General features: G+C 73.6%; 43 protein-coding genes (1 of these 43 running past the window's edge). 16 read left to right on the top strand and 27 right to left on the bottom strand.

Annotated elements, in window-relative coordinates:
• Positions 1 to 9: 9 nt before the first annotated feature.
• Both ABD331_RS45800 and ABD331_RS45795 read left to right on the top strand, forming a co-directional pair.
• Positions 10 to 2,304, top strand: a complete 2,295-nt coding sequence (locus tag ABD331_RS45800; protein WP_344490071.1) for an ATP-binding protein — start codon at positions 10 to 12, stop codon at positions 2,302 to 2,304.
• Between the two features lie 118 nt (positions 2,305 to 2,422).
• Positions 2,423 to 3,403 (top strand): DUF1838 family protein, encoded by a 981-nt coding sequence (locus ABD331_RS45795; RefSeq protein WP_344490068.1) that lies wholly within the window; start codon positions 2,423 to 2,425, stop codon positions 3,401 to 3,403.
• Positions 3,404 to 3,410: 7 nt separating this feature from the next.
• On the opposite strand, the gene ABD331_RS45790 is transcribed toward ABD331_RS45795, so the two are convergent.
• The 6 genes from ABD331_RS45790 to ABD331_RS45765 form a co-directional block, all read right to left on the bottom strand.
• Positions 3,411 to 4,010, bottom strand: a complete 600-nt coding sequence (locus ABD331_RS45790) for a GTP-binding protein (protein WP_344490065.1) — start codon at positions 4,008 to 4,010, stop codon at positions 3,411 to 3,413.
• On the bottom strand, positions 3,991 to 4,386 hold the full coding sequence (locus ABD331_RS45785) for a DUF742 domain-containing protein (protein ID WP_344490062.1): 396 nt from the start codon (positions 4,384 to 4,386) through the stop codon (positions 3,991 to 3,993). The genes ABD331_RS45790 and ABD331_RS45785 overlap by 20 nt, the downstream gene beginning before the upstream one ends.
• Positions 4,383 to 4,817: a roadblock/LC7 domain-containing protein gene (locus tag ABD331_RS45780; RefSeq protein WP_344490059.1), complete on the bottom strand. Its 435-nt coding sequence runs from the start codon at positions 4,815 to 4,817 to the stop codon at positions 4,383 to 4,385. The genes ABD331_RS45785 and ABD331_RS45780 overlap by 4 nt, the downstream gene beginning before the upstream one ends.
• The gene (locus ABD331_RS45775; protein ID WP_344490056.1) at positions 4,814 to 7,225 is read right to left on the bottom strand and encodes a sensor histidine kinase; all 2,412 of its coding nucleotides are present in this window, start codon (positions 7,223 to 7,225) and stop codon (positions 4,814 to 4,816) included. The genes ABD331_RS45780 and ABD331_RS45775 overlap by 4 nt, the downstream gene beginning before the upstream one ends.
• A 165-nt stretch (positions 7,226 to 7,390) precedes the next feature.
• Complete coding sequence (gene fxsT / locus ABD331_RS45770; protein ID WP_344490053.1) at positions 7,391 to 9,769, bottom strand: FxSxx-COOH system tetratricopeptide repeat protein; 2,379 nt, start codon at positions 9,767 to 9,769, stop codon at positions 7,391 to 7,393.
• Between the two features lie 208 nt (positions 9,770 to 9,977).
• Positions 9,978 to 10,619, bottom strand: a complete 642-nt coding sequence (locus tag ABD331_RS45765) for a TetR/AcrR family transcriptional regulator (RefSeq protein WP_344490050.1) — start codon at positions 10,617 to 10,619, stop codon at positions 9,978 to 9,980.
• A gap of 83 nt (positions 10,620 to 10,702) precedes the next feature.
• Between ABD331_RS45765 and ABD331_RS45760 the strand changes: the two genes are divergently transcribed.
• Positions 10,703 to 11,506, top strand: coding sequence for an SDR family NAD(P)-dependent oxidoreductase (locus ABD331_RS45760; RefSeq protein WP_344490047.1), 804 nt, complete (start codon positions 10,703 to 10,705; stop codon positions 11,504 to 11,506).
• 129 nt (positions 11,507 to 11,635) lie between these two features.
• Here the strand turns inward: ABD331_RS45760 and ABD331_RS45755 are convergent, their stop codons facing one another.
• On the bottom strand, positions 11,636 to 12,016 hold the full coding sequence (locus tag ABD331_RS45755) for a winged helix-turn-helix transcriptional regulator (protein ID WP_344490044.1): 381 nt from the start codon (positions 12,014 to 12,016) through the stop codon (positions 11,636 to 11,638).
• A gap of 94 nt (positions 12,017 to 12,110) precedes the next feature.
• Between ABD331_RS45755 and ABD331_RS45750 the strand changes: the two genes are divergently transcribed.
• Positions 12,111 to 12,515 carry a RidA family protein gene (locus ABD331_RS45750; RefSeq protein WP_344490041.1) on the top strand — a complete coding sequence of 135 codons (405 nt, stop codon included), beginning with the start codon at positions 12,111 to 12,113 and terminating at the stop codon, positions 12,513 to 12,515.
• Between the two features lie 89 nt (positions 12,516 to 12,604).
• Here ABD331_RS45750 and ABD331_RS45745 read toward each other — a convergent pair whose 3' ends face one another.
• Positions 12,605 to 15,415, bottom strand: a complete 2,811-nt coding sequence (locus ABD331_RS45745; RefSeq protein ID WP_344490038.1) for a DUF7824 domain-containing protein — start codon at positions 15,413 to 15,415, stop codon at positions 12,605 to 12,607.
• A 111-nt stretch (positions 15,416 to 15,526) separates the two neighbouring features.
• Here ABD331_RS45745 and ABD331_RS45740 point away from each other — a divergent pair, with 111 nt between their 5' ends.
• Both ABD331_RS45740 and ABD331_RS45735 read left to right on the top strand, forming a co-directional pair.
• Positions 15,527 to 16,504: a permease gene (locus ABD331_RS45740; protein ID WP_344490035.1), complete on the top strand. Its 978-nt coding sequence runs from the start codon at positions 15,527 to 15,529 to the stop codon at positions 16,502 to 16,504.
• 13 nt (positions 16,505 to 16,517) lie between these two features.
• Entirely contained in the window at positions 16,518 to 17,147 is a 630-nt protein-coding gene (locus tag ABD331_RS45735) for a TIGR03943 family putative permease subunit (protein WP_344490032.1), read from the top strand.
• Between the two features lie 70 nt (positions 17,148 to 17,217).
• On the opposite strand, the gene ABD331_RS45730 is transcribed toward ABD331_RS45735, so the two are convergent.
• Both ABD331_RS45730 and ABD331_RS45725 read right to left on the bottom strand, forming a co-directional pair.
• The gene (locus ABD331_RS45730; RefSeq protein WP_344490029.1) at positions 17,218 to 18,039 is read right to left on the bottom strand and encodes a siderophore-interacting protein; all 822 of its coding nucleotides are present in this window, start codon (positions 18,037 to 18,039) and stop codon (positions 17,218 to 17,220) included.
• Positions 18,040 to 18,102: 63 nt separating this feature from the next.
• Complete coding sequence (locus ABD331_RS45725; RefSeq protein ID WP_344490026.1) at positions 18,103 to 19,044, bottom strand: ABC transporter substrate-binding protein; 942 nt, start codon at positions 19,042 to 19,044, stop codon at positions 18,103 to 18,105.
• Between the two features lie 57 nt (positions 19,045 to 19,101).
• Between ABD331_RS45725 and ABD331_RS45720 the strand changes: the two genes are divergently transcribed.
• Together ABD331_RS45720 and fes are read left to right on the top strand one after the other, a co-directional pair.
• The gene (locus tag ABD331_RS45720) at positions 19,102 to 21,342 is read left to right on the top strand and encodes an iron chelate uptake ABC transporter family permease subunit (protein WP_344490023.1); all 2,241 of its coding nucleotides are present in this window, start codon (positions 19,102 to 19,104) and stop codon (positions 21,340 to 21,342) included.
• 3 nt (positions 21,343 to 21,345) lie between these two features.
• On the top strand, positions 21,346 to 22,452 hold the full coding sequence (gene fes / locus ABD331_RS45715; RefSeq protein WP_344490020.1) for an enterochelin esterase: 1,107 nt from the start codon (positions 21,346 to 21,348) through the stop codon (positions 22,450 to 22,452).
• Positions 22,453 to 22,518: 66 nt separating this feature from the next.
• On the opposite strand, the gene ABD331_RS45710 is transcribed toward fes, so the two are convergent.
• Genes ABD331_RS45710 through dhbA form a run of 8 tightly spaced genes read right to left on the bottom strand, consistent with a single transcriptional unit; the run spans position 22,519 to position 35,134 of the window.
• Positions 22,519 to 23,835 carry an MFS transporter gene (locus tag ABD331_RS45710; RefSeq protein WP_344490017.1) on the bottom strand — a complete coding sequence of 439 codons (1,317 nt, stop codon included), beginning with the start codon at positions 23,833 to 23,835 and terminating at the stop codon, positions 22,519 to 22,521.
• Positions 23,832 to 24,026 (bottom strand): MbtH family protein, encoded by a 195-nt coding sequence (locus ABD331_RS45705; protein WP_344490014.1) that lies wholly within the window; start codon positions 24,024 to 24,026, stop codon positions 23,832 to 23,834. Before ABD331_RS45705 ends, ABD331_RS45710 begins: the two co-directional genes overlap by 4 nt.
• A gap of 60 nt (positions 24,027 to 24,086) precedes the next feature.
• A complete protein-coding gene (locus ABD331_RS45700; RefSeq protein ID WP_344490011.1) occupies positions 24,087 to 30,938 on the bottom strand; it encodes an amino acid adenylation domain-containing protein in 6,852 nt (2,283 codons plus the stop codon).
• The gene (locus ABD331_RS45695) at positions 30,902 to 31,135 is read right to left on the bottom strand and encodes a phosphopantetheine-binding protein (RefSeq protein WP_344490008.1); all 234 of its coding nucleotides are present in this window, start codon (positions 31,133 to 31,135) and stop codon (positions 30,902 to 30,904) included. Before ABD331_RS45695 ends, ABD331_RS45700 begins: the two co-directional genes overlap by 37 nt.
• Positions 31,128 to 31,775 (bottom strand): isochorismatase family protein, encoded by a 648-nt coding sequence (locus tag ABD331_RS45690; protein WP_344490005.1) that lies wholly within the window; start codon positions 31,773 to 31,775, stop codon positions 31,128 to 31,130. The genes ABD331_RS45695 and ABD331_RS45690 overlap by 8 nt, the downstream gene beginning before the upstream one ends.
• A gap of 1 nt (position 31,776) precedes the next feature.
• The gene (locus ABD331_RS45685) at positions 31,777 to 33,282 is read right to left on the bottom strand and encodes a (2,3-dihydroxybenzoyl)adenylate synthase (protein ID WP_344490002.1); all 1,506 of its coding nucleotides are present in this window, start codon (positions 33,280 to 33,282) and stop codon (positions 31,777 to 31,779) included.
• A complete protein-coding gene (locus tag ABD331_RS45680; RefSeq protein WP_344489999.1) occupies positions 33,269 to 34,363 on the bottom strand; it encodes an isochorismate synthase in 1,095 nt (364 codons plus the stop codon). Before ABD331_RS45680 ends, ABD331_RS45685 begins: the two co-directional genes overlap by 14 nt.
• A 15-nt stretch (positions 34,364 to 34,378) precedes the next feature.
• Positions 34,379 to 35,134: a 2,3-dihydro-2,3-dihydroxybenzoate dehydrogenase gene (gene dhbA, locus ABD331_RS45675; protein ID WP_344489996.1), complete on the bottom strand. Its 756-nt coding sequence runs from the start codon at positions 35,132 to 35,134 to the stop codon at positions 34,379 to 34,381.
• A gap of 210 nt (positions 35,135 to 35,344) precedes the next feature.
• Here dhbA and ABD331_RS45670 point away from each other — a divergent pair, with 210 nt between their 5' ends.
• The 6 genes from ABD331_RS45670 (at position 35,345) to ABD331_RS45645 (ending at position 45,695) form a co-directional block, all read left to right on the top strand.
• Positions 35,345 to 35,986: a chemotaxis protein CheB gene (locus tag ABD331_RS45670; protein WP_344489993.1), complete on the top strand. Its 642-nt coding sequence runs from the start codon at positions 35,345 to 35,347 to the stop codon at positions 35,984 to 35,986.
• A gap of 238 nt (positions 35,987 to 36,224) precedes the next feature.
• On the top strand, positions 36,225 to 38,675 hold the full coding sequence (locus tag ABD331_RS45665; protein ID WP_344489990.1) for a hypothetical protein: 2,451 nt from the start codon (positions 36,225 to 36,227) through the stop codon (positions 38,673 to 38,675).
• A gap of 9 nt (positions 38,676 to 38,684) precedes the next feature.
• Positions 38,685 to 41,303 (top strand): hypothetical protein, encoded by a 2,619-nt coding sequence (locus ABD331_RS45660; RefSeq protein ID WP_344489987.1) that lies wholly within the window; start codon positions 38,685 to 38,687, stop codon positions 41,301 to 41,303.
• A 138-nt stretch (positions 41,304 to 41,441) separates the two neighbouring features.
• On the top strand, positions 41,442 to 42,836 hold the full coding sequence (locus tag ABD331_RS45655; protein WP_344489984.1) for a DUF2201 family putative metallopeptidase: 1,395 nt from the start codon (positions 41,442 to 41,444) through the stop codon (positions 42,834 to 42,836).
• 36 nt (positions 42,837 to 42,872) lie between these two features.
• The gene (locus tag ABD331_RS45650; RefSeq protein WP_344489982.1) at positions 42,873 to 44,711 is read left to right on the top strand and encodes an AAA family ATPase; all 1,839 of its coding nucleotides are present in this window, start codon (positions 42,873 to 42,875) and stop codon (positions 44,709 to 44,711) included.
• 300 nt (positions 44,712 to 45,011) lie between these two features.
• The gene (locus tag ABD331_RS45645) at positions 45,012 to 45,695 is read left to right on the top strand and encodes a flavin reductase family protein (protein WP_344489979.1); all 684 of its coding nucleotides are present in this window, start codon (positions 45,012 to 45,014) and stop codon (positions 45,693 to 45,695) included.
• A 311-nt stretch (positions 45,696 to 46,006) separates the two neighbouring features.
• Here ABD331_RS45645 and ABD331_RS45640 read toward each other — a convergent pair whose 3' ends face one another.
• Positions 46,007 to 46,921 (bottom strand): zinc-binding dehydrogenase, encoded by a 915-nt coding sequence (locus tag ABD331_RS45640; RefSeq protein ID WP_344489976.1) that lies wholly within the window; start codon positions 46,919 to 46,921, stop codon positions 46,007 to 46,009.
• Between the two features lie 237 nt (positions 46,922 to 47,158).
• On the opposite strand from ABD331_RS45640, the gene ABD331_RS45635 reads away from it, so the two are divergent.
• Together ABD331_RS45635 and ABD331_RS45630 are read left to right on the top strand one after the other, a co-directional pair.
• Positions 47,159 to 47,728 carry a TetR/AcrR family transcriptional regulator gene (locus tag ABD331_RS45635; protein WP_344489973.1) on the top strand — a complete coding sequence of 190 codons (570 nt, stop codon included), beginning with the start codon at positions 47,159 to 47,161 and terminating at the stop codon, positions 47,726 to 47,728.
• 88 nt (positions 47,729 to 47,816) lie between these two features.
• Positions 47,817 to 48,869 (top strand): aldo/keto reductase, encoded by a 1,053-nt coding sequence (locus tag ABD331_RS45630; protein ID WP_344489970.1) that lies wholly within the window; start codon positions 47,817 to 47,819, stop codon positions 48,867 to 48,869.
• A gap of 117 nt (positions 48,870 to 48,986) precedes the next feature.
• Here ABD331_RS45630 and ABD331_RS45625 read toward each other — a convergent pair whose 3' ends face one another.
• The 8 genes from ABD331_RS45625 to solA all read right to left on the bottom strand — a co-directional run.
• Positions 48,987 to 50,546, bottom strand: coding sequence for an AMP-binding protein (locus ABD331_RS45625; RefSeq protein WP_344489967.1), 1,560 nt, complete (start codon positions 50,544 to 50,546; stop codon positions 48,987 to 48,989).
• Between the two features lie 100 nt (positions 50,547 to 50,646).
• Positions 50,647 to 51,789, bottom strand: a complete 1,143-nt coding sequence (locus ABD331_RS45620; RefSeq protein WP_344489964.1) for an NAD(P)/FAD-dependent oxidoreductase — start codon at positions 51,787 to 51,789, stop codon at positions 50,647 to 50,649.
• A gap of 2 nt (positions 51,790 to 51,791) precedes the next feature.
• Positions 51,792 to 52,601 carry an ABC transporter permease gene (locus ABD331_RS45615; protein WP_344489961.1) on the bottom strand — a complete coding sequence of 270 codons (810 nt, stop codon included), beginning with the start codon at positions 52,599 to 52,601 and terminating at the stop codon, positions 51,792 to 51,794.
• Positions 52,598 to 53,473, bottom strand: a complete 876-nt coding sequence (locus tag ABD331_RS45610; RefSeq protein WP_344489958.1) for an ABC transporter permease — start codon at positions 53,471 to 53,473, stop codon at positions 52,598 to 52,600. The genes ABD331_RS45615 and ABD331_RS45610 overlap by 4 nt, the downstream gene beginning before the upstream one ends.
• Positions 53,434 to 54,510: an ABC transporter ATP-binding protein gene (locus ABD331_RS45605; RefSeq protein ID WP_344490140.1), complete on the bottom strand. Its 1,077-nt coding sequence runs from the start codon at positions 54,508 to 54,510 to the stop codon at positions 53,434 to 53,436. The genes ABD331_RS45610 and ABD331_RS45605 overlap by 40 nt, the downstream gene beginning before the upstream one ends.
• Positions 54,511 to 54,515: 5 nt before the next feature.
• Positions 54,516 to 55,547, bottom strand: coding sequence for an ABC transporter substrate-binding protein (locus ABD331_RS45600; protein WP_344489955.1), 1,032 nt, complete (start codon positions 55,545 to 55,547; stop codon positions 54,516 to 54,518).
• Positions 55,544 to 56,590, bottom strand: a complete 1,047-nt coding sequence (locus ABD331_RS45595; RefSeq protein ID WP_344489951.1) for an ABC transporter substrate-binding protein — start codon at positions 56,588 to 56,590, stop codon at positions 55,544 to 55,546. The genes ABD331_RS45600 and ABD331_RS45595 overlap by 4 nt, the downstream gene beginning before the upstream one ends.
• On the bottom strand, positions 56,587 to 57,671 hold the 3' portion of the coding sequence (gene solA / locus ABD331_RS45590) for an N-methyl-L-tryptophan oxidase (RefSeq protein WP_344489948.1). The gene runs 34 nt beyond the window's last position; the window shows 1,085 of its 1,119 coding nt (coding positions 35-1,119); its start codon lies beyond the right edge, outside the window; its stop codon occupies positions 56,587 to 56,589. Before solA ends, ABD331_RS45595 begins: the two co-directional genes overlap by 4 nt.

Here is a 57,671-nt window from a genome sequence, read left to right as displayed (position 1 = left end):
CAGCACAAGATGACCGATGGCGGCAGTCCCGCCCCGCATCCCGCGCTCGCCGACTTCGCCAGGGGGTTGCAGGCGTTACGGCAGGAGGCCGGCGATCCGACCTTCCAGCGGCTCGCGAACGGCACCGGCACCGGACGCACCACGCTCTCGCAGGCGTTCAACGGCCGGATCCTGCCGAGCTGGGGCACGGTGAAGGCGTGGGTGGCCTGGCTCGACGGCGACGTGGACGCCTGGCGAGGCCGGTGGGCAACCGCCAAGGCGGCCATGCGGGAGAACGCGCCCGGACCCGAGCCTCCGGCTGTGCACCTGCCCGCCGCGGCCGGGCGTTTCGTGGGCCGCCATCATGAGCTGGCCGCGCTGACGGTGCTGCTCGACCAGGTCTCCTGCGGCCAGGGCGCCGCGGTCGTCGCGCTGATCGGCGGCAGCGCCGGCATCGGCAAGACCACGCTCGCGGTGCACTGGGCCAGGCAGCACGTGGACCGCTTCCCCGGCGGCCTGTTCTACGTGGATCTGCGGGGGTTCGGCCCGGACGCCCCCATGGCCGCGCCTGAGGCGATCCGCGGGCTGCTGTCCTGTCTCGGCGTTCCCGACCGGGAGATCCCGTCCGGCTTCGACGCGCAGGTCGCCCGGTTCCGCTGCCTGCTGGAGGGCAGGCGCAGCCTGCTCGTCCTGGACAACGCGCGCGACACCGACCAGATTCGGCATCTGCTGCCCGGTTCGCCCACCTGCCTGGTCCTCGTCACGAGCCGGCGGGAGCTGGGCGGCCTGATCGCCCGCCATCGGGCCGCGTACCTGCGGCTCGACCTGCTGACCGCCGCCGAGGCGCACCGGCTGCTGGTCGGGTTCCTCGGTGAGGGGCGGGCCGGGGCCGAGGCGGGGGCCGCGCGGGAGCTGCTGGCGTGCTGCGCGGGGCTGCCGCTGGCGGTGTGCATCGTCGCCGCCCGTGCCGTGATGCGGCCGGAGGTGCCGCTCAAGGTGCTCGCCGGCGAGCTGGGCCTGGAGCGGGACCGCCTGCGGGCGCTGACGACGGGGGACGGCGGCGACACGGACATCTCCGCGGTCTTCTCCTGGTCGTACCAGGCGTTGCCGGCCGGCGCGGGCGCGCTGTTCCGGCTGCTCGGCGTGCATCCCGGCCCCGAGCTGGGTGTCGCGGCGGCGGCCTCGCTGGCGGGCCTGGCCGAGGCGGACGCCGCGGGCCTCCTCGCCGAGCTGGCGCGGGCGAGCCTGCTCGTCCGGGACGCGACGGAACGGTTCCGCTGCCACGACCTGCTGCGCGCGTACGCCACCCAGTTGTCCGCGGACGAGGACGGCGACGAAGAACGCGCCCGAGCCCTGCACCGGACCCTCGACCACTACCTGCACACCGCCTATGAGGCCGCGCTGCTGCTGTTGCCCGGCCGGGAGCCGCCGGCGCTCCCCCGGCCCCGAGCCGGAGTCACCCTCCACCGGCCGCGGGACGTCGAGCAGGCGATGGCCTGGTTCACCCGGGAGCACGCCAACCTGCTGGCGGCCGTCCGCCGAGCCGCCGACGACGGGTTCGACGAGCACGCCTGGCAGCTGACCGAGGCCTGCGGCGACTTCTTCGACCGGCAGGGGCACTGGCACGACTGGCTGGCCGCCCTGCGCGTCGCGCTGGCCGCGTCCGAGAGACTGGGCGATCGGGGCGCGCAGGCCCGCACGCGCCGGGACCTCGGCCTGGCCTGCACGCGCCTGAGCCGGTACGCGGAGGCCGCGACGCACTTCGCGGCGGCGATCGAGACGTTCCGCGACCTCGGCGACCCCGTCGGTGAGGCCCGCGCGCACATCCATCTGTCGTACGTCCGCGAAGAGGAGGAGCACCTGCTGGACGCCCTCGCGTCCGTGGAGCGGGCGCTGCGCCTGTTCCTGCGCGCCGGGCACGGGACGGGGCAGGCCACGGCGCTCGACACCATGGCGAACTACCAGCTCAGGCTGGGCGACTCCCGCGAGGCACTGTCTCTGGCCGAGCAGGCGCTCGGGCTGTTCCAGACCCTTCAGGACCCCTACGGCGAGGCCAGCGCGTGGGACAACGCCGGCCGGGCCCATCACGGCCTGGGCGAGCACGAGGTGGCCGTCACGTGTTTCCGGAAGGCGCTCTGCCTCTGCAGGCAGGTGCACGACCGGTACGGCGAGGCGTACATCCTGCACCACCTCGGCGACAGCCTGCTGGTGCTCGGCGACGGTTCAGGGGCGGGGCAAGCGTGGGGCCAGGCGCTGGCCATCATGCGGGAGCTGGGGCATCGCGACACCGAGGAGTTGCGGGCGAAGGTCGCGGGCCTGGGCTGATCGCGGGGCGTCGCGACCTGTGAGGGAACGCGCCTCTCCGGGAGAAAGTGGACAACGGTTCGCGCGGCATGATCACATATGGCGCTGTTCACTTCCTTCTCGGCACGAAAGGCCGAACGTGATCACGAAACGTCTGGCGGGGCTGCTGGCTCCGCTCGCCTTACTTCTCACCACCGGCGCGGCGGGCGCGTCCGCCAGCGACGGCGCCCCCGCCCCCACAGACCCAGGGCCGGTCTACGCGACCGTCACCGACACGAGCGGGAAGCTGTCCCTGCAGACGTTCGGGCGTCCGGACGGCAAGGACATGGTGTTCAGGATCTCGGGCTCGGTGTACGCCAACATCGAGGGCAACAGCCTGGACCCGGCGATGCGGCACGGCCAGAAGCTGTTCAACATCGAGGGCTACAACATCCGGCGGCTGTACCGGGTGCCCGACACCAACCAGCTCTACCAGCTCTCCCGGGAGATCGTCTTCTACACCGACCCGGCGGATCCGCAGCGCGTGCTGCGCGAGTGGCAGAACCCGATCGACGGCAAGACGTACCCGGTCGTCCCGATCAACAACGACACGGTGAACTTCGGCCCGTTCACGATCACCCCCGCCTACGCGGGCCCGCCGCTGCAGCAGTTGCACGACGAGAGCGTCTGGACGAGCGACATCCCCGTCCGGACGAACTTCGCCACCACGCTCGGCGAGCAGTTCGGCCTGGTCGGCGGCGTGTACGCGGCCCAGGAGATGTTCGACTTCTCCGTGGACAAGCGCGAGGTGGCGGCCCGCACCGAGGCCGGGGTGCCGGAGGGCGCGATGAAGACGAAGATCAGCTGGGCGCGGACCAGCCCGTGGGCGCCGTTCATGTGCCTGCCGGAGACCGAGGTGCGCGGCCAGCTCACCTACCACGCCCGGAGCTGGTCGCTCAGCTCGTACGCGGCGATCGAGCCGTGGCTGCGGGCCGAGATCGAGGCGGGCTACCCGCTGTACAAGGCCGCCCCCGCCCAGCCGGGGCCGAGCGAGAACTCCTGGACCTCCTTCTACAACAAGCAGCTCGGCAAGGGCGCCACCACCTGGGCGAGCTGGTGCGCCGCCAACGGGCACGCCTGACCGCCGGTCACGGCACGGGATGCGGTGTGGTGCGCTCCTCCGCGGCCATCAGATGGTCGATGAGCGCCAGCAGCACATCGCGTCCCGCCTGCCGCTCGCGGGCGTCGCAGAGCACCAGCGGCACCTGCGGGTCGAGGTCCAGGGCCGCGCGGATCTCCTCCGGCGTCCGGTCCCTGACGCCGTGGAAGCAGTTGACGCCGACCACGAACGGGATGCCGCGGTTCTCGAAGAAGTCGATGGAGGCGAAGCTCACCTCCAGCCGCCGGGTGTCCACCAGGACGACGGCGCCCAGCGCCCCGTTGACGAGGTCGTTCCACATGAACCAGAAACGTTCCTGGCCGGGCGTGCCGAACAGGTAGAGCACCAGCTCGTGGTTGATGGTGATGCGGCCGAAGTCCAGCGCGACGGTGGTGGTGGACTTGCCGCTCAGGCCCTCCAGGTCGTCCACGCCGACGCTGGCGTGCGTCAGGTACTCCTCGGTACGCAGCGGCGCGACCTCGCTCACCGCGCCGACCATGGTCGTCTTGCCGACGCCGAACCCGCCGGCGACGAGGATCTTGACTGCCAGGGGAGCACGGGCCTGGTGCTCAGAGCTTGCGTAGCCCATCCCTCACCGCTTTCAGGATTGTGATGTCGGGAAGCCTGCTCGCCGGGGCGAAAGCCAGCGGCGGCTGGGCCAGCACGTGCCCGGCCTCGACCAGATCCTCGATGAGGATCTTGGTCACGGAGACCGGGAGGTGCAGGGCGGAGGCCAGCTCCGCCACCGCCAGCGGCCGCCGGCACAGGTCCAGGAGGGTGTGATGCTCCGGCTGCAGCTTCCTCAGGTCGCGTCTGGACGGCGGAGCGCCCGCCGCGGTCGCCGTCACCATGGTGATCAGGGTCAGGTCGTCCCGCTGGGTGGCGGTACGGCCGCTGGTGATCGTGTAGGGGCGGACCAAGGGCTCGTCGGCGTCGTCGTCGAAGTCCTCCGTCCAGTGTTTCATCCGGGACTCCCCGGCCTGCTGGTCATCGGCGGGCGCGCCCCCGTGCCGAGCTTCTGGCCGACCTGCTGGATCAGGGTGTGCATCGCCTCGCTCATCACCTCGGCGTCCACCTGCTGGGAGGCGACGACCGCCAGGTGGGTGCCGCGGCCCGCCGCGGTGATGAACAGCCACAGCTCGGCCAGCTCGATGATGACCTGGTGGACCTGCCCGCCGCCGAAGAGATCCCCGGCGCCCCTGGCCAGGCTCTGCTGGCCGGTGGCGATCGCGGCCAGGCGTTCGGCGTTGGCGCGCTGGATGGTCCTGGACTGGCTGATCACCAGGCCGTCGTCCGACAGCACGATGGCGTGCCGGGTGCCGGCGACCTCATTGACCAGGCGGTCCAGGAGCCAGTCCAGGTCGGCGTTGGTGGCGGTGGTTCGCTGCGTCATCATCGATCTTCCGTCGTAGGGGAACCGGCCTCGGAGTCCGGGTCCGGAGGCGTGGGGAAGGCGTCGTCACCGGTCCGGCGCCGGCGGGACTGCCGTTGGAACGCACCGATTGTGGCACCGGATCGGCGTGGCTGATCACGAAGCGGGCCGGTGTCCTGTTCGGCCGGCTCCTGCGTGCTCACCGGCCTGCGGAGCTCGGGGGCCAGGCTGGCCTGGCGGACCCGCTGGGGCAGCGGCGCGGGCTCGCCACCGTGGTCCGGGGCCCCGTTCCGGTCCGGCGCGCCGTTCTGGGCCGCCGCCTGGGCCGCCACCTGCGCCATCGCGCGCCCTCTTGAGCGCGCGGGCAACGGCTCGTCTCCGCGTGACGTGGGGACGGCTTCCGCTACGTCCGGCTGGCCGGCCGCCTCGGCCGGAGGAACCTCCTCCTCTTCCGGGGCCTCCACGATCATGGCCTCAGGAAGCAGCACGACGACGCGCGTGCCGCCGTAGGCGGAGGAACGCAGCTCGATCTGCAGGCCCAGGTTCGCCGACAGGCGGGCGACCACGTACAGGCCGAGCCGCGCGTCCTCGGCGTGCGTCATCACGTCGAGCTCGGGCGGCGCGGCCATCAGCTCGTTGGCGGCGGCGTACTGCTCGGGCTCCATGCCCAGGCCGCGGTCCTCGATCTCCACGGCGACGCCCCGGCTGACCGGCGCGGCCCGCACCTCGACGGGGGTGATCGGCTTGGAGAAGGCGGTGGCGTTCTCCATCAGCTCCGCCAGGACGTGCACCAGCGGGCCGACCGCGCGCGCGGCCACCCACGGTCCGCCCTCGACCTCGATCGAGATCCGCCGGTAGTCCTGGACCTCGCCCTGCGCGGCGCGCAGCACGTCGAGCAGCCGCACCGGCCTGCGCCAGCGCCGCTGCGGCTGGCCGCCGCCGAGGATCACCAGGTTCTCCTCGTAGCGGCGCAGCCGGGCGGTCAGGTGGTCCAGGTCGAACAGGCCCTCCAGCACCTCGGGGTCCTCGTGCCTGCGCTCCAGCTCGTCCAGCTTCTTCAGTTGCAGGCCGATGAGGATCTGCGTGCGCCGGGCGATGCGCTGCAGCATGCGCTGGAAGCCCCGATGCTGCTCGGCCTGCCGGACGGCGGTGGCCACGGCGCTGCGGCGGGCCAGGTTGAGCGCGTGGCCCAGCTCGCCCAGCTCGTCCTGGGTGGGCTCGATCATGTGGGCTTCGGCGTCCACGTCCACGTCCTGGCCGCGCTCCAGCCTGGCGACCACGTCGGGCAGCCGCTCCTGCAGCTCCAGGGCGTCCTGGCGCAGCTGGTCGATGCGGCGGCGGAGAATCCGTGTCAGCCGCCAGCTCGTGAAGATCACCAGGCCCAGCGCGAGCAGGCCGACGCTGCTGATGATGACGAACACCGTGAAGATCATGTCGGCGTGGCCGTAGCCGATCGCGCTCACGTTGTCGAAGCGCAGCCGCAGCAGCTCCAGCACCTGCCGGGTGACCGTGTCCGCCGAGGAGCGCCACATCGACCTGTTGCCGCGCAGGGTCACCTGCCCCACCTCGGTGGCGCTGCCCGGCGTGACGAACTGCCCCTCCAGGACCGTCAGCGTCTGCCAGGCCTGGCTGTTCATCAGCCCCGCGTACCTGGTCTCGTTGCCGGTCAGCCCCGGCAGCACCCGCGTCTGCAGGAGGTGTCTCCTGGCGCCGATCGCGTCGGTGACCAGACGGTACTCCTCCCTCGTCAGCCGCTTGCTCTCCCAGCCGCGGGCCAGCAGGGCGTCCTCGCGGCCGAGCGTGTCGACCACCCAGAACAGGTCGACGAGCAACTGCGCCTTGTTGCTCACCTCGCCCTCGTCGGTCCGGCTGAGCACGGTCAGCACGCCGATGGCCGACTCGATGAGGCCGCTGTAGTAGTCGTACGACTTCTGCGCGTCCGCCCATCCCGCGTCCACCGACCGGCGCTGCTCGGCCAGTCGGCCGAGGCTGTTCGCGGTGCGGGAGACCGCGTCGGCGAGCCCGTCCGGCGCGTCGCCGGTGTCCAGCGACGACAGCGGCAGGAACGCGTTCACCGCCCGGTCGGTCGCCGCGCGCGCCGTGGCCAGCTCACCGGCCGAACCCCTGCGCAGGCCCGCCTGGAACTCGGCGGTCAGCCTGCGCTCGGCGTCCAGGCCGAAGAACAGGTCGGACGCGGGCTTGCCGGCCAGCGAGGTGGCCAGGTCCATCTGGGCCTGCTCGGTCCGCCACTGGCTGAAGAGCTGGTTCATGCCCGACGCCAGCAGCGGCGTGAACGTCAGGCTGGGCACCAGCACGATGATGAGCAGCACCGTACGCAGCGACAACCGCCGCACGCCGGCCGGTTTCCGCGGCCCGGCCCCGTCGTCCGCGGCCCCGGCTCGTGGTCGCCTGCTCCTGCCCCATCCAGTCACGCGCGGGACACTCCTCGCCGGTCGGTGTTGCTGTCATGGACGATCTCCGTGCAGGTGATCGGTGCCCGATCGTAGCCATGCGGGAGATGAGCCCGAAAGCCCTGATTTCGGCGCGGCAGAACAAGTTCGGTGGAAGGCCTGATGAGGCGTACTGACGCGGCCCTTTCAGCGGGCGCGGGACGTCCAGTCGGCGAGGGCGCGGCGGGCGGCCAGGGTGGTGGGGTGGACGGGGCCGATCAGGCGCTCCAGGTCGGGCAGGAGGGCGGCGAACTGGTCGCGGGCGGCGGCCGCGTCGCCCGCCTCGCCCGTCCAGGAGGCGAGCGAGTGGCGGGCCTTCAGGGTGACGGGGTGCTCGCCGCCCAGCAGGCGCTCCAGGTCGGGCAGCAGAGTGGTCACCTGGTCGCGGGCCGCCGCCGCGTCGCCCGCCTCGCCCGTCCAGGACGCCAGGGCGTACCTGATGTGCAGCGTGACGGGATGGCCGTCGCCCATGACGTGCTCCGCGATGAGGTGGATGGCGGCGAGCTGGTCGCGTGCGCCCGCCGGGTCCCCCGCGCGTCCCGTCCAGATGGCGTGGGTGTGCCGGACGCGCAGCGTCATGCCGTCGTCGTCGCCGAGCACCTTGCGCACGTACGGGAGCAGCAGCACGTACTGGTCGCGCACGGTGGCGGCAGCCGCGCCCGAGGCGCCCGACCAGTGCGCCAGCTCGTGCCGTGCGATCAGCGTGTTGGGATGCTCGGGGCCGAGCACGCGTTCGCACACCGGCACCAGGGCCGCCGCCTGGTCGCGGGCGGCGGCGGGGTCGCCCGCCTGGCCCAGCCAGCGGATGAGCTGGCGCCGGATGCTCAGGGTCCGCGGGTGCTCGGGGCCCAGGGTGCCGGCGCGGTGCTCGTGGATCTGCAGGCTCAGCAGCTTCGCCGTACGGTAGTCGCCGCTCACCCCCAGATACCAGGCGATCTTGCACAGGTTGGGGTCGTCGAGCGGCAGGAGCGCCCGCGCGTGCGGCAGCAGTTGCGCGAAGCGGGGCCAGTTGGCCGTGTCCTCCGCGTCCGCCTCCACCTCCCCGCCTGCGGGGAACACCGCGTGCAACAGGGCGCAGGCGGCTCGCTGCCAGGCGGCCCTGGAGGCGGCGGAGACGTTGTCCAGCGTGACCGCCTGCACCAGCCGGTGGATCGACACCCGGTCGGCGGCCGGCAGCCCGATCAGGCAGTGCCGGCGCAGCAGGCTGATCGCCGCGTTGACGCCGAGAGTGCTGCCGGGCAGCGAACGCAGCGCTTCGAGCGTGCGGCCGCGCTGCGTCCTCAGCTCGTCGGTGACGAGCAGGTCCTGAGGGTGGCGCGCCTCCAGCGGGGTGAGGAGCAGCCGGTACGGGATGGCGTCCGGGTCGTAGCAGGCCAGAAGCCGGATCAGGGAGATCGCCTGCACGTTGGTCGCGGCCAGGGTCTCGAAGGCGAGCTGCCAGGTGGAGGCCACCCGGGAGGGGTAGCCCCAGGGCTCCCCCTGGGCGAGCATGGTGCTGCGCTGGTGCTGCAGGAGCCCGTGGTAGCCGGTGATCGTGGTGCCGGTGTCGGCCATGTAGGCGCCGGCCTGCTCCAGGGCCAGCGGCAGCGCGCCCAGCGCGGTGACCACGGCGGCCGCCCCGTCCTGGTCCTCCTGGCCCGCGCGGGCTTGCAGGAACGCCATCGCGGGCTCGGCGTCCAGCACGTCCAGCTCCAGGCCGTGGTCGAACGGCCAGTGCGCCGACCGGCTGGTGACCAGCACGTGGCCGGGCCCCGCCGGCGGCAGGAAGGCACGCAGCGCCTCGGCGAAGGGCGCGTTGTCGAAGATCAGCAGCCACCGGCCGGGGTACGCGGCGAGCGCGGCGTGCACCTGGTCCACGGGGTCGGCCAGGTCCGTCGCCTGCCGCACGGCCAGCAGCGCCGCCAGGTTGGCGTACGCGGCCGACAGCAGCGCGGTGTCCTCGGCGGGCAGGTGCCAGACGAGGGTGTACTCGTGCAGGTAGCGGTGGGCGTACTCGACCACCAGGCTGGTCTTGCCGACCCCGCCCAGCCCGTGCACCGCGATCAGGTGCGGGAGCGCCCCATCGCCGGCCAGGCGCTCGTGCAGCTCGGCCAGCGTCTGATCGCGCCCGGCCAGTTGCGGCGGGCGGGGCGGCAGCCGGACCGGCCTGGCCGGTGGCCTCGGGCGGGGCGGCTGCCGGACGGCCGCCGCCAGGTGACCGCCGGTGATGGCGATCTCGTCGCCGCCCGTGGCATTCCACGCCAGGACGTCCCCGCCCGGCCGCGGGCCCGAAGGGCGTAGTTGCGTCCACAGCGTGGCCGTGGAGATGAGCAGGCCGAGGACGCCGGCGAACATGCTCACCACGCTGGCCCGCTTGTCGAGGACGTCCAGCACGTCCAGGACCACGTCGGGCTCGCCGGGGGCGTCCGAGAAGAACGCCCACACGCCGACGCCCAGCAGAACCAGGGACACCAGGGCCGCCGACTTGGCCAGCACACGCGGCCATCGGTGCCCTGTGGGCTGGGGTGGCGGAGGAGAGGCCGTCACCGTCTCAGCGTGAGGCCTGCTTCATCAAGAACACCAGTGCGGCGTGGATACCGGCAGCGGCGAGAGGGACGGGCGGCGCCTTCGGCCTGCCGCACACCGACGCCGTCACGGCGACTCCGGCGCGCGGATGGTATTTCGACGTCGCCTCCGGGGTGGCACGCGAACAAGGGGCGTTCGGGCAGCATTCCGGCCCGCCGGGGAGCCTTCGTCAGGGGCTGGAAGGCTTCCCGGGGTCGGTGGTGAGCTGGGCCAGGCCCGCGCGGGCGAAGTGGAGCACGCGATCCACCAGGGCGGGCAGGTCTTCGCGGTGGCGGGCCTCGCGGGTCGTGTACAGCTCGCGAAGGCCGCCCACCACGGCGTACGCGGTCAGGCGGGGGGCGAGGGCGTCGGGCGGGAGGCCCAGGTCCTTGCCGATGGCGGCGGCGATCAGGCGTTCCAGCTCGTAGTAGCTCGCGCGGGCGCGGGCGCGCAGATCTTCGTCGTCGGCGATCAGGGCGGCGCGCTTGGTGCGCAGGGACCAGATCTCGCCTGGCTCGCGGCCCTGCTCGGCGTCGTGTTCGTCGAGAGCACGCATCGTGTCGCGCATCCAGTCGCCGACGGCGTCCAGCGTGTCGCCGGGCCGGGGGGCGAGGCGGGCGGCCAGCGAGTCCGGGTCGAACGGGTCGTCGGCGAACAGCAGGTCTTCCTTGGTGGGGAAGTGCAGCGTGACGGTCCGCGTCGCGACGTCGGCGTGCTCGGCGATCGCCGCGATGGTCGTGTTGCGGTAGCCGTTCGAGGTGAACAGCTCCAGCGCCGCTGCCTGGATCCGCTCGCGGGTCTGCCGCTTCTTCCTGTCTCGCCTGCCTTCCATGGACTGGAGCCTAGCATGCTTGGAATTAATGCATTCTGTACTACTGTTGCACTAGAAGGCATTCAGATCGAGAGGTGGACACGATGTCCAAGACGTGGTTCATCACCGGAACGTCCAAGGGGTTCGGACGGGAGTGGGCCGAGGCCGCGCTGGAGCGGGGCGATCGGGTGGCCGCCACCGCGCGCGACCTCGACGTCCTGCGTCCCCTCGTCGAGCGGTACGGCGAGGCCGTGCTGCCGCTGCGGCTCGACGTCACCGACCGCGCGGCCGTGTTCGCCGCCGTACGGCGGGCGGCCGAGCACTTCGGCACGCTGGACGTGGTGGTCAACAACGCCGGTTACGGCCACTTCGGCATGGTCGAGGAGCTGACCGAGGCCGAGATCCGGGCCGAGATGGAGACCAACTTCTTCGGCACGCTGTGGGTCACCCAGGCCGTCCTGCCCGTGCTGCGCGCGCAGGGGCACGGCCGCGTCATCCAGGTCACCAGCGAGGGCGGGGTCCGGGCGTTTCCCGGGATCGGCGCCTACCACGCCTCGAAGTGGGCGGTGGAAGGGCTGTCGGAGTCGCTGCGCCAGGAAGTCGCGTCCTTCGGCATCGACGTGATCTGCCTGGAGCCTGGGCCGTACTCGACGGACTTCGGCGGCGGGAGCGTCCGGGCGAGCGCCGAGCATCCCGGCTACGCCGGGGTTCGGGCCGCCACCGCGCCCGAGTGGGATCTGGGGGATCCGAAGGCTACGCGCGGGCCGATCCTGGAGCTGGCCGACACCGACGATCCGCCGGCGCGGATCTTCTTCGGGAAGTCGTACGAGGTGGTGGCGGCCGAGTACGAGGAGCGGCTGGCTACCTGGCGCAAGTGGCAGCCGGTGTCACTGGCGGCCTTCGGCTGAGCGGCCGGGAGCATCGTCGGCCGGGCGCCGAGGCGGCGGCGTTCCGGCTGGGCTGTACGCGCCAGGCGCCCCGGCCGATCACCGCAGGCCGCCAAGCGCCGAAGCGGCGGCGCGGTCGTGCGGTGGTGGTTAGGTGTCGAAGCGGTGGCGGGCCGACTCGATGTGGGTGAAGTACTCGTGGGTCCAGCCGCAGATGAGGTCCACCGTCGCGCGCAGGGCCTGGCCAGGCTGGGTGAGGGTGTACTCGACGCGCGGCGGGACCGTAGGGTGCACCTTCCGCTCGGCCAGGCCGTTGCGTTCGAGCATGCGCAGGTTCTGGGTGAGCATCTTGTGGCTGATGCCCTCCACCTCCTTGCGCAGTTCGCTGAAGCGGAGGGTGCGATCGCCGAGGGCCTCGATGATGAGCAGGGCCCATTTGTTGGCGACGTCCGAGAAGATCTCGCGGGCCAGGGAGTCGGCGCGCCTCAGATCCGCCTCGTCGGACAGGTTGCTGACCTGCTTGCTCACCATTTGGTTCCCCAGTCACCGAAAAGTGCGTTCTTCCACGTCAGCGCACACTCTCCTACAGTTCCTCAGTAACCGCAAGAGAGCAAGGAGAGATCGCGTGGCTGTTACGCTCATCAACCCCGAAGGACATGTGCGCGTCCCCGTCTACCACCATGTGGCGGTGGCGACGGGGAGCAGGCAGGTGCACATCGCGGGGCAGGTGGCCTGGGACGAGAACGGCGAGCTGGTGGCGCCCGGGGATCTCGCCGGGCAGGTGGTGCAGGTTTATCGCAACGTCGCCAAAGGGCTGGCCGCGGCTGGGGCGACCTTTCATGACGTCGTGCGGATGACGTGGTACGCGGCGGGGTGGAAGAGGGAGATGTACGACGCGTTCAACGCGGGGATCGAGCAGGCGGCGCGCGAGTTCGACATCGCCACGCCGCCCGCTGCGCTGATCGGGGTGGAGGTGCTCTTCGAGCCTGGCATCCTCATCGAGGCCGAGGTGACAGCGGTCGTGGAGTGAGGCCCCGCGTCAGCGCGCATCCCCGCCGAGTTGGATGAGCCGCCGCACCTCAGCGCGCGCCTGCGATGAGCTGGACGGGTCGCCGCGCGTCAGCGTGCGCCTCCGACCAGTTGGACGAGGCGTCGCGCTTCCTGGACCAGGCGGCTCGAACCCTTGCGGCTCGCGACCGCCGCCACCTCGGGCAGCTCCGTCCGTACGCCCGCGATCCTCGCCGCCCGTGCCCCCGCCGCCAGCAGGTCGGCCGCGCCCGCGCGGGGGCGCTCGCCTTCCCTGGGCAGGAGGCCCGCCAGTACGCCCGAGATCACCGCCCACACCGCGTCGTGGGCCCCCGCCTGGGTGGCGTCGTCCAGGACGGAGACCACCCGGTTGAGCTTGACGAAGTCGGCCGTGACCAGGGTCGTCACTGCCTCGGCGAGGGCTTGGGACGGGATCTCGCCGCGGGCGGCGAGGGTGAGGAAGGCGTCGGTGGCGGCGGCGCGTTCGGCCGGGTTGACGTGGTTCATGCCGCACACCAGGGCGTGGGCGGTGGCGGCGCCGAGGGGGCCGTCGCCGTGGGCGAGGGTGGTCAGGACCTGGGTCTGCCGGTCGTTGGCGTCCATGGACCACGGCAGGTAGCCCACCAGGTGGGCGGCGGCGACCTCGCGGTGGGCGGGGAGGGCGAGGGGCCACCAGGTGAGTGAGTACGTGTGGCCGTTCTGGACCTCGAACAGGGCGCGGATCTCGGCGGGCAGGCTTGGGTCGGGTGGTGTGAGGGCGCCCTGGAGCATCAGGAAGCCGCCTGTTCGGTCCACGGCGACGGTCGCGGCCGGGTCGGGCATGCCGCCGTCGCGCATCCACGCGGCACACGTGCGCCCCGCGCGGGACGTCAGTCTGGACGCCCGCTCGATGTCGGCGGGCGTGATTCGGCGCGGCGTCAGCCCGGACGCTCGCCCGACGTCGGCGGACGCGACCTGGGGCGACGTCAGCCCGGACGCCCATCCGACGCCGGTGGACGCGACCTGGGGGGGCGTCAGCTCAAGCGCCCATCCGGCGTCGGCGGGCTCGGTCCGGGCCGGAGTCAGCGCAGGTGGCGGCTCGGCGTCAGCAGGCGTGACCGGGTGCGGCGTCCGCTCGGCGTCGGCGGGCGCGGTCCGGCGCGGTAAGCGAAGCAGGGCCTGGGCCAGGTCGGCCGGCAGGGCCTCGATCCCGGCGGACTCCAGCCGCTCCAGCCGGTCCAGCAGCACGGACGGGTCGAGGTGGCCGGTGCCCGAGGTGGGCGTGGCCAGCAGCACCGGGTAGCCGGCGCCCTCCTCGAAGGGGGTCACCAGCTCCATGGCGCGGCGCCGGTAGAGCAGCTCGATCGCGCCAGGGGCGTCGGGATAGCGGCGCCGTTTGGGGCCTTGCCACGTCAGTTTCCTGCTGTGTTCCGGGGCGGCGAAGGCGAGGAACGCCCGCGACACGGCGGTGTAGAGGCTCTCGTGGATCTCCCGGCCGTGATGTCCGTACGTGGCCGGGTCGAAGGGGTGCCACCAGGGCCGAAGCGCCTGCCTGAGCCGTTCGGGATCGCGGTGCGACCATTCGGCGAGGCCCGCGAGGAGGCGTTCGAAGGCGTACACGTCCGGCGGCCAGCGGAACGCCTCCAGCTCCACGACGAGTTCCTCGGGCGAGGCGATGGGCGGCGGCAGCGGCGGCCCCTCCCCCGCCGACAGCGGCGGCGCGGCGGGCGGGGACGCCTCGGCGATGCCGCCCCCGTACGCGGCGGAGATCTTCTCGCGCAGCTCGGCGGGCAGGTCGGCCGCGGACTGCCGGACCGACGCGTGACCGGCGGGCCCGGCGTGCGGGGCGAGCCGGACGGCCAGGCGTACGGCGCGTTCCTGGAGCGCGAGCGTGTCCTGGGTGAAGATCGTGGACAGGGCGTCGAGGACGGTGTCGGCGCGGCCCGCGTCACGCAGCACGGCGTCGCCCGCCCACGACACGGCGGCGCGCAGCAGCTTCTTCTCCGGCCGGAACGCCAGCGCCCCCATCGCCTCGGCGAACAGCTCCTCCGGGAGCCGCCCCGCCTCCTCCAGCCGCCGCAACTGCGCCAGCGCCACGTCGGCCACCGCGACGGGGCCGGCGGGCAGCAGGCCCGCGTAGTTCCTGGCGTAGCGGGCCGACTCGTCGATGTCGAGGTCGAGCCGGTCGTGCAGGCCCGCGAGCTCCGCGCGCGCCGCAGGGCCGTCGCGCAGCAGCCGCCGCACGACGGCGTCGATGACGGCCGCACGATCGAGCAGGCCCTGGTGGACGAGGTGCACGACCGTCTCGACGACCCGCCAGAGCGGGGTCTGGGCCAGGGCGTCGAGGTCGAAGATGCGGTGCCCGTACGCGGCCAGCAGCGGGTCGCGGCCCGCCGTATCCGGGTGCAGCCTGCGCAGCCACCCGACGACGAACGGCTCCCCGCCCGGCGGCTCCATGCCCGTCTCGCGGACGAGCGCGGCGGCGAGCTCCCAGTGCCGCGGCTGCGGCAGGCGCATGCGGTCGGCGACGCGGCGGGCCACGTCGGCCCGCCACTCCACCGGCCGCCGCCGCAGCAGGCCGAGGAGCAGCTCGATGTCGGCTTCGCCGAGCCAGCGGGGCAGCTCGCGCCGGAACAGCCACGCCGTCACGGCCGACGCGCCGCCCATGCAGGCGACGCCCGCCACGAGGAGTGGCCTGCCCTGCGCCGCCCACTCCCGCCATCCGGCCGTGCGGGCGGTGGCGGTCACGTAGCCGGGCAGCTCCGCCGCCACCTTCCTGCGGGCCGGCTCGTCCAGCGTGACCAGGTACGCCGCCAGCCCCGCGACGTCGCCGGACGTGACCCTCGCGAGGGTCTCCTCCCAGGCGGACGCGGGCGTGGGCGAGGAGGGTCGGGGGCGCGTGTGCGGCGCCAGCGCTTGTGCCATGAACCGGGACCCTAGCGAGCGGCCACGACAAAATCCGGGCTCCTGGAAACAATGAAAACCGTTGTCGGGGACATGTCATACTAAGTCCCGCCATTGATCGGGTGGAGGGTGATGACTCAGGCGGCGGAGCGGCGCGGCACCGGGTGGCCGTGGGCGTTCGTGGTGCTGGCCGGGCTGCTGGTGGCGGGCAGGTTCTGGCTCGCGCCGCTACTGACGCATCCGGCGCTGCGGACCTGGGCCACCGTGTTCGTGGCGGTGTGCGTGCAGGCGCTGCCGTTCCTGCTGTTCGGGGTGGCGCTGTCGGCGGCGATCACCGCGTTCGTGCCCGCCTCGTTCTGGACGCGTGCGCTGCCCCGCCACCCCTACGCTGCGGTGCCGGTCGCGGGTGTGGCCGGGGCGGTGCTGCCGGGGTGCGAGTGCGCGTCGGTGCCGGTCGCGTCCGGGCTGATGGCGCGCGGGGTGGCGGCGCCCGCGGCGCTGGCGTTCCTGCTCGCCTCCCCCGCGATCAACCCCGTCGTGCTGGTGGCGACCGCGGTGGCCTTTCCCGGCCAGCCGTCGATGGTGGTGGCGCGGTTCTGCGCGTCCCTGGCGGTGGCGGTGCTTGCGGGGTGGGTCTGGGCGCGGTTCGGACGCGCGGAGTGGCTGCCCGTGCCGCGCCGGGCGGCCTCTGGGCACGACGGGCATGGCGGGCGGTGGGACGCGTTCACGGGGGCGATGTGTCACGATCTGCTGCACGCGGGCGGGTTCCTGGTCGTGGGGGCGCTGGCGGCGGCGACGTTGAACGTGGTGGTGCCTCGTGAGTGGCTGACCGCCGTGGCCGGGGTGCCGGTGGTGTCGGTGCTGGTGCTGGCGTTTCTGGCGGTGTTGTTGTCGATCTGTTCCGAGGCCGATGCGTTCGTGGCGGCTTCGCTGACGGCGTTCTCGCCGACGGCGAAGCTGGCGTTCCTGGTGGTGGGGCCGATGGTGGATCTGAAGCTGATCGCGTTGCAGGCAGGCACGTTCGGGGTGGCTTTCGTACGGCGGTTCGTGCCGATGACGCTGGGCCTGGCGATCGGCGTCAGTTTCGTGGCCGGATGGGCGGTGCTGTGAGCGGGGGGCGCGAGTGAGTGGGCGGTCGCAGGCGAGCGTGCTGCTGGTGCTGGGGGCGACGTTGCTGGCCGTGTCGGCGTTCTCGTCGATGTACGCCAACTACGTCCGGCCCGGGTACCGGCCCGCGCTCGTGGTGACGGGTGTGGCCCTGGTGCTGCTCGCGATCCCGGCGTTCCTCGGGCGTGGGCGTGCGCCTCGGGTGGCGTGGCTGCTGGTGGTGCCGGTGTTCGCGATCGTGGTGGTGGTTCCGCCGCCCCTCGGCTCGTACGCGGCCAGGAACGGCGTCACCGCGCCCCCGCCCGCCGCCGGCTACACCGCGGCCCTCGGGGAGGGGGTGGCGGAGCTGACGCTGGGTGAGTTCACGGGGCGGGCCATGGCGGGGCGGTCGCTGGCGGGCCGCCGTGTCAGTCTGACCGGGTTCGTGGTGCATGTGCCTGGCGGCTGGTACGTGGCGAGGATGCGGATGGCCTGTTGCGCCGCTGACGCGTTCGTTCTGGAGGTGGCCGTGGAAGGGGCTGCGGCGCCGCGTGAGGACCAGTGGGTGCGGGTGACCGGGACCTGGGTGCCTCGTGACGAGCCTGCGATCGGGGTGGACGAGGTGGTGCCGGTCGCCGCGCCTGAGGAGCCGTACGAGCTGATGTGAAGCGACGGTGCCGGGACGGTTGCGGGAGAGGCGGCGCGAGACGGCCGTCCCTGACCCTACGAAGAGACCGTCAGCGCCGCCAGTAGCCGCAGAACATGATGTGCTCCTTCGGCACGCCGCCCCGCACCCAATGCCGCCGCAACCCCGTGGCCAGCCCCGACTCCCCCACCACCCAGCCGTAGAAGGGCTCTCCGGGCAGCGGCAGGGCGCGGGCGGCCTCCAGGGCGAGGGCGCCGGGCGCGGCGGTGTGGGATTCGCGTACCAGCCAGGTCACCTCGACGCCGTCGGGCGCGTCGAGCGGCTGACGGTCCTCCGGGGCGGGGATCTCGGCCAGGGCGTGGCCGACGGTGTCCGGCGGGAGGGAGGCGAGGATGCCGGCCATCGCGGGCAGTCCGCTCTCGTCGGCCACCAGGACGACGCGTCGTGTGCCGGGCGGCGGGTTGAAGCCGACGCCTTCGTCGATGATGGCCACGCTGTCGCCGGGCGCGCAGGTCTCGGCCCAGGTGGCGGCGGGCCCGGCCGTGCCGTCGGCGGCCGAGCCGTGCAGGACGAAGTCCACGTCGATCTCGGGGCCTTCTGGCCCGTCCGGGCGGTGGGCGCGTACGGAGTAGTTGCGCAGCACGGGGCGGGAGGTCTTGGAGATCGTCAGGAACTTGGCGTAGCTGAGGGTGGTGAGCCGGTCGGGCAGGCGGGCCAGCGAGTCGGCGGCGACGGGCAGGAAGAGGCGGAACCACTGGTCGTACCCCATGGGCACGAAGCGGTTGACGTCCCCGGCGCCGAGCGTGACGCGGGCGAAGTGCGGCGACAGGCGCGCGCGGCGGAGCACCTGGAGGATGAGCAGTTCGGAGGTCCTGGGCTTGATGCGGCTGGTGTTGAGGTTGCTTCTGGCCATGCGGGGTCCTCGGCGTCGGAGGGGTGCGGCGGGCGGCGGGGGCCGCCCGCCGTGCGGACGGGCTCAGCTTCCGGACAGGGCCTTGACCAGGTCGTCCAGGACGATGCCGGCGGCCAGCGGCGCGCCGCGGGTGCTCCACACGGAGCCGTTCACGGACACCACGTGATCGTTCTTGACGGCCTTCAGCTCCTTGAACGCCGGCGTCTGCTTGACCTCGTCGAGCGTCTTCTGCCCGTCGGCGGTGAGCGTGGAGACGAACAGCCAGTCGCCGTCGATGTCGGACAGCGCCTCCAGGCTGAGCGGCATGGAGTGGGCGGTGCCGTCCTTGTCCTGGGCGGCGGGACGGGTCAGGCCGAGGTCGGCGGCCACGAACCCGGCGAACTGCCGCTTCTCCATCCAGCTCGGGCCCTGCGGGTTCCAGCGGACGATGCTCACCTCGGCGGGCTCGACCTTGCCCTTGGCCTCGGTGACGCGGGCGTCGTAGGCGGCCATGACCTGCTTGGCGACGTCGAGCTTGTTGAGCGTGTTGGCCACCGCCATGAACGACAGCTTCCAGTCGTCGGTGGGCGCCATCGTCACCACCGTAGCCGGGGTGATCTTGCGGAGCTGGTCGAGCACCTGCTGGTCCTGCATGTCGCCGGCGAGGATCAGGTCCGGGTCGGCCTCGACGACCTTGTCGATGACCGGTTGCAGCAGGTTGCCGACGATCGGGATGCCCTGCACCTTGTCGGCCAGGTACGCGGGCGGCGTGTCGATGCCCTGCCCGTTGGTGATGCCCACGGGCTTGACCCCCAGGGCCAGCACGGAGTCCAGGTCCTCCTGGGTCAGGGTGACCACCCGCTGGGGCGCGGCCGGGACCTTGATCAGGGTGCCGGTGGCGTCCTTGACCTCCCGTACAGCGGCGCCGGTGGGGGTGGCGGGCGTGGAGGACGCGCCGCACGCCACGGCGGTCAGGACGGCGGCGGCGGTGAGGAGAAGTCCGCCGAGCCTGCGGAGAGGGGCCATACGAGCTCCACGAGTGAAGTTAGGGAAGGCTTGCCTATTTTAGGTTAGCCTTACCTTATGTTTACGCAAGCCCGTGCCTTCGGACTGGGTGCCCTCGCGCTGATCGCCCTGTGCGCGGCCTCCGTCCTGACCGGCGCGGGCCGCGTCGCACCCGGCCAGGTCATCGGCTACCTGCTCGGCGCCGGCGGCGACAGCCACCTGCGGATGGTCGTGGACACGCTGCGCCTCCCGCGCACGCTCGCCGCCGTCGCCGTCGGCGGCGCGCTCGGCGTCTCCGGGACGCTGCTGCAGTCCGTCACCCGCAACCCGCTCGCCGAGACCGGGCTGCTCGGCGTGAACGCGGGCGCCGCGCTGGGCGTCGTCACCGGGATCGTCGCCGCCGGCGCGCAGACCGGCGGCGCCTACCTGGCGTGGGCGCTCGGCGGCGCGCTCGCCACCACCGGGGTCGTGCTGGTGCTCGGCTCGCGGATGTCGCCGCTCAAGCTGGTGCTGGCCGGGGCCGCCCTGTCGGCCACGCTCACCGGGATCACCACCGCCGTGCTGGTGGCCGATCCGGTGACGTTCGACCAATACCGGTACTGGGTGCTCGGGTCGCTGGCCGGGATCCCCATGGAACGGGTGCTGTCGATCGCGCCCGCCATCGTGGCCGGGCTCGTGATGGCCGCCTTCGCCGCCCGGCCGCTGGCGGCGCTCGCGCTCGGTGACGACATGGCGGTGGCGCTCGGGCATCGGCCCGGGCGTACGCGGTTGTGGGTGACGGTGGCGGTGACGTTGCTGAGTGCGGCGGCGGTGGCGGTGGCGGGGCCGATCGGCTTTCTGGGGCTGCTGGCCGGGTACGTGGCCCGGAGCGCGATCAGGGGGCGGGTGGGGGCGCAGATCGTGCTGTCGGGGCTGGCCGGGGCCGTGGTTCTGGTCGGGGCCGATGTGCTGGCGCGGGTCGTGATGCGGCCGTACGAGGCGCCGGTGGCGCTGCTGGTGGCGTTGATCGGGGCGCCGGTGCTGGTCGTCGTGGCGCGGTCGCGGGCCGTGGCCGCCGGGGCTCGCGACCTGGTTCCGGCCCGGTCGGGTGCGGGGCTCACCCACCGCCTCGCACGCGCCGCCTTCCGCCGGGTAAGGAGAGACACGAGGGGGGCGGACGGCTCAGGAGCCAGCCGCACGGCGAGCCGCGCAGTGGCAGGCCGCCCAGCGGTGAGTGGCGTGGCGCCCGCAGACGCCGCAGCGCAAGGCGGCGGGTTGCACGGGCAGGCGAGCGGCGGGGGGCCGGGGCGGGTGTTGCCGTCCGACGTGCTGCCCGTCCGGGCCGGGCGCTGGTCGGCGCTGGTGCCCGTGCGATCGACCCTGGTGGCCGTGCTCCTGCTGGCCGTGGCGACCGCCGCCGTGGCGGCTGCCGTCATGGCGGGCCAGTCGAGCATGACGGCGGCCCAGGCGTTCCAGGCGCTGTTCGGCACCGGCAAGGGCGGCCACGTCCTGCTGGTGCAGGAGATCCGCCTGCCACGCGTGGTGGCCGCCGTGGTCGCCGGAGCCGCGCTGGGCCTGTCGGGTTGCCTGACGCAGGCGCTGGCCCGCAACCGCCTGGCCACCCCCGACCTGCTGGGCGTCAACCAGGGCGCCGTCATCGCCATCATGCTCGCCGGAATGCTGACGGGCACCCTGTTCGCCCACTGGTGGATCGGCCCGGCGGGGGCGCTGGCGGCGGCGCTGGCGGTGTTCGCCGTCTCGGGCGGCGTCGGCAGGCAGGGTTACCGCTTCATCGTGACGGGCCTGGCGCTGACCGCCCTCACCGGCGCGCTCACCCAGTCGCTGCTCGCCTGGCAGGGCCTCGGCTCCGCCACCGCCGTCCACTCCTGGAGCGTCGGCAGCCTGGCCGGGCGCGGCTACCCGGTGGCGCTGCCGGTGGCGGCAGGGCTGGCGGTGCTGCTGCCCGCCGCGCTGGCGCTGGCCCGCCGCCTGGCGGTGCTGCGTCACGACGAGGACGTCAGCGCCGCGCTGGGCGTCGATCCCCGCCTGACCAGGCTGTTCCTGCTGATCCAGGCGGTGGTGCTGGCCGGGCTTGCGGTCGGCGTGGCGGGGCCGATCGCGTTCGTCGCGCTGGCCGCCCCCGTGATCGCCGCCAGGCTGGCCGGCCCCGCCCGGCTCCCGCTCGTCGGCGCGCCGCTGGCCGGCGCGGCACTCGTGGTGGTCGCCGACACGGCCGGACGAGTGCTCACCGACGGCGCCGAGATCCCCGTCGGGGTCGTCACGAGCATCCTCGGCGGCCCCTTCCTGCTGTGGACCCTGATGTCAGACCGGAGGTCGTGAACCATGACGCCCGCAACCCTCACCGAGTCGGCCACGCCCGTCATCGAGCCCGCGGACACGCCGGGCAAGTGCCGGGTGACGTTCCTGTGGGAGGCGGGTCCGGCGGCGGAGCGGGCGGTGGTGCTGATCAACACCGTGACCGACCGCGACAGGCACGCGGGCGACATCACGGGTCACGTCATGACGCCGCTGCCCGGCACGGACCTGCTGCACCTGACGTACGAGCTGGACGCCGACCTGCGCGCCAGCTACCAGATCCTGCCGTGCGACACCCTGCCGGGCACCGACAGGGAGTCCTGGCTGAAGGTCATGCGCGCCGCGCTGCCCGACCCTCGCAACCCCCGCACGGTCCCGAACTCGCCCGACCGCCACCCCGCGTCGCTGCTGGAGCTGCCGCAGGCCCCGCCGCAGCCCTACCGCGACCCCAGGCCCGGCGTCCCCCGGGGGCGAGTGACCGAGGAAAGGGTCTCGGGACGGCGGGTGTGGGTGTACGCGCCGCCCGGTCACGGTACGGGGCCGTACCCGGTGGTGGTGCTGCTCGACGGCGAGGTGTGGGCCGGGCGGATCGGCCCCACGCTCGACAACCTGATCGCCGACGGCCACCTGCCGCCCGCCGTGGTGCTCATGCCCGACTCCGTGGACCGGCCCACCCGGCACCGGGAGCTGGCCTGTCACGAGCCGTTCGTCCGTTTCCTCGCGGGCGAGCTGCTGCCGTGGGCGGAACGCGAGTGGCAGGCCAGCGCCGACCCCGGCCTGACCGTGATCGCGGGGCAGAGCTTCGGCGGGCTGACCGCGTCCTATGCCGCGCTGGTGGCTCCCGAGCGGTTCGGCAACGTGTTGTCGCAGTCGGGCTCGTACTGGTGGAGCGACGACGACCCCGAGTGGCTGACCCGCAGGTACGCCCGCGCGCCCCGCCTGCCGGTGCGGTTCCACGTGGAGGTCGGCGTCCTGGAGTGGATGCTGCTGGCGCAGAACCGCCGCTTCGCCGAGACGCTCGCCGGCCAGGGGTACGAGGTGAGCCTCACCGAGTACAACGGCGGCCACGATCCCGCGTGCTGGCTGGGCGGCCTGGCCACCGGCCTTACCACGCTGGCCGCCGGCTGGCTCTGAGAGTTGAGGGGAACCCCGGGCGGCGGGCCGCCTCCGCGCACATGGGCGCCCGCCACCCGGGGTCGATCATGGTCGCGGCACCCGTGCCCGCGACAGAACCGCCGCGCCGGACGCCGCCAGCAGGAACGCGGCGGCGGCCAGCAGCGCGGCCCGGTACCCGGCGGCGGACACCACCACCGCGCACACCCCCACCCCGAGCCCGCCGCCGATCATGCGCAGCGACTGGAAGAGCGTCATCGCCCGCCCCATCACCTCGGGCTCCACGGCGGCGAACGACGACACCTGCACCGCCGTCACCGCCTGGCCGAGCACCAGCCCGACGCCGAACATGACGGCCCGCAGCCCCCACGGGCCTGGCTCGGCCAGCGCGAGCACCGCGAACAGCGCCGCCCCGCCGAGCAGCCCGCCGATGATCACCGGCCGCTCGCCCCACCGGTCGCAGGCCCGGTCCACGACGAACCCGGCGACCATGAGCCCCAGTGCCTCGGGGAAGACGACGAGCCCGGCGTCCGCGGCCGACGCGCCCAGCTCCTGGTAGCCGAGCGGGAACGCGAACAGCATGCCGAGCAGCCCGGCCGCCGCCAGCGACGCGGTGACGGCGCCGCGCAGGAACCCGCGATCGGCCAGCAGGCCCAGGTCCAGCAGCGGGAAGCGGGTGACGCGGGCCGAGCGGGCCAGCAGCACCAGCAGGACTGCCCCGGCAGGCAGCGCGGCGAGCGACAGGGTGGCGGGCGACAGGGTGGTGGCCTCGTTCAGCCCGTACATGAGCAGGCCGAACCCCGCGCCGGCGAGCACCAGGCCGCGCACGTCCAGCGGCCCGGCCGTGCGCGGCGCGGGGGCGCGCCGCAGCGCCCACGCTCCGGCGAGCAGCGCCGCCGCGCCGAACGGCAGGTTCACCAGGAACGCCCACCGCCACGACAGCGCGTCGGCCAGCAGCCCGCCGAGCACCGGCCCGAGGGCGGGCGCCAGCGCCGTCGGCACGACGATGTAACGCGACAGGCGCAGGCGTTCCCCGGGCGGGTACGCGGCGAACAGCATGGCCATCCCGGCGGGCGTCAGCACCCCGCCGCCCGCGCCCTGCACCACCCGGAACGCCACCAGCGAGCCGACGTCCCAGGCCAGGGCGCACAGTCCCGACGCCGCCGTGAACACCGCCAGCGCGGCCAGGAACACGCGTGGCGCGCCGTACCGGTCGCACAGCCAGCCGGCGACCGGCATGGACACCGCGAGGCTGGCCAGGAACGCCGACTCCACGACGCCGGCCGCCTGCGGGGGCACGCCGAGGTCGGCGGCGATGGCGAACAGCGCCGGGTTGACGATCGTGGCGTCCAGGCCGTTCATGCACATCGCCGTGACGTACACGGCGAGGATGACCGGCCTCATCGGCGCCGGCTGCGCGGGCGCGGGTCCGTCCAGGAGGCGGCGACGTAGGCCAGGCAGGCGGCGCGCGAGTCCGGCCCGAACCGCACCGACCAGCCCTCGGGCACGGCGGCGGAGCCGGGCCAGACGGAGTGCCGCTCCTCGTCGTCGGCCACGACGAGGAACTCGCCGTCCGGGGCGTCGAACGGGTTCACGTGCCGAGCTCCCGGTCGTCGAAGGGGTTCACGTGCCGAACTCCTGGTCGTCGAAGGGGTTCACGGGTCGAGCTCCTGGAGTCGGGCCGCGACGATCGCGCCGATCTCGGCGATCGGTCCCGGCTGGGTCATGTCCTTGTGGCTGCAGGCCACGTCGTGCGCCTCGATCGCGCCGGTCACGTGCGGGCGCCAGGCGTCCGCGGTGAGGGTGTCGTCCACGGTGTCGACGGTGGCGCGGAAGAACAGCACGTCGCCGTCGTAGGCGCGGGTGTCGAGGCCGCGTACCAGATGGTTGGTGTTGAGGTAGAGGTCCTTCAGCTCGGTGAGCGTCGCGACGGGGAGCCCGGCCAGCGGGCTGGCCTCGCGGCGCAGGATCTCCACCACGCGGTCCAGGGTGAGCGCGGCGTCGGGCGCGAAGCCGCCCATGGTGAGCAGCGCCTCCAGCGCCTCCGCCTCGTCGGACGGGGGCAGGTCGCGCATGCCTTCCGCCGGGTACGCGTCCAGCACGGCCAGCAGCGCCACCTGCTGCCCGGCCAGGCGGAGCTGCACGGCCATCTCCTGGGCGATGATGCCGCCGGTCGACCAGCCGAGCAGGTGGTAGGGGCCGTCCGGCCGGACCAGCCTGAGCTGGGCCACGTAGTCGGCCGCCAGCTTGCGCAGCGAGGAGGGCAGCCGGTCGCGGCGCGCCTGGAGGCCGTAGATCGGCCGGTCGGGCACGTGCCGGATGAGCCCGCCGTAACACCAGGCCAGCCCTCCGGCGGGGTGCACGCAGAACAGCGGCGCCTTCGACCCGGCCTCGCGCAGCGGCAGCAGCACCTTGAGCGGGTCCCGGCGGGCGCCGCCCTCGACCAGGGCGGCCAGCCCGGCGGCGGTCGGCGCCTCGAACAGCGCGCCGATCGGCACCTCGGCCCCGAACACCTCCTTGACCCTGGCGACCAGCCGCACCGCGAGCAGCGAGTGCCCGCCGAGGTCGAAGAAGCCGTCGTCCACGCCTGCCCGGGGCACGCCGAGCACCTCGGCGAACAGCGCGCACATGGTCTCCTCGCGCGGCCCGTCCGGCAGCCGCCCCGTCCCGGCCGCCGCTCGGGGGGCGGGCAGGGCGGCCCGGTCGAGCTTGCCGTTGACGGTGAGCGGCAGCGACGGCACCTCGACGACGGCGGACGGCACCATGTGGCCGGGCAGGGTGCGGCTGGCGTGGGCCCGCAGGTCGCCGGCGTCGCCCGAGGTCACGACGTAGCCGGTCAGGCGCTTGTCGCCCGGCCGGTCCTCGCGGACGATCACCGCTGCGTGGGTGACGTTCGGGTGGCCGAGCAGCGCCGCCTCGATCTCGCCCGGCTCGATGCGGAAGCCGCGCACCTTCACCTGCTGGTCGGCGCGGCCCAGGTAGTCGAGCGTGCCGTCCGGCAGCCGCCGGGCCAGGTCGCCCGAGCGGTACATGCGCGAGCCGGGACGGCCGAACGGGTCGGCGACGAACCGCTCCGCGGTCAGCCCCGGGCGGCCGAGGTAGCCGCGGGCCAGGCCGTCGCCCGCCACGTACAGCTCGCCCGCGACCCCGGCGGGGACCGGCTGCAGGGCGTCGTCGAGGACGTAGATGCGCAGGTCGGGGATGCCGGTGCCGATGGGGCTGCCGTGCCGCCGGTCCGGCGTCAGCACGTGGTGGGTGACGTGCACGGTCGTCTCGGTGATGCCGTACATGTTGACCAGGTGCGGCGCCTCGGGCCTGCGGGCGCGCCATCCCTCCAGCTTGGCGGGCTCCAGGGCCTCGCCGCCGAAGACGACGTAGCGCAGGGCCAGGTCCCGGCCGTCGTCAGCGGCGGCGAGCTGGTAGAAGGCCGACGGGGTCTGGTTGAGCACGGTGACGCGCTCGCGTTCCAGCAGGTCGAGGAAGTCGCCCGGAGAGCGGCTCACCTCGTACGGGACCACGACCAGCCGGCCGCCGTACAGCAGCGCGCCCCATAGCTCCCACACCGAGAAGTCGAAGGCGTAGGAGTGGAACAGCGTCCACACGTCGCCTGGCCCGAACCCGAACCAGTGGTCGGTGGCCGACAGCAGCCGCACCACGTTGTGGTGGGTGACCAGCACGCCCTTGGGGCGGCCGGTGGAGCCGGAGGTGTAGATGACGTACGCGGCATCGCCGGGCCGCAGGTCCCGTACGGGGTCGTGGTCGAGCCAGTCGTCCAGGCCGTCCAGCCAGCTCTCGTCCACCACGCACACCGGGCCCGCGTCCGCGACCATGAGGTCGATGCGGTCGGCCGGGTACGACGGGTCCAGCGGCAGGTAGGCGGCGCCCGCCTTGAGCACCGCCAGCAGCGCGGTCACCAGGTCGGGCGTGCGGGGCAGCGACAGGGCGACGATCGCGCCGGGGCGCGCCCCGTACGCGATGAGCTTGTGCGCCAGCCGGTTGGCCCGCGCGTTCAGCCCGGCATAGGTGAGGGCGCCGACCGCGACAGCGTCAGGGGTGCGGCGGGCCTGCGCCTCGAACAGATCGGGCAGCGTCGGGCCCGGCTCGCTGACCAGGTCGCCGTTCCACTCCTCGACGAGCGTGCGGCGCTCGGCCGCGTCGAGCAGGTCGAGGCGGCCGATCGGCCGGGACGGGTCGGCCAGCGCCTGCTCCAGCAGGCGGGTCAGCCTGCGGGCGATGGCGCGGGCGGTGCCGCGGTCGAACAGGTCCTCGCTGTATTCGAGGAAGCCGGTGCCGGACGGGCCGAGGCTCAGCGTGAGGTCGAACTTGGCGGTGCCCGTGTGCACGGGGCGCACCCCGTCGGGGTCCTGGGCGTCCTGGTAGACCAGCATGACCTGGAACAGCGGGTGCCGGTTGCGGGCCCTGACCGGGTTGAGCGCCTCCACGAGCCGGTCGAACGGCAGCCCGCCGTGCTCGAACGCGGCCAGGTCGGCGGCCTTGACCCGCTCCAGCAGCTCGGCGAACGCCGGGTCGCCGGAGGTGTCGGTGCGCAGCACGAGCGTGTTGACGAAGAAGCCGACGGCGCCGTCCAGGGCGCTGTCGTCCCGGCCCGCGACGGGGGTGCCGATCGGCAGGTCGGTGCCCGCGCCGAGCCTGGTCAGCAGCGCGGCCAGCGCGGCGTGCAGCACCATGAACACGCTGGCCCGCGCCTGCCCGGCCAGCTTCCGCGCCGCCTCCATCAGCTCCGGCGGCAGCGTGACGGGCACGGTGCCGCCCGCGCCGCTCGGCACGGCGGGCCTGGGCCGGTCGAACGGCAGCGCGAGCCGGTCGGGCAGGTTCGCCAGGGTCTCGCGCCAGAACGGCAGGCCGGTGCCCGCGCAGAGCCTCGTCAGCTCGCGCTGCCAGAGCGTGTAGTCGGCGTACTGGACGGGCAGCGGCTCGAACGCGGGCGCGACGCCGCTCCTGCGTGCCTCGTAGGCCGCCAGCAGGTCCCTCACCAGCGGCCCCGCCGACCAGCCGTCGCCCGCGATGTGGTGCAGGACCAGCATCAGCACGTGCTCGTCCGGGCCGAGCCGCAGCAGGTGGGCGCGGAACGGCGGCTCGGCGACCAGGTCGAAGCCGCGGCGCGCGATCGTCCGCATGGCCTGGCCGTGGTCGTCGGGCTGCCAGACGGGCAGCGGCACGCTCACCCGGTCGCGGATCTCCTGGTACGGCACGCCGTCCCGCTCGGGGAAGACCGTGCGCAGGATCTCGTGCCTGGCCACGACGTCGTCGAGCGCCTGCCGCAGCGCCGCGCGGTCCACCCGGCCGGTCAGGCGCACGGCGAGCGGGATGTTGTACGTCGGGTTCGGGCCCTCGATCCGGTACAGGAACCAGAGCCTGGCCTGCGCGGACGACAGCGGGATGGTGTCCGGCCTGGCGCGCCTGGTCAGGGGCGGGCGGGGCACCGTGGTCGTGCCCAGCCTGGTGACCAGCTCGGCGGGGGTGGGGGTGGCGAACACGTCCGCGATGGGGAGCGTCCTGCCGAACGTCTCCCGCACCCTGACGGTCAGGCGGGCGGCCAGCAGGGAGTGGCCGCCCAGGTCGAAGAAGCCGTCGTCGGGGCCCGCCTGGGGCAGCTCGAGCACCTCGGCGAACAGCGCGCACATGGCTTCTTCCGCCTCGTTGTGCGCTTGTCTGCCGGTGGCGGGCGAGGTTGCAGGGGCGGGGAGGGCGGCGCGGTCGAGCTTGCCGTTCGGGGTGCGGGGAAGCGTGTTCAGGGGGACGTACGCGGCGGGAGTCATGCCGGAGGGCAGGCGTACGGCGGCGAACGCGGCCAGGTCGTCCATGTTCCCTCGGGGCACCACATAGGCGATCAGGCGGTCGCCGTGCACCGCGACGGCGGCGGCCGACACGGCTTCGTGAGCTTCCAGCACGGCCTCGATCTCGGCGGGCTCGATCCGCACGCCGCGTACCTTCACCTGGTCGTCGGCCCTGCCCAGCAGCTCCAGCCGGCCGGGCGCGGCCCAGCGGGCGCGATCCCCCGTCCGGTACATGCGCGTCCCGCCCGGCGCGGCGACGAACCGCTCGGCGGTCAGGCCGGGGCGGCCGAGGTAGCCGCGCGCCAGCCCGTCCCCCGCCAGGTACAGCTCGCCCACCCCGCCGGGCGGCACCGGGTGGAGGGCGTCGTCGAGCACGTGCACCCGGGTGCCCGTCGTGGGGCCCTGCGTGCCGTCGCCGAGCCAGGTGTAGGCGTCCACGGCGGACTCGGTGGGGCCGTAGTGGTTGACGGCCGTGGTCCCGGACCGCTCGGCGAGGGCTCGCCACAGGGGTTCCGGGACGGTCTCGCCGCCCACCACGACGATCCCGGGCGGGTCGGCCAGCAGGGCGGGGAGTTCCTTGAGGTGGGAGGGGGTGAGGTCGAGGTAGTCGATGGCGTGGTCGCGGACGTACGCGGTGAGGGCCTCGGGGTCGCGGTAGACGTCGTCGGGGAGCAGGTGCAGCTCGTGGCCGCCGATCATCCACAGGAGCGGGTCGAGGGAGGCGTCGAACGAGAACGACGCGGTGTGGGCCACGCGCAGTCGCCGGCCTGTGGGGAACAGGCGGTCGCGGTGGCTGCGCAGGAGCGCTGCCAGGCCGCGGTGGGTGCCTGCCACGCCCTTGGGACGGCCGGTGGAGCCGGAGGTGTGGATGACGTAGGCGGGGTGGTCGGGGTGGGGAAGTCGCGCGCCGGTCAGGGGCGCGTCATCGGAGGTGAGGTGGTCGGGGGTGAGCTGGTCGGGGGTGAGGACGATCGACGGGGCCGCGTCGGCCAGCATCGCCTCGCGGCGGCCGGGCGGGTAGGACGGGTCGAGGGGCAGGAAGGCCGCGCCGCTGCGCAGCACCGCGAGCAGCGCCACCACCAGGTCGGCCGAGCGGGGCAGGGCGACGGCGACGACCTGCTCGGGCCCCGCGCCGGCGGCAATCAGGGTCGCGGCCAGCCGGTCCACGCGTTCGGCCAGCCCGGCGAAGGTCAGCGCCTCGTCGCCGCACCTCAGCGCGGTCTCGCCGGGGGTGGCCCGCACCTGCGCCAGGAACGCCTCCACGACGGTCGCGAAGCCTCCGGCCGCGGCCCGTGCGCCGGGCACATCGTCGGCGGGCGGCCGAGCCGCAGGCGCCTCCAGTGTCGCGGACGCGTCACGGCTCAATCCCAGCGCGGCCCGATCCTCCTCGGTCAGCAACGGCAGCCGCCCGATGGGCGTGTCCGGCGGGCAGGCGCCCAGCGCGGACAGGAAGGCGGCCAGACGGCGGGCGTGCCCGGCCAGCGCGTCCTGCGTGTAAAGGGCGGCGTTGCCGTCGAGTTCGAGCGTCAGCCGATCCCCGTCCAGCAGCAACGCCACGGCCAGATCATCGACCGGCCCGGCGCCGAGGTTGGTCACCACCCCTCGCGCCCCGCCGAACTTCACCTCGGACGGGAACGGCTTGATGTTCAGCAACGGCCCGAACAACGCCCGGGAGGTGCCTCCGAGCCCCAGGTCCCGCCGCAGGTCCTCGATCCGGTACCTGCCGTGCCGCCGCGCCTCGGCCATCCGCCGCGCGGCCTCGCCGACGAGCGAGGCCACCGTCCGCCGGGGCCGCACGTCGAGCCGCACGGGCAGCACGTTGACGGTCAGGCAGGGCACGCGCAGCGCGGCCCCGCTGCGGTTCATCAGCGGCAGCCCGATAAGGACGTCCGTGGCGCCGGTGAGGCGGCCCAGGTAGCCGGCGAGCCCGGCGGCGGCCACGTCGGCCCAGGTGGCGCGGGTTTCGCGGGCGAGCTGCTCCCAGTGCCCGGTGGGCGGGAGGGGTTCGCGGCGCCGGACGATCTCGCGGGCCGTCATGGCGGGCGTGCCCGCGAGCCCGGCCGGTTCCGGGGCGCCGCCGAGCCGGTCCAGCCAGTACGCCCGGTCCCGCGCGTACCGTCCGGAGGCCCGGTAGGCCTCCTCCTCGGCGAGCACCGGCGCCATCGACCCGAACGGGCCCGCGCCCGGCGTCAGCCCGTCGGCGAGGGCGGTGTAGATGTCGGCGGTGCGGGAGACGAGCATCGACAGGGCGTAGGCGTCGATGAGGATGTGGTGGGCCCGCAGGTACCAGACGTGGTGCTCGTCGGCCAGCCGCAGCAGCGCGTGGTGGGACAGGCGGCCGGTCACGACGTCCACGGGGGTGCGCAGGTCGGCGGCCATCCACGCGCGGGCGGCGGTGCCGGGGTCGGGTTCGCCGCGCAGGTCGAGGACGGTGAGGCAGCCGCGCAGGGAGTCGTACTCGGGCAGGTACTGGGCGGGCTCGTCGGTGAAGCGCAGCCGTAGCGGCTCGGCTTCTGCCAGGCAGCGCTCCAGGGCCCGTTCGAAGGTGTCCGCCCGTAGCGGGCCGTGGATGTCGATCCGGTCGGCCGCGTTGTAGACGGGGTTGCCGGGGTCCAGGCGCTGGGCGAACCAGATTCCGGCCTGGGCTCCGGACAGCGGCATGCTCTGCTGGGTCACGCGGGCGACCGCCCCTCCAGCAGCTTCGCCCACGCCGCGATCGTCGGCTGCTCCACCAGTTCGGGGAAGCCGATCGTGCGCCCGTCCCGCTGCCACCGCTCGATGAGCGTCATGACGCGGATGGAGTCGAGCCCCGCGTCCACCAGGTCCTCGTCGAGGCCGATCTCCTCCGGCTCGACGTACAGCAGCTCGGCGATCTCGGCCCGCAGCCGCACGGCGGTGTCAGACACCGGCCACCGCCTGGGTGAGCGCCCGGCTGAGGCGGGTGGTCGTGGTGGTGACGGCGCACCGGTCGGCGGCGTAGGCGAGGGCCATGTCGTGGTGCTCGCGGGAGAAGTCGGCGATGGCGTCGGCCACCACGAACGCCTGCACGTCCCGCATGAACGCCTCGGCGGCGGTCATCAGCACGCCGATGTGGGCGTAGACGCCGCAGATGACGAGCTGGTCGCGGCCCTGTTCCGCCATCAGCTCGGCCAGCCCGGTGCGCTGGTAGGCGCTGTAGCGCCACTTGGTGAGCAGCACGTCGTCCTCGCCTGGCGCCACCTCGTCGGCGATCCTGGCCTCCTGCGGGTCGGCGCCGATGCCGTCGCCCCAGAAGTCGAGGAGCAGGCCGCGCTGCTCGGCGCTCTGCGCGCCGGGCTGGGCGGAGTAGACGATCGGAATGCCGAGGCCGGCGCAGCGCTCGCGCAGGGCGAGCACGTTGGCCATCAGCTCGACCAGCGGCGAGCGGCCGGGGGTGAAGGCGCGCAGGAAGTAGTTCTGCATGTCGTGCACGAGCAGGACGGCGCGGCGGGGGTCGGGGCTCCACTCGACCCGGTTGGCCGGGGTCTCCAGCGGCATCGGGTACGGCTTGATCTGGGGGATCGGCATGTCATGTCCTTTCGCGGAGGTGGCGCTTGCTGACCTTGCCGACCGCGGTCTGCGGGAAGGCGTCGACGAACTCGTACCGGTCAGGGATCTTGAAGGCGGCGATGCCGCGTTCGCGCAGGAAGGCGCGCAGCTCGGCCCTGGCGGGCCGCTCGCCGCGGCAGATGAGGTAGGCGCAGGCGCGTTCGCCCAGGTAGGGGTCGGGCACGGCGACGACGGCCGCGTCGTGCACGGCGGGGTGGGCCAGCAAATGGTTCTCGACCTCCTCGCCGGCGATCTTCTCGCCGCCGCGGTTGATCTGGTCCTTGGCGCGGCCCTCGACGACCAGGTGGCCGGTGGGGGTGCGGCGGACGAGGTCGCCGGTGCGGTAGAAGCCGTCCTCGGTGAAGGCGGTCCTGTTGTGCTCGTCGGCGCGCCAGTAGCCCTTGATCGTGTACGGGCCGCGCGTCAGCAGGTGGCCCTCGTCGCTCTCGCGGCCGTCGTCGCCGAGGATGCGGATCTCGTCGTCGGGCGAGATGGGGCGGCCCTGCGTGGTGACGACGAGCTCCTCGTCGTCGTCCAGCCGCGTGTAGTTGACCAGCCCTTCGGCCATGCCGAACACCTGCTGCAGCCGGCAGCCCAGCTCTGGCCCCACCCGTTTGGCGGCCTCGCTGCCGAACTTGGCGCCGCCGACCTGGAGCACCTCCAGGCTGGACAGGTCGTGGCGGGTGTTCGCGGCGGCGTCCAGCCAGACGAGGGCGAGCGGCGGGACGAGTGCGGCGATGGTGACGCGCTCGCGTTCGATGAGCGGGAAGCAGGTGCCTGGGCTGGGGTCGGGGGCCAGCACGGACGCGGCTCCGGCGCTCAGCGCGCCGAACACGCCGGGCGAGCTCATCGGGAAGTTGTGCGCGGCGGGCAGGGCGCACAGGTACACGCTGTCCGGCCGCAGCGCGCAGATCCCGGCGCTGGCGCGGAAGCTGTAGAGGTAGTCGTCGTGGGTGCGCGGGATGAGCTTGGGCAGGCCGGTGCTGCCGCCGGACAACTGCAGGAACGCGACGTCGCCGGGGCCGGGGCCTGGGAGATCCGTCGGCTCGGCGTCGGGCAGGTCGCCCAGCACGTACGCGGGCGTGCCCGGCGCGTACGAGCGGTGGGCGTCGTCCGGGCAGACGTAGGCGGCGGCCTCGGTGAACTCGCAGAAGTAGGAGATCTCCGCGGAGCGGTGCGCGGGCAGCGCGAACACCGGCCAGGCGCCGAGCCGGAACAGCGCGAAGCACACCTGGTGGAACTCGGGCACGTTCGGCAGTTGCACCACGACCCTGTCGCCCGCCCTGACGCCGTCGGCGTGCAGGCCGGCGGCCAGGCGGTCGGCGCGCTCGTCGAGGTCTTCGAACGTCCAGCGGGCGTCGGGTGAGATGAGCGCGGGGCGGGCGGCGTACGTCCTGGCCAGTTCGCGCAGCATGCCGCCGAACGTCTCGCCGCGCCAGTAGCCCTTGGCGCGGTAGCGGGCGGCCTCCTGTTCAGACCAGTGCATCCGACACTCCCAGCGCGCGCAGCATCGTGCGGAACTTGGCGGAGGTCTCGGCCAGCTCCGCGTCGGGGTCGGAGCCCTCGACGATCCCGGCGCCCGCGTACAGCCGCACCGTGTGCTCGGCCACCTCGGCGCAGCGGATCGCCACCGCCCACTCGCCGTCGCCGGTGGCGTCGGTCCAGCCGACCAGCCCCGCGTAGAAGCCGCGGTCGAACGGCTCCAGCCGGCCGATCACCTCTCTGGCGTCGGGCTCGGGCGTGCCGCAGACGGCGGGCGTGGGGTGCAGCGCGGCGGCGAGCGTCAGCGCGCAGGTGCCGGGGTCGCGCAGCGTGCCCGTGACGCGGCTGGACAGGTGCCACATCGTCTCGGTGGAGGTCAGCTCGGGGATGACCGGCACGTGCAGGTTTTTGCAGTACGGCGCCAGCGCGTCGGCGACGGCCTCGACGACGAGGCGGTGCTCGTGCAGGTCCTTGGCCGAGGCGGACAGGGCGGCGGCCCTGCGGCGGTCCTCGGCGCGGTCGGCGGCGCGGGCGGCCGATCCGGCGAGCGGGTTGCTGACCACCTCGCGCCCCCGCCTGGACACCAGCAGCTCCGGGCTGGCGCCGGTGAGGGTGCGCCCGCCGGGCAGCGGGGCGGCGAAGGAGTAGCCGTGGCCGAGCAGCGGGCGCAGCAGGCCCGCCAGGTTGACCGGCGAGTCGGAACGCAGCTCCACGGTTCTGGCCAGCACCACCTTGGCCAGCCGTCCCGTGGCCAGCTCGGTCAGGGCCTGCCGGACCGCGTCGGCGTACTCGGCGGGGGCGGGCACCCGCCTGCTCCACCAGCCGGCGCTGCGCAGCGGCGAGCCGCCCGGCTGGATGGGCGGCGACCAGGTCTCGGACCCGGGCCTGATCAGGTGTGCCGTCCCGTCGAACGCGACGGCTCCGGCGACCGGCCCGTCCACCCGTCCGGCCAGATCGGCCAGCTCGCCCGTGGCCACGCCGCGCACCCCGTGGGTGAGCAGCGTGCCCCTGGGCGAGGCGAACAGCACCGACTCCGCGCGGTCATAGCCAGAAAGCGGATCCGCCGCGGTTGTCAGCAGATGCATGAAGTTCCCATCTCGTCAGGCGCGAAGGGTCGCGCCGCCGTCCACGAGGAGGTCGTGCATGGTGATGTGCCTGGCGCGTTCCGAGCACAGGAACACCACCGCGTCGGCGATGTCGGCCGGGTCGGCCACCCGGCCGAGCGGGATGCCGACGCGGAAGGCGCCGGGGTCGCCGGCGAGCGTGGCCGACAGCGCCTCGTCCGGGTCCTCTCCGCTCCACAGCGCGCGCAGCATGGCCGTGTCGGTCGAGCCGGGCGAGACGACGTTGCACCTGATGCCGTGCCCGGCCACCTCCAGGCCGAGGCAGCGGGTGAACATGCGCGCCGCCGCCTTGGACGCGGCGTAGGCGGCCATGCCGACGCGGGGCACGGACGCGGCGTTCGAGCCGACGGTGACGATGGCGCCCCTCCCGCGCGGGGCCATGCGGCGGGCGACGGCGCGGGAGACGTGGAAGACGCCGTCGGCGTTGACGGCGAAGCTCTGGCGCCAGTGGTCGTCGCCGGTCTCGTCCACCGCGCCGGGCAACAGCACGCCGGCGATGTTGACCAGGATGCCGATGGGGCCGAGGTCCCGCTCGACGGCGTCCACGACGTTCTCGACGTCTGCTGGGTCGCGCACGTCCATGCGGTACGGCAGCACGTCGCCGCCCGCGCCAGGGCGCAGGTCGGCGGCGGCGACCTTGGCGCCGGCCTCGGCCAGCGCGGTGCACACGGCCGCCCCGATCCCCCGGGCCGCCCCGGTCACCAAGGCGATGCTGCCCTCGATCCCGTCCATTGCGGCAAGTCCTCCCCGAATGCTTTAGTTAGGTAAGCCTTGCCTAATTTGATCGGAAAGTCAGCATCTGTCAAGGGAGCGTTCCGATGCCTCCACAGCCGCCCGCCGCCCGTGGTGGAGCCCTTCCCGCCTACCGGCGTAGAGTGGGAAATCGAGGGATTTTGGCGGCATGACCTGCGATGTCGCGTTTCCTGGGGAAGGGGCACCGTCATGGTCTCCGCAACCGACAGGCCAGGGCCCGCCTCGACGGGCCGCGCGGCGTGCCCCGTCGTCGCCCTCGTCTCCTCGGCCGGCGGGCTCATCGCGACCGGCACGGTCCTGTCGGGCCTGCCGTCCGCGCTGGAGGCCGCCGTGATCGTGCTGCAGCACATGGCGCCCGACCACAAGAGCCTCCTGCCGGAGATCCTCAGCCGCCGGACCGGCCTGCCGGTGGCGGCGGCCTACGACGGGCAGCCGCTCACCCCCGGCCGGGTGGCGGTCGCGCCGCCGGGCCGGCACCTGCTGGTGTCCGGCGACCGGCGGCTGGCGCTCATCCCGTCGGGACCGTTCCCGCCGTCCCGCCCGTCCGCCGACCTGCTGCTCGTGAGCCTCGCCCTCGCGGCGGGCCCCGACGCCATCGCGGTCGTCCTGTCGGGCAAGGGCAACGACAGCGCGACGGGCGCCGCCGCCGTGCACCGCTTCGGCGGCACCGTCGTCGCCACCGACGCCGCGACCAGCAACCACTTCGACATGCCCGCGGCCTGCATCGTGCAGGACGAGACCGTCGACCACGTGGTCCCGCTCGACCAGGTGGCACCGCTGCTGGTCGGCCTGCTCCGGCGGCCCAGGCTCGGCGCGGGGACGCCGGGCTGACGATCTTTGACGGGCGGGCGGGGATCAAGTACGCTTCCCGGCTTCGTCCCCCTGGCCTTCAACGGAGCCCGTCATCGACACCTGGCCGTACCGGCTCGGGCCGCAGGAGAGCGAGCGGCTGTTCCTCCCGCTGCGCGTCTCCGCCCTGCCCGACTGGACCCACCCCCTCGCCTCGGCCGCGGACGTCCTGCGCCCCGCGCTCGCCGGCGCCCCGCTGCCCGGCGCCCTCGTCGAAGCGGTGCTGGCCTCGGGCGAGCCCGCCCAGCTCGGCCTCCTGGCCACCAACCAGCGGCTCCTGTCCGACAGGCCTGACCTGCGCGACCGGCTCGCCGCCACCGGCTGCGCCCCGGTCGCGCGGGTGATCCTGGGGCTGGAACACGCCCGGCAGGCCGCGTGGCCGCTGCGGGCCCGGCGGCGCGTCCTGGACTGCGCCGGGGGTGCGGGGTGGGTGGGGCCTGAAGGGGTGGCGACGGCGCTGCTGGCCACGTCCGACCCGGGGCGGCTGCGGGCCGCCGTGGGCTGTCCGGTGGCCGGGGTGGCTCGTGGCGTGCTGGTCTCCGTGGGCGGTGGGCTGACCCGGGCCGAGCAGTTGCGCGGGTTGCTGACCGTGCACGATCACGACGGCGGGCCTGTGGCGCTGCGGCTGCTGGACGGGGCTTCGTGGTTACGTCCGGTCGTCGCCGAGGTGGTGCGGGACGTTCTCGCCGCCGGTGACGCCGGGGCGCTGCGGAAGGCGACGGAGGTCGCCGAGGGCACCGATGGGCTGGTCGAGGAGCTGCTCGACGGCGGGTCGGCGGAGCGCGAGGAGCTTCTGGGGCTGCGTGACGAGGTGGACTGGGGGCTCGTGGCCGCCTCTTCGGGAATGTTCGACGAGGTCGCCGCCGGGGCGCTCGTCGCGCGGGCCGACTGTCCTGACTGGGTGCGGGATGAGCTTTATCGCGTGCACGGGGTGACGGTGGCGGAGCGGGCGGCGCGGGTGGACGCAGGGATGTTCGCCGTGATGCCGGGTGGGGCGCGCGCCGCCAAGGCGGTGGGGGTGGTGGCGCGGCGGGTGCTGGACGAAGGGTCCGGTGATGCGTCGGCCCCGGTGCTGCCTGCGATGGCGGTGCTGGAGGCGGCGCGGCCTGCGGCGGCGGTGCTGGAGGCGGTTCGGCAGCCGTCCGAAGGCGGCGGGCCTGGCTGGGAGGGGCTGGCCGGTGCGCTGGCGGCCCTGGTGGGTGAGCGGCTGGGCGAGGACGTGGAGGCGTGGCGGGCGGTGCGGGCCCGGCTGCCCCGGTTCGCCGGGACGGTCACCGAACTCCTGGCCGCGTCCGCTGGGAAGCAGGGCGCGTCAGGTGGCGCAGGACAGGCCGGTGGGTGGCCCGGTGGGAGCGCGATGCCGGAGGCGGAGCGCTCCACCACGGTCACCGGCGCCCGCTCGGCCTTCCTCACCCTCCTGGACGCCGCCCCCGCCCACGATGCCCTCCTCCCCCACCTCGACGACCGCACCGTCTGCGACCTGTTCGGCCACGGCCGGTGGCGTCCCGAGTGGATCGACCTCGCACTCTCCTCACCCGACCCCCGCCACCTGCGGGTACTGACGAACCGCGGCTCCCTCCCCACCGCCGCCATCGACGTGCTGATGCGCCTCGACGACCCCGCCGTCAACGCCCGCCTGTTCGTGCGGACCGGCGCCACCGCCCCGCAACGCGAGCGCCTGCTGTCCGGACGCCCCTTCAACGCCCCCGGCCCGCTCCCCCTGGACCCTGACATGGTCGAGGAGCTGTCGCGGCGTGCGGCGGGGTGGCGCGGGCGCGACGCGGTGGACTGCGCCGACCTGGAGCTGCAGCGGCACATCCTGCGCCACGTCCGGGTCCGCGGCATCGTCCCGCAGTTGCGCATGATGCTCAACCTGTGGGAGCGGCACGGCGCCGACCAGGTGACCAACCTGCTGGACGACGAGCCGCAGGCCGTCGCCCACACCCGCAAGGTCATCCGCCGCGAGGTCCGCGCCTACCTCACCAAGCTGCTGGCCGCACGCGACCGCGACGCCGCCCTGGCCAGGCTGCGTGCCAGGGTCGCCGAGGGCGAGACCGCCCAGTGGCAGATCGCCGCGCTGCGCGAGCAGGAGCACTCCGGCAACGAGCTGTTCAAGGAGGCGCAGCTGTGGCACTGGGCGGACCTGCTCGCCGAACACGCCCGCGACCCGCTGCCTGGCGTGGCGCTGAACGGCCTCGCCAGGATCCCCGAATGCCCCGAGGAGCTGCGAGCCCAGGCCGCGCTGCACGGCTACGACCAGGCTCCGCGGAAGGTTCTCGACGCCCTGGCGGCCGGGACGACACCGCAGGAGCTGCTGCGCGGCGGCCCGATCAACAGTGACGTCGTGACCTGGGTGCACCAGGCGACCAAGGCGGGGCAACTCACCTGGGACGAGGTGCTGGAGTGCGCGCGGCCCGCCCGCAGGGTGCTGATGGTCTGGGGCGGCGAACGGCTGCGCGACCCGCTCACCTCCCTCGTCCGCGCCTGCCTCGACCCCGCCCCCGAGGCGTGGGTGCTGGCGCTGCGCATGCTGCCCGACTTCACCGGCTCGGTCGCCGAACTGCTGCGCACCGCCGCCACGGCCACCGGCGTCGTCCTCCCCCACGGAGCCGTCCTCCCCCACGAAGCTGTCCTCGCCCACGGCGTCGTCCTCGCCCACGGAACGGAGTGAGCCCCCGCCATGGCGAGCATCTACCGCTGGAAGGAAGTCCGGCCGCTGATCGAGGCCGCCGCCATCGACGACTGGTCCCGGCCGCTGTCCGGGGCGGGCGAGCTGCTGACGGGCCAGCTCCTGCACGGCAGCGCCCTCCCTGACGGGCTGCTGGAGTGCGCGATCGGGCAGCGCGAGCCGGACTTCCTCGACGCCGTCCTGCGCAACGAACACGTGCACGCGGACCCGGCCCTGCTGGACCGGATCGCGGGGCTCGCCCTGGCGGGCGACATCCGGCCGCTGGTGGGGCCGCTGCTGGTGCGGCCGGTCATGGTGAGCCGGGCCGAGGTACGGGAGCGGCTGGCGGAGACCGGGCACCCCCGGGTCGCTGATGAGGCGCATGTCCCTGGGGGCACGGGCTGGAGTTACCGGCTGCGCCGCAAGGTGCTGGCCGCGGCCGGGCCGGGTGAGGCGGTTCGTCAGGCGTGGAAGCTGCTCGGGCACAAGGGCTGGGTGTCCGCCGCCGACCAGCTCTACGCTCTGCTCGTCCTGCACGAGCACGGGGAGCGCCTGGCCGACGTCGCCACCGACCGGCTGCTGCCCGGGGTCGCCGAGGTGCTGCACCCGTTCGACGGCGGGGACCGGCTGCGAGCGGCTGCCGAGCGGGCCATGGGCACCGAAGGCCTCATCGCGGAGCTGCACGCCCCGATCCAGCCGGGCCAGCCCAGCCACCACATCTCCCTGGCGACCAGAGAGCCCCTGGACTGGCCGGCCCTGACCGCCGCCGCACGCGACACCATGTTCCCGAAGGACGCCGCCGCGTCGGTGGCCGCCCACCCCGGCTGCCCTGACGACCTGCGCGACCTCCTCTACACGCGGCATCCGGCGGCGGTCGCCGAGCACGCCGCCCACCTGGACATGGACCTGCTCGCGGCGCCATGCCCCAAGCGCAGCCGCGCCAAGGCGGTGCGGACGCTGATCCAGCGCGGCCTGGGCCGGGGCATCGGCGGCGCCGCCCTGGCCGTGGACGGCGCCCCGGCCGTCGCGGTCCTGGAGGCGATGCGGGCGCGGCCCGGGGAGCCGGGGGCGGCGCGGGCGGAGTGGGAGGCGTTCGCCAAGGTGCTGGCGGGGCTGGTGGAGGAGCGGCTCGGGGATGACGTCCGGGCCTGGCGGTCGGCGCGCGCCCTGCTGGGCGGCTTCGCTGGCACCGTGCCCGAGCTGCTCGCCGAAGCCGCCGCTCTTCCTGCGCCGCCGGCCGAAGCCGCCGCACTTCCTGCGCTACCGGCCGAAGCCGGCACCGTTCCTGAGCCGCTCGCCGAAGCCGCCACCGTGCCCGAGCTCCTCGCCGGAGCCCCCGCCGTTACTCGCCACGCTCCGGAAACCCAGTGGCCGGACGCCGCCGACCACCCCCTCACGTCCTCTCCCTCCTCCCTCTCGGGCGCGCGAGCCGCGTTCGTGACGCTGCTGGACGTCGCCCCCGACACCGCCCACGCCGCCCTGCTCCCCCACCTCGACGCCCGGACCACCCACGACCTGTACCGCTTCTGCGCCTGGCGGCACTCCTGGCCGGCCCACGCGGCCACCGCGTCATCCGGCCGAGCACCCGCCGCAGACCCGGCGCTCCCGGCGCGCATCCTGGCCGCACGACCGGGCCTGCCGGTGGACGCGATCGAACGGCTCCTGGACGTTCCGGACCCCGAGGTGCTCACCACCCTGTTCTGGCACCACGCCACCACCGGCGACCAGCGCGCCCGCATCATGTCCACCGCCGCCGAACCCCTCCTCGCCCAGCTCGACCGTCTCGTCAACCTGCCCGACCACGCGCAGGGCTGGCAGCTCGGCGACCTCTATGCCTGCCCCTCCCCCGACCTGTTCCTGCGCGCCCTCAAGGAGGTGTTCGTGATCGGCCGCGTGCCGCAGCTCGAACTCTTCCTCCACGTCTGGCGCACCTGGGGCCCCGCCCAGGTCACGGCGATGCTCTCCCGCTCCCCGGTCACGTACTCGACCTACGACGGATCGCGCGACGAGATCCGGGACCTGCTGGCCCTGCCCGACCGCGCCGCCGCGCTGGCCGAGCTGCAGGCGCGGGTGGCCGAGGGGCTGAGCGCGCGGGGACAGATCGCGATGTGGCGCGGGCGCAAGGATCGGGCCGCGATGGTGAAGGAGACCCATCGATGGCACTGGGCCGAGCTGCTGGCGGAGCACCGCCGCGAGCCGTTCCACAGCGATCTCGTCGGGCTGCTGCCCCGCCTGCCCGACTGCCCCGACGAGTTCCGGCGCGAGGCCCGTACGGTGCTGCTGAGCTGGGAGGGCAAGCCGTACCGGCAGTTGATGGCGGGTGTCCCGGCCGCGGAGGTGCTCGCCGAGTCCGACGCCGACCACCTTGACTCCATGGGACGCGAGTGGCTGCCCCAGGCGATACGGCGGGGCCGCGTCACGTGGGCGGAGGCCCTGGAGCACGCGCGTCCAGCGAGGGCCGTGCTCCACCAGATCGGCGAGGACGAGCAGGGGCGCGCGGCGCTGGCCCTGCTCATGGACGGCACGCTCAGGGGCAGCGCGGACGCCTGGCTGCTGGCCGTGTCCATGGTGCCGGACTTCACGGGGACGGTGGCCGAGCTGCTGCGTACGGCGGGCTTGGCGGCGGGCTGAGCAGCCCAGGCCGCGGCGGGCTGGGAGGCGCGGGCCGGGGTGGGAATTTCGTGTCGTCGCCCCACTCCGCACTGGCCCGGGTTTGTCGGTGGCGATCGATAACGTGCCGCTACAACGGAACACACGAAGGGGGGACACGTGGCCACTGCGACCACCCGCGGGCGCGTCATCGACCTCACCGACCGGCGCGCCCTGGCCGCCCACACCCCCGCCGACCCGGAGGTGATCGAACGGGCGCGGCGGTGGAAGGAGGCCGCGCTGCTCGACTTCGGCATCAAGGACAGCGTGGTCGCCTCGTGGCTGTACGCCAAGTGCCACCACCAGATCCCGACGACGGCCGTGCCCACGGCGGCGGTCGTGGCCTCGGGCGACGGCACGTGCCTGCTCCTGTACAACCCGGTCTTCTTCGACGGCCTCGGCGTCCAGGGCGTCAAGTTCGTGCTGTACCACGAGGCGCGCCACCTCATCCAGCGCCACCTTTACGTGGACGAGACGCTGCGCGCCGACCCGGTGTTCACGCTGGCCACCGAGGTGAGCATCAACCACGTGGTGCTGGCCCGGCTGGGCAGGCAGAAGCTGCCGCGCACCCCGGAGGGCGGCAGCACGGGCGTCGATCCGCGCGAGGTGCACCGCGCCTACACCGAGGATCTGCGCGGGCAGGGTCTGCAGCCGCTGCCGTACGACGCGTTCGTCCGCACCGACCTGTCGATCTACGGCGAGCTCAAGCGCATGGCCGACCCGCCCGTGCCGGAGCCGGTCTGCGTGCATCTGGGCGAGGGCGTCCCGGTGGACACGGAGACGCTGGCGGGGGTCACCAAGGACGTGCTGGCCGAGGTGATGCGGCAGGCGCTGGGCGGCAACGAGCAGGCCCGCGCCGAGCTGCTGGAGCTGGCCGGGCGCACCGAGGGCGGCGGCGAACGGCTGGAGCGCCTGTGGGGTGACCTGGGCCTGGCGGCGCTGCGGGGTGAGACGCCGCGCACCCGGCGGGTCGAGTGGTGGAAGCGGTGGCTGGCCGACACGCTGGCCTCCAAGCTGCGCGAGGGCGAGCGCCTGGTCTATCCGAAGAAGCTGGGCGCGGTGCTGCTGTCGCTGGGGCACGAGCCGATGTTGTCGCGGCGCGGGCCCGAGCGGGTCAAGGTGGTGCTGGTGGCGTTCGACACCTCGGGTTCGATGCCCGACGCGGTGGTGGAGTGGCTGACCACGCTCGTCGGGCGGACCGACGGCGTGGAGACGCACTGGCTGAGCTTCGACGGCGAGGTGATGCCGTTCGTGGCGGGCGAGCGGGTGCTGGGCGGCGGCGGCACCAACTTCCAGAACGTCGTCGACTACGCCGAGGGCCGGCTGCAGGTGGCGGGGCGGGCGTTCGAGCACCGGCCCGACGCGGTGATCATGGTGACCGACGGTTATGCGCCGGCGGTCACGCCGTCCGACCCCGGCCGGTGGATCTGGCTGATCACCGACGGCGGCAGCACCTGGCCCGAGACGCACAACCCGCCGATGGCCTGCCACCGGGTCACGACCGGCGAGCGCTGACCCCCCTTTCGACTTCGAGAACGGAGACGTCCCCGCGTGACCACCACGACCGTGGCCGAGTGGAAGCCGAACGCCACCTACCCCGACCCGCCGGAGGTGGGTGATCGCTCGCGGCTGGAGCGGTTCATCGACGCGATGCTGGCGATGGGGCAGACCGGGCAGGTCTTCGGCGAGCACGGCATCGGCAAGACCTCGACGTTCCTCTCGTACATCCCGCGCGCCCATCCGGGCACCGAGGTGGTGCTGGTTCCCGCCGCCAACCTGACGCCCGACGACCTGCTGGTCAACGCGCCCGTCCGGGGCGAGCGGGGCGAGCTGGCCCTGCAGCAGCTCATCATGCGCCAGCTTCGGCCGGGCCGGCCGTTCGTGCTGCTGATCGACGACTCGCTGCAGGCGGGCGACACGATTCAGTCGCAGCTCATGCAGGTGGCGTGCAACTGGACGCTGGGCGAGCACGACCTGCGCGCGCTGGGGTGCGTGGGGGTGTTCCTGACGGACAACGAGTCGGTGGCCGAGACGAGCGCGCGCCGTACCGACCTGGCCGTGCTCGATCGCATGGTGACGCTGCGCATCACCGCCAACGACACCGCCTGGCGGCGGCACTTGGCGTCCCGGCATCCGGACCGGGATCTCACGGAGGTGTTCAGGGTCTGGGCGGGGCTGGGGCCGTACCTGCGGCATCTGCTGTCGCCGCGCACGCTGGAGCACGTGCTCGCCTGCGCCCGTGAGGGCTTTCCGCTGCGGTGGGGGCTGCCGCTGCTGAACGGCTCCCGCGTCGCCCTCGCCGAGCCGGGGGCCGACGGGTCGCCCGGCGCCGACCGTACGGACGAGATCCTCGACCGGATCGCGGCGGCGGCGGGCGCGGCCAACCCCGGCCGGATCGCCGACCCGGTGCGGCGCATCCTGCGGGCGGCGGTCCGCAACCGGTGGGCGGTGCTGCTGCAGGGGCCGCCGGGCTGCGGCAAGACGGAGATCACCAAGCAGGTCGTGGCCGAGGAGATCGGGCGCCCGCCGGTCTACTTCTCGCTGCCCGTCACCAACGTCGAGGACCTGTGCGTGCCCATCCCGTCCCCTGACGGCACGCTGGACGTGCTCATGACGCGCTCGCTGCTGAGCCCCGACCCCAAGGTGCTGGTCTGGGATGAGTACAACCGGCCGAAGGACAAGTCGACGTTCGCCAAGCTGATGGAGGTCACCCAGGAGTGGACGCTGGCGGGGCGGCCCATCCCGGGCCTGCGCGCCCAGGTCGCCCTGCAGAACCCGCCCTACCACCTGGGCCGCAAGCTCCTCGTCAGCTCCAACAACGTGGCGCAGGCCAGCCGCTTCACGGTCAGCTACGAGGTGCGCCCCGACGACATCCCGGCCAACCAGTGGCTGATCGACACCTACGGCCAGACCGCGGAAGTGGTCCTGGAGTGGTGGAAGAACGACATCGACGACGAAGGCCGCGAATGGGTCACCAAACGCACCCTGGAACGCCTGATCAAACTCCACCAGGTGGGCGAGCCACTGGAGACGGGCCTGATCTACCTGGGTGAGGGCGAGTACGCGCCCATCCCCCTCGCTGGCCTGCGCCACCGGCTGTCGGGCCGCCGTGCGGTCGGCATCCGCGACCTGGCCGCCGAGGCGGACGCCTGGGAGGCCCGCCTCGCGGCGGCCGGGCGGCACGACGAGGGCACCGCCGACTCCGACACCGTTCACCAGATCTTCGCCAACGCGGAGGTGTCGCAGTTGCGCGAGCACCTTGAGGTGGTGGCGCGGTTGCTGCCGTACCTGCCGCCGAAGTTACGCGCCACCTACCTGGTCGGGCAGTCGGAGGACAAGCAACGCCTGTGGGTGGACGCCTTCGCCATAATGGCCGCCCGCGCCAACTGACCACCCCTCACGGGACCACCTCTCATGGGGGACACCACCTCTCACGGAACACCACCCCTCACGGGGGCCACCCCCCATGGCAGGCCGCCCCCACAGGGCGTCACCCCCCACAGGGCGTCACCCCGCACGGGGGACCCCTCACGGGAGGCTCCTCTCATGGGAGGCCACTCCTCATGAGGGCCGCCCCTCGCGGAACCGCCACCTTCACGAGGCACCACCGCTCGCGGGAGGGCGCCGACGCGAACGGGAGGTCCGAACTCCGCCAGCGCGCGGCGGGGCCAGGCACGAGAGTTGTCACCCATGAACGACAACACTGTGGTGCACGAACACGTCCGCATCGAGCCGAACATCCTCTACTTCGGCACCCCGGTCGTGCTCATCTCGTCGTCCAACGAGGACGGCACCCCCAACCTGGCCCCCATGTCGTCGGCGTTCTGGCTGGGCTGGCGCGGCATGCTGGGCCTCGGAGCCAGATCGAAGACGGCCGCGAACCTGCGCAGAACCCGCGAATGCGTCCTCAACCTCCCCTCCGACGCCCTCGCGGCGGCAGTGGACCGCCTTGCGCTCACCACGGGCTCCGACCCGGTGCCGGAACGCAAGTACGAGCGCGGGTACCGCCATGTGACCGACAAGTTCGGCCACGCGGGGCTGACGGCCGTGCCTTCCGAGGTGGTGACGCCGCCGCGGGTGGCCGAGTGCCCGGTCGCCATGGAGTGCGTGGTGGAGGCGGTGCACCCGGTGGCCGATGGGGGCACGCTCGCCTTCGAGGTTCGGGTGGTGCGGGTGTGGGCGCATGAGGAGATCCGGCTCGCCGGGACTGACGATCATGTTGATCCCGATGCTTGGCGGCCGTTGATCATGAGCTTTCAGAAGCTTTATGGGCTTGGGGGGCAGGTGCATTCGTCGCGGTTGGCCAGCATTCCCGAGCGTCTGTACCGGACTGCGGACCTTGACCGGGCCCGCTCGGACGCGCCCGTGTCGTAGGGCCGCTGCGCCGAGCGGGCTCGCCTGGCCGCCCCCATGCCCTGGGTCGTAACGCCGAACGGCACCGCCGGATGCGCCCGCACTCGCACAGTCGCGCCGCCGACCAGGCCCGCTCGGAGCCCCCTGTTGCCGCAGGCCGTTGGCAAACGTATCCGCAGGCAGACGGAGCAGGCAGGTGGGGGCAGGCAGGTGGGGCAGGCGAGCGCATGCCGGGCGGCGGGCGGGGGTGCCAGATGGTGGGCAGGCGTCAGACGGGCGGGTGCCGGGCGGCGGGCGGGCGTCAGACGCGGGTGCCGGGCGGCGGGCGGGTGTCAGGCGGGCGAGGCCACGTCCAGGACGGCCTTGCCCGCGACGCGCCGCTCCAGCAACGCCTCCGCGGCCTCGGCGATCCGGTCCCAGGATCCGCGCCAGCCGATCTCCGACGACAGCCGCCCCGCCGCCGCGAACCCGAGCAACGTCCCCAGATCCGGCCCCACCTCATGCACGTCACCGAACGTGCTCATCGTCTTGGCCGCCCCGACGAAGAACAGCGAGTACGGCTCGAACACCGCCGGTTCGTCCGACGCCCACCCGATGTTCTGCACGCTCCCACCAGCCGCGAGAAGCTGCCAGGCGGCGACGAGCTGGGGCCCGCCCACGTTGTCCAGGATCAGGTCGACCGGCCGTTCGATGCCCTCCAACCCGACCACCACCTCATGGGCCCCCAGCTCGGCCAGCCCCTCACCGCGCGCCGCGGATCCCACGGACGCGATCACGTGAGCACCGCCCAGCGCGGCGAGTTGCACCGCGTACCGTCCGACGCCGCCCGCGGCGCCGGTGATCAGCACCCGCCTTCCCAGGATGTCCCGGGTACGCAGCGTGCGCAGCGCGGTGACGCCGGCCATCGGAAGCGCGGCGGCGTCGGCGAGGTCCACCGCGTCGGGTACTTCGGCGACCGCGGTGGTGTCCACGGCCATGCGCTCTGCCCAGGCCCCGGCCCCGAACGCGGCCACCCTGGCGCCCGCCTTGGGCCCGCTTCCGTCGGCGGCGGCGCGGACGACGACTCCGGCGGCGTCGTAGCCGTGGACGGTTCCGGCGGGGCGGCGGCCCGCGAAGGCGACCTCGCCGCGGTTGAGGGAGATGTGGTGGACGGCGAGGAGGAGCTGGTGGGGCTGGGGGGTGGGGTCGGGGGCCGGGCCGAGGCGGAGGGAGCCGGGGGCGTCGGGGGTGACGAGGAGGGCGTGCATGTGTGGTCGTCCTTCTATGGGGAGGGATGCGGACTGTCAGTCCGCTTGGCTGGACGGTAGCATAATCGGACCGACAGTCCGCAACCGTCTTGCGAGGGTTTCATGGCCGGACGCCGCTCCGACGGCATCAAGAACGCAGCGAGAGCCGCCGCCGGTCCGGAGCGCGTCACGCCGACCGAACGCACGCCAGGAGCCGGACGAGCCGCACCGGCCAAGCGCGCCGCACAGAACGAGCGCGTGGAACGGGTTGAACGGGCCGATGCGGCGCGTAACCGGCAGGCCGTTCTGCGCGCCACCGAGCAACTGCTGGCCGAGGGCGGCGGGGACCATGTGTCGCTCGATCGGGTCGCCGCGCTGGCGGGGGTGGGCAAGGGGACGGTGTTCCGGCGTTTCGGAAGCCGGGCAGGTCTCCTGCAGGCGCTGCTCGAAGAACGTTCGCGCGAACTGCGGGAGGCGATCGCGAGCGGCCCGCCGCCCCTCGGCCCCGGCGCGCCCGCCCGCGACCGCCTGCACGCCTTCCTCGACGGGCTCGGCGCGATCGCCGAGGGCAACACCGTCCTACTGGCGGCGCACGAGCAGGCGTGCGCGGAGGACAAGTACGACGACCCCAGCTACCGGTTGTGGCACGGCCACCTCACCACCCTGTTCGCCGCCGAACGCCCCGACCTTGACGCCGGCTTCCTGGCCCACGCCTTGCTGGCGGTCTTCGACGGCGACCTGATCCGGCATCTGACGACGCCCGGCGACCCTCGCCGCTTCACCCGTTCCGTACAGGAGATGGCGACAGCCCTGCTCGGGCCGGCCTGACGCACCAAGCCAACCCCTAATGAAACAAAAATTCCATTAGCGTGCTATCGTTCTTAACGGGAAATAAGACCCGGTAAAGGATGGGATCATGGAATATCGCCAGTTGGGTGCGTCCGGTCTGAAGGTGCCCGCGCTGAGTTTCGGCGCCGGAACGTTCGGCGGCCGGGGCGAGTTGTTCGGCGCCTGGGGCAACACGGACGTGGCAGAGGCCAGACGCCTGGTGGACGTGGCCATCGAGGCGGGGGTGACGATGTTCGACACCGCCGACGTCTACTCCGACGGCGCGTCCGAGGAGGTGCTCGGCCAGGCGATCAAGGGCCGCCGCGACGAAGTGCTCATCTCCACCAAGGCCGGCCTCCCCACGGACGACACCCCGAACGGCGCCGGCACCTCGCGCCCGCGCCTGATCAGGACGGTGGACGACGCGCTGCGCCGGCTGGGCACCGACCACATCGACCTGTTCCAGTTGCACGCCTTCGACGCGGCCACCCCGGTCGAGGAGGTGCTGTCCACGCTGGGCGACCTGGTCTCGGCCGGCAAGCTCCGGTACGTGGGCGTGTCGAACTTCTCCGGCTGGCACCTCATGAAGTCGCTGGCGGCGGCCGACCGGCACGGCTACCCGCGCTACGTGGCCCACCAGGTCTACTATTCGCTGATCGGCCGCGACTACGAGTGGGAGCTGATGCCCCTCGGCCTCGACCAGGGCGTCGGCGCGCTGGTGTGGAGCCCGCTCGGCTGGGGCCGCCTCACCGGCCGGATCCGTCGCGGGCGTCCGCTCCCCGAGGGCAGCCGCCTGCACCGCACCGCCGCCTACGGGCCGCCCGTGGACGACGAGCGGCTGTACGCGGTGGTGGACGTGCTCGACGAGCTCGCCGAGGAGACCGGGCGGAGCGTTCCGCAGATCGCGCTCAACTGGCTGCTGAGCCGCCCGACCGTGGCCTCGGTCATCATCGGCGCCCGCAACGAGGAGCAACTGCGCGAGAACCTGGGCGCCGTCGGCTGGTCGCTCACCCCCGGCCAGGTGGCCCGCCTCGACGCCGCCAGCACCGTGACGGCCGCCTACCCCTACTACCCGTACCGGAGCCAGGAGGGGTTCGCCCGTGTGAACCCGCCGATCGAGCGTCTCATCCACCAGGGGTGACGCGTTCCGGCGGGCGTTCCAGGGGCTCTCCGCTCGTCCAGAATCGGAGGACAAGGCCGGAAGCGACGGTCAACGTGCTGGGGGTGCGGCGATCTGGGTGAGTCGAGGCATGCGGGTTCAGCCCCGTACGAGCCGGTCCCGGTCCACCTTGCCGGTCTGGTTGCGCGGTACGGACGCCACGAACTCGACATCGCGCGGCACCTTGAACCCCGCCAGCTCCTCCTTGACCGCCCGCCTGAGCCCGTCCGCCGACAGCCGGGCCCCGTCGTCCGTCACCACGTAGGCGGTCAGCCGCTGCCCGTACTCCTCGTCCGGCACCCCCAGCACGGCCACGTCCGCGACGCCGGGGACGCGGGCGAGCACGTTCTCCACCTCCTGCGGGAACACGTTCTCGCCACCGGAGACGATCATGTCGTCGTCGCGGCCGTCGATGAACAGCAGGCCCCGCCTGTCCCGATGACCGAGGTCGCCCGTGGCCAGCAGCCCGTCAGGCCCTGTCCCGGTCCGGGTTCCGGCTCCGAAGGTGAGGCCGCCGCCGACGAGCACCCGGCCCACCTCGCCGGCCGGTTGCTCGCGTCCGTCCGGGCCCGCGATGCGCACGGTCGCTCCGCGCGGGGGGCGGCCGACGGTGCCGGGGGCGGCGCGCAGCTCGGCCGGGGTGGCGAGGGCGGCCCAGCCGGCCTCGGTGGAGCCGTAGAGGTTGTGGAGGACGTCCCCGTAGGTGTTCATGAACGCGGTGGCCAGGTCCGGACGCAGTGCCGAGCCGCCGGAGACCACTGCCCGCAGGTGCGGAAGTGGGCGGGGGTCGCAGGTCAGGAGGCGTTTCAGCATCACCGGTACGGCGACCAGCGCCCCGGCGCGGTGCCGGTCGAGGGCGTCGAGGACGGACTGCGGGTCGAAGCGGCGCATGAGGACGACCGGGCAGCCGAGTACGAGCGCGGCGGCGTACCAGAGGAGCCCGAGCCCGTGGAACAGCGGCGGCGCGATCAGCATCGGCTCGCCGCTCCGGATCGGCACGGTGGCCAGCATCGACAGGAACGGCTCTGCCACGGCGGCCGGGGAGAGCCGTCGCGGCGCGCCCTTGGGGACGCCGGTGGTGCCGGAGGTGAGCAGGACCAGCCGTCCTGGCCGGCGGGGTGCCGGCGCCGTGGCCGAGCCGTTCTCCTTGATCAGCTTGTCCAGGTCGCCGGTCCGGGGGCCGTCGAAGCCGACGTGCGGGAGGGCGGGGTCGGCGATCAGGGCGTGGACGGCTTCGCGCCGCAGCACGTCGCGCAGGCGCGGCCCGGCCAGGCCGGTGTTGAGGAGCAGCAGGTCGGCGCCCAGCCGGGACACCGCCGCGACGGCCTCGGCGAAGCCGCGGTGGTTGGGCCACATGACCGCCACCGTGTGGCCGGGGCCGAGGCCGAGCCGGTGGTGCAGGGCCGAGGCCAGTGCCGCGGCGCGGGCGTCGAGTTCGGCGAAGGTGAGCGTGCCGTCCTCGTCCAGCACGGCGGGGCGGTCGGGCCAGCGGGCCGCGGCGGCGGCCAGCCCCGTGGCGGGGGTGAGGTGGAAGTGCCGGTACGCCTCCACGACGCGGGCCAGCGCCGAGGGGTGCACCGGGGCGAGCAACCCGTTGCGGGCCAGGGCGGCGGCGGCACCCAGACCGAAGCCGCCCAGGTCGATCAGCCTTCCGAACATCAGCGCACCAGGTCCTTCCACACGCGAGGCAGGAGGTACGCGTACCCGGACAGACCGTGCCGCAACCCGGCCCGGAGCCCGCCCGTGTCTCAGCCCCAGGTCACTGCTGCCCGGGCCGCCGGGCCGCCACCGGCGCGGGCCCCGCCGTCCCGTCCCGGAACCGCCCCGGCCGGAAAGCCCTCAGCAGCCCGGACTCCTCCCCGAACACCTCCCCCGCGACCTCCTCCATCAGCAACGGCGCCAGCGTGACCCCGCTGTGCGTGGCCACCGTGTAAACCCGCCGCTCCGCATCGGCGAACCCCGCCACGGTGAGCCCGTCCCCCGGCATGGCCCGCTGCCCCACCACGGCCCGCTCCACCACGGCCCCCTCGGTGGCACGCAACACGCCAGGCAGCAACGCCATGATCTCTGCGAGGACCGCTTCGGGCACGGGCGAGGCGGGGTCGGCGAGCCCGTCCAGGGGCAGCGACTGCAGCAGCAGCCGCCCGCCCCCGTCCGGCCGCAGGTTGAGCGCCGCCGTGGTGAGGACGCGCGACAGCCGCGCGGGCACCGGCGAGGTGGTGACGAGGAAGCCGTTGGTGACGGTGCCGGACACGGCCGGGTCCAGCATGGGGACGGTCGCCCCCGCCATGGCGGCGACGTGCTGCGTCCACCGCCCGGTGCAGGTGACGACGACGTCGCCGGCGAAGGTGCGCCCGTCGGCGACGGTGACCTTCGCCCCGGACGCGGACGTCTCGACGGCGGTGACCTCGGCGCCGCACTCCAGGGTGGCGCCGCCGTCGCGGGCCTCGCCGAGCAGCCGGCCGAGCAGGCGCAGCGGCTGGACGTAGGCCTCGCCGGGGAAGAACACGTACTCGGTGCCGGGGGGCGGCGGCACGAGGTCGGGTTCGAGGGCGAGGGCGCGGCGGGCGGTGACGCGTTCGACCGGGTATCCCATGCCGAGCAGCCGGGTGACGCGGGCGTCCAGGAGCTGCTTGTGCTCGTCGGTGACGGCGCATTCGAGGTTCCCTGTGGGGAAGAACCAGTCCCCGGGGAGCTGGTGGTGGGCCCAGACGGCGGCGTGGTTGAGGTCGAAGTACGCCTGGGGCGTCTTGTTGTTGGCGTTGATCCAGGCGACGGAGGTGGAGCTGGTGCCCGCGCCGGGGGTCCGCGCCTCCAGCACCGTGACCTGGGCGCCGCGCCGGGTCAGTCCGGCCGCGACCGCGGCTCCGACGACTCCCGCGCCGATGACGACGACTCGCACGCTTAGCTCCTTTCCTGGGTGTCGGCGCCGAACAGCTTGGCGACGCCGACGAAACGTTCGATGACGACGACGGCGACCACGGCGAACAGCACCATGAGGGTGCCGATGGCGGTGACCGTGGGGTCGTAGTCGTACTGCATGTAGTTGAAGATCCGTACGGGCAGCGTCTGCAGGTCGGTGGTGACGACGAACAGCGCGACCGTCAGGTCGTCGAAGGAGGTGATGAACGCGAAGAACGCGCCGCCGATCAGCGCCCCGCGCACGGCGGGCAGGGTGACGTGCCAGAACACCAGGAACGGCGGCGCGCCGAGCCCGGCGGCGGCCTTCTCCGCCGACCGGTCCAGGCCAGCGAGGCCGGCCAGGACGAGCCGCACCGCGTACGGGACGGTCAGCACGAGGTGGGCCAGCAGCAGCGTGAACGGGCTGGAGGCCAGCCCCATCTGCGCGAACCACTGCAGCAGCCCGATGCCGAGCACGATGGTGGGCACGGCGAAGGCGCTGGACAGCACCGCCTCCAGTGCGGCCCTGCCGGGGAAGCGGTGGCGGTGGATGGCCAGGCCGCCGGCCAGCCCGACCACGGCGGAGACGGCCGCGGCGGCCAGCGCCACCCCGGCGCTGAGCGCGAACGACGACAGGAACTCGGGCTTGGCGAACACCTCGCCGTACCAGCGCAGGGTGATGCCCTGCGGCGGGAACGTCACGTAGGAGGTGGCGGTCAGCGAGGATGCCACGGTGACGGCGACGGGCGCGATGAGGAACAACCCGACGAGCGTCGCGAACGCGGCGCCGAGCACCCGGGTCAGGCGGGTCATCCGAACACCACCTCGCCGTTGCCGCGCCGTAGCAGCCGCGAGTAGCCGAGCAGCAGCCCGGTGGTGACGACCACGAGCACGAACCCGATGGCGGCGGCGTACGGCCAGTCGAGGGTGGTGGTGGCCTGCGTGTAGACGAAGTACGGCATGAGCTTCACCTTCGGCCCGCCGAGGATCGCCGGGGTGACGAAGCTGGAGGCGGTCAGGCTGAACACGATCATCGCCCCGGCGAGCATGCCGGGCGCCGACAGCGGCAGCGTGATCCGCCAGAAGCAGGTCCAGCCGGACGCGCCGAGCCCCTTGGCGGCGGGCACGAGGGTCGGGTCGATCCTGTCCAGGCTGCCCATCAGCGGCAGCACCATGTACGCGAGCATGACGTGCACCATGCCGATCAGCACGGCCGTGTCGTTGTAGAGCAGTTGCGGCGGGGTCAGCCCGAGCCAGGAGATGACGGCGGCGACGGGCCCGTTGGGGCCGAGCACGACCAGCCAGCCGTAGGCGCGGATGACCATGCTGATGAGCAGCGGCGACAGCAGGAGCAGCGCCAGCCAGTTACGCACCCGGGCGGATCGGCCGCGCAGGTAGAGGGCGAACGGGTAGCCGACGAGCAGGCAGCCGACGGTGGTGAGGGCGGCGACCTTGAGCGTGTTCCACAGCACGTCCCGGTAGAAAGGGTCGCCGAGGAAGCGTTCGTAGTTGCCGAGGGTGAAGGCTCCGGTCTGCGTCCTGAAGCTGTTGGCCACCAGCGTGAACAGCGGCGCCACGAACAGCAGCGCGAAGATGAGCGCGGCGGGCAGCGCGAGCAGCAGCCCTGTGCGCCGGCGGGGGCGGCTCAGCCGCGCGCCGCCAGCGAGGCGTCCGACGGCCGCCATGAGCAGGTCACCTCCTCGCCCTCTCGCGGCACCCTGGCGTCGTACGGCAGCGCCGCCGTCACCTCTCCGGCGGGGGTGGCCACGACGCAGCGGATGCGGGAGCCGAGGAAGCGGGTCTCGCGGACGGTGCCGCGCAGCCCCTCACCGTCGGGTCCGACCCTGACGACCTCGGGCCGCACGTACACGCGGACGGCGGCGCCCGTGGCGGGCGGCTCGCCGACGGGGGTGGCGGTGACCGGCTGTCCTGCGACCTCGCACCGGCCTTCGCCGAGCGCGGTGCCGTCGAGGGCGTTGACCTCGCCGATGAACTGGGCGACGAAGTCGGTGGCGGGCCGCAGGTAGATCTCCTGGGGCCGGTCGAGCTGGTGGATGACGCCGTCGGCCATCACGGCGATGCGGTCGGAGACGGCGAGGGCCTCCTCCTGGTCGTGGGTGACGAGGATGGCGGTGGTGCCGATGCGGCGTTGCAGCGCGGCGACCTCGTCGCGCAGCCGTACCCGGAGCTGGGCGTCGAGGTTGGAGAACGGCTCGTCGAGCAGCAGCAGGTCGGGCTGGATGACGAGGGCCCTGGCGAGGGCGGCGCGCTGCTGCTGGCCGCCGGAGAGCTGGCGCGGGTGCCGCCCGGCCATGCCGTCGAGGCCGACCAGCTCCAGCATGCCGGCGACGCGGCGTTTGCGTTCGGCGGCGCCGATCTTGCGCATGCGCAGCCCGAAGGCCACGTTGTCGGCGATCGTCAGGTGCGGGAACAGGGCGTAGGACTGGAAGACCATGCCCATGGAGCGGCGGTGCGGCGGGACGGCGGTGACGTCGCGGCCGTCCACCTCGATGAGGCCGCCGTCGGCGGTGAGGTGCCCGGCGATCATGTTGAGGGTGGTGGTCTTGCCGCAGCCGGACGGGCCGAGCAGGGTGAGGAACTCGCCCGGCTCGGTCTCCAGGTCCACGGCGGAGACGACCTCCTTGCCGCCCAGCACCTTGCGCACGCCGTTCAGGCGCAGCCGCCCGCGCCGCACGGCGGTGCCGGCGGACGGTTCTGTCATGGTGGTCACTGCTCGACCTCCTTGGTCCACCGGTCGGTCCAGGCGGCGCGGTTGCCGTTGACGTCCTTCCAGTCCAGCGGCGTCATCCCGGCCGCCTGCTCGGGCCCGACGACCCGCTGGGCGAGGGCCGCGTCGAGGGTGGCGTCGGTGACGGTGGGCCCGTCGTAGCCCTCGGCGGCCAGCTTCTGCTGGATGGCCGGCTCCAGCAGCGCGTTGACGAACTTCTGCGCCAGGTCGGCGTGCGGCGCCTTGGCGACGACGTTCGCGGTGGCGAGCAGCGGGATGGCGCCCTCCTCCGGGTAGGCGAACTTGATCGGGAAGTTCTTGTCGGCGAGCGTCTCCACCCGCGACCCGCCCCACACGCTGGCGACGGCCTGCCCTTGCAGGAAGTAGTTGGACACGTCGGCCGTGGTGTCGAAGGTGAAGGCGTTCGCGGCGACCTTCTTGACGCCCGCGAAGCCCGACTCGACCGTGCCGTCGCCCTCGCGGGCGGCCAGCATGAGCGCGCCGACGCCGTAGGTGTTGCTGATGGACGGCAGCACGACCTTGCCCTTGAGCTTGGGGTCGGCCAGGTCGGACAGCTTCCTGGGGGCGGGCAGCCCGTTGTCGGCGTACCACTTGCTGTTGTACGCCAGCCCGGTCGCGGTCATCGCGAACCCGACGCCGACGTCCCCGGGCAGCCGGGCCACCTTCTCCACCTTGGCCAGCCGGGTGACGGCGGCCGGGTCGAGCGCGGCCAGCAGCCCGGCCTCGGCGGCCTGCGCCTGCGGCCCGTCGTCGATGAGCGCGACGTCGATCTGCGGGGCGTCCTTCTGCGCCTTCAGCTTGGCGACGGTGTCGGTGGAGCTGCCGGCGATGTAGGTGACCTGGCAGCCGCACGTCTTCTCGAACTCCGGCAGCACGGCCTGCTCGAAGGCCTGCTGGTACGAGCCGCCGTACCCGGCCACCACGAGCTTGCCCGCCGAGGCGGTGGGGGCGGGCGGGGCGCAGGCCGTCAGGGCGAGGAGGGCCAGCGCCGCGGCGAGCAGCCTTGTCATGAGGTCTCGATCTCCTTGTTCCAGCGGTCCGTCCACGCGGAACGGCTCTTGTTGATCGCCGCCCAGTCGAGTTTGCGCAGCTCACCGGCCCGGTCCTGGCCGACGACCTGGGCGGCGAGCCCGGGGTCGAGCTGGACGCCCTTGACGGTCGGGCCGTTGTAGTTGGACTCGGCCATGGCCTGCTGGGCCGACGGCTCCAGCAGCGCGTTGACGAACTGCTGGGCCAGGCCGGGGTGCGGCGCCTTGTTCACCACGTTGACGGTGGCGATCAGCGGCAGCGCGCCCTCCTCCGGGTAGACGAACTCGATCGGGAAGCCCTTCTTGGCCAGCATCTGCACGCGGGAGTTGCCCCACACGCTGGCGACGGCCTGGCCTTGGAGGAAGTAGTTGGACACGTCCGCGGTGGTGTCGAACGTGACGGCGTTCGCGGCGATCTTCTTGACGCCCGCGAAGCCGGGGTCGATGCGGTGCTCGGAGCCGCCGCCGACCTTGGCGGCGATGAGCAGCGCGCCCAGCCCGTACGTCTGCGTGATGGACGGCATCACGAGCTTGCCCTTGAGCTTGGCGTTCTCCAGGTCGGCCAGCCGGGTGGGGGCGGGCAGCCCGTTCTTGGCGTAGTAGTCGGTGTTGTAGGCGATGCCGGTGGCGTTGAGCGAGAAGCCGACGCCGACGTCGCCGGGCAGCCGGGCCAGGTCGATGACGTTGCCCAGGTTGGTGACCGTTTTGGGGTCGAGGGGGGCGAGCAGGCCGGCCTCGACGGCCTGGTTCTGCACGCCGTCGTCGATGAGGGCGACGTCGATCTGCGGGGCGGCTTGCTGGGCCTTCAGCTTGGCGACGGTGTCGGTGGAGCTGCCAGCGATGTAGGTGACGTCGCAGGAGCAGGTCTTCTCGAAGGCGGGGATGACCGACTGTTCGAACGCCTCCTCGTACGAGCCGCCGTACCCGGCGATGACCAGCTTGCCGGGCGCGGCGGCAGGGGTGGGCGCGGCGCAGGAGGTGAGGACGAGGGCTCCGATGGCTAGGGAGAGGGGTCTGGGGTTCATGGCGACCTCCGAAGGGGGCGATCGGGGGCGAGGTGGTCGATGTCGCGCGTGGTGGTACCGGTCTCGATGAGGTCGGCGGCGATGTCGCCGAAGACGGGGGCCAGCTTGAAGCCGTGGCCGCTGAACGCGGCGGCGATCACGATGCGGCCCTGACGGCCGAGCAGGCCGTGCCCGTCGGGGGTGAAGGCGTCGGCGAAGGTGGCCACCCGGATGGGGTCGGGCCGCAGGCCCGGCAGCGTGGCGGCGACGGCTTCGGCGACCTGCCTGACGTACGCGACCGGCGCGGAGCGTTCCAGCGCGTCGGGCGAGTCGAGGTCGCGCCACGGGACGTGCAGGTTGACCTTGACACCGGCGCCGTCCATGGCGGGGAAGCAGGAGTAGGCGGGCTCGCCGACGCGGATGGCGATCGGGCAGCGCCCGGGGGCGAACAGGGTCTCGTCGCGGCGGGGGAACCAGGTGGAGGTGATGGCCTTGGCGGCGATGGGCGCGTCGGGCAGCAGCCGCCTCGCCCAGGGTCCGGGGGCCAGGACGGCGTGGGTGAAGCGGTGCTCGCCGCCGTCCTGCGTCACGACGGTCACGCCGGCGGCGTCCTGGCGCACCTGCCGGACGGGGGTGTAGCGGTGGATGCGGGCGCCGGCCCGTTCGGCGGCGGCAGCGGCGGCGACCACGGCGGGCTCGGGCCGCAGGTAGCCGGCGTCGGGGTCGGCCACCATCACCTCGCCGTCGCGCAGCGGATGCTCGGGCACCCGCTCGGCCGCGTCGCGGCCGGTCAGCACCTCCACCGGCAGGTCGTGGGCGCGGGCGGCGGCCAGCACGGCCGTCACCACGGGGTGCTCGCGCGGGCCGACCGTGACGCCGCCGACGGGCGTCAGCAGCCGGCGTCCCGCGCTCAGCTCCAGCTCGGCCCACAGGTCGCGGGCCTCGCGCAGCAGCGGCACGTACTGGGGGCCTTCCTTGTACGCGGTGCGGAAGATCCGCGACTCGCCGCCGGAGGCGCCCCGGTCGTGGCCGGGCGCGTAGGCGTCGAAGCCGACGGCCGGGATGCCGCGCGCGGCCAGCCGCCACAGGGCCATCGAGCCGA

Source organism: Nonomuraea monospora, from assembly GCF_039531895.1.
GTDB classification, from domain to species: Bacteria; Actinomycetota; Actinomycetes; order Streptosporangiales; family Streptosporangiaceae; genus Nonomuraea; species Nonomuraea monospora.
Note: the sequence above shows the minus strand (reverse complement) of the source record. Positions and strands in the feature narration are given on the sequence as shown.

Excerpts from the sequence above, each read along its gene's own strand:
- ABD331_RS45800 (WP_344490071.1), top strand. The coding sequence starts at position 10 with ATGACCGATGGCGGCAGTCCCGCCCCGCATCCCGCGCTCGCCGACTTC.
- ABD331_RS45790 (WP_344490065.1), bottom strand. The coding sequence starts at position 4,010 with ATGGGCTACGCAAGCTCTGAGCACCAGGCCCGTGCTCCCCTGGCAGTC.
- ABD331_RS45785 (WP_344490062.1), bottom strand. The coding sequence starts at position 4,386 with ATGAAACACTGGACGGAGGACTTCGACGACGACGCCGACGAGCCCTTG.
- ABD331_RS45780 (WP_344490059.1), bottom strand. The coding sequence starts at position 4,817 with ATGATGACGCAGCGAACCACCGCCACCAACGCCGACCTGGACTGGCTC.
- ABD331_RS45765 (WP_344490050.1), bottom strand. The coding sequence starts at position 10,619 with ATGGAAGGCAGGCGAGACAGGAAGAAGCGGCAGACCCGCGAGCGGATC.
- ABD331_RS45760 (WP_344490047.1), top strand. The coding sequence starts at position 10,703 with ATGTCCAAGACGTGGTTCATCACCGGAACGTCCAAGGGGTTCGGACGG.
- ABD331_RS45755 (WP_344490044.1), bottom strand. The coding sequence starts at position 12,016 with ATGGTGAGCAAGCAGGTCAGCAACCTGTCCGACGAGGCGGATCTGAGG.
- ABD331_RS45745 (WP_344490038.1), bottom strand. The coding sequence starts at position 15,415 with ATGGCACAAGCGCTGGCGCCGCACACGCGCCCCCGACCCTCCTCGCCC.
- ABD331_RS45740 (WP_344490035.1), top strand. The coding sequence starts at position 15,527 with ATGACTCAGGCGGCGGAGCGGCGCGGCACCGGGTGGCCGTGGGCGTTC.
- ABD331_RS45730 (WP_344490029.1), bottom strand. The coding sequence starts at position 18,039 with ATGGCCAGAAGCAACCTCAACACCAGCCGCATCAAGCCCAGGACCTCC.
- ABD331_RS45725 (WP_344490026.1), bottom strand. The coding sequence starts at position 19,044 with ATGGCCCCTCTCCGCAGGCTCGGCGGACTTCTCCTCACCGCCGCCGCC.
- ABD331_RS45720 (WP_344490023.1), top strand. The coding sequence starts at position 19,102 with ATGTTTACGCAAGCCCGTGCCTTCGGACTGGGTGCCCTCGCGCTGATC.
- fes (WP_344490020.1), top strand. The coding sequence starts at position 21,346 with ATGACGCCCGCAACCCTCACCGAGTCGGCCACGCCCGTCATCGAGCCC.
- ABD331_RS45710 (WP_344490017.1), bottom strand. The coding sequence starts at position 23,835 with ATGAGGCCGGTCATCCTCGCCGTGTACGTCACGGCGATGTGCATGAAC.
- ABD331_RS45690 (WP_344490005.1), bottom strand. The coding sequence starts at position 31,775 with ATGCCGATCCCCCAGATCAAGCCGTACCCGATGCCGCTGGAGACCCCG.
- ABD331_RS45685 (WP_344490002.1), bottom strand. The coding sequence starts at position 33,282 with ATGCACTGGTCTGAACAGGAGGCCGCCCGCTACCGCGCCAAGGGCTAC.
- ABD331_RS45680 (WP_344489999.1), bottom strand. The coding sequence starts at position 34,363 with ATGCATCTGCTGACAACCGCGGCGGATCCGCTTTCTGGCTATGACCGC.
- dhbA (WP_344489996.1), bottom strand. The coding sequence starts at position 35,134 with ATGGACGGGATCGAGGGCAGCATCGCCTTGGTGACCGGGGCGGCCCGG.
- ABD331_RS45670 (WP_344489993.1), top strand. The coding sequence starts at position 35,345 with ATGGTCTCCGCAACCGACAGGCCAGGGCCCGCCTCGACGGGCCGCGCG.
- ABD331_RS45660 (WP_344489987.1), top strand. The coding sequence starts at position 38,685 with ATGGCGAGCATCTACCGCTGGAAGGAAGTCCGGCCGCTGATCGAGGCC.
- ABD331_RS45645 (WP_344489979.1), top strand. The coding sequence starts at position 45,012 with ATGAACGACAACACTGTGGTGCACGAACACGTCCGCATCGAGCCGAAC.
- ABD331_RS45640 (WP_344489976.1), bottom strand. The coding sequence starts at position 46,921 with ATGCACGCCCTCCTCGTCACCCCCGACGCCCCCGGCTCCCTCCGCCTC.
- ABD331_RS45630 (WP_344489970.1), top strand. The coding sequence starts at position 47,817 with ATGGAATATCGCCAGTTGGGTGCGTCCGGTCTGAAGGTGCCCGCGCTG.
- ABD331_RS45625 (WP_344489967.1), bottom strand. The coding sequence starts at position 50,546 with ATGTTCGGAAGGCTGATCGACCTGGGCGGCTTCGGTCTGGGTGCCGCC.
- ABD331_RS45615 (WP_344489961.1), bottom strand. The coding sequence starts at position 52,601 with ATGACCCGCCTGACCCGGGTGCTCGGCGCCGCGTTCGCGACGCTCGTC.
- ABD331_RS45610 (WP_344489958.1), bottom strand. The coding sequence starts at position 53,473 with ATGGCGGCCGTCGGACGCCTCGCTGGCGGCGCGCGGCTGAGCCGCCCC.
- ABD331_RS45605 (WP_344490140.1), bottom strand. The coding sequence starts at position 54,510 with ATGACAGAACCGTCCGCCGGCACCGCCGTGCGGCGCGGGCGGCTGCGC.
- ABD331_RS45600 (WP_344489955.1), bottom strand. The coding sequence starts at position 55,547 with ATGACAAGGCTGCTCGCCGCGGCGCTGGCCCTCCTCGCCCTGACGGCC.
- ABD331_RS45595 (WP_344489951.1), bottom strand. The coding sequence starts at position 56,590 with ATGAACCCCAGACCCCTCTCCCTAGCCATCGGAGCCCTCGTCCTCACC.